The organism is Paucilactobacillus vaccinostercus DSM 20634, assembly GCF_001436295.1.
Lineage (GTDB): Bacteria > Bacillota > Bacilli > Lactobacillales > Lactobacillaceae > Paucilactobacillus > Paucilactobacillus vaccinostercus.
In genome coordinates this window covers 1-57671 of the sequence record NZ_AYYY01000001.1, presented here as the reverse complement: position 1 = coordinate 57671, position 57671 = coordinate 1, and the positions used below count along the sequence as shown (strand labels likewise).

The window sequence follows — 57671 nt, the reverse complement described above, 5'->3', positions numbered from 1 at the left end:
ATGAAAAGAAGAAGGGACGTGCCGCAATGGAAGCTGCTAAGAAAGAAGCACAAACTAAGGTTGAAGAAGCTACCGAAACAGACGGTAAAAAGCCCATTCGGATCGAAGCCTTTGATAAGGTTGAAATTAAAGTCGCGCAAATCAAGGCCGCCGACCATGTCGAAGGTGCGGACAAGCTTTTGAAGTTCCAACTAGACGATGGGACGGCTGAAGGTCGTCAGATTCTCTCTGGAATCGCTAAGTGGTATCCAGAACCAGAACAATTGGTTGGTAAAAAAGTATTGATCGTGGCGAACTTGAAGCCTCGTAAGATGCGTGGCGAACTGAGTCAGGGCATGTTGTTGTCTGCAGAACACGATGGCGAGGTAAAATTAGTTATTGTGCCAGATGAACTCGTGAACGGTTCAGGCGTCGAATAAGAATTAGAGTGACAGCAAATGCGAAGAATCGTGACCGAAAACAGTCGCTGATTCTTCGCATTTATTGCGAAAACAGATCTCATGAGCCAGCAAAGGAGAATCACCATGGCAATTTACACACATGACGAAAAACTAAATATTTATGATTCACATACGCATTTAAACGATGATACGTTTTACGATGAAGTTCCCGCCTATTTGGCCCGTGCTAAACATTTTGGGGTCAACCAGATGAACATTGTCGGCTCAGACGCTGTTTTAAACGAGCGCGCCCTGCAGTTGGCTCATGACTACGACCAACTGCACGCAATTGTCGGCTGGCACCCAGAAAACGCCAAAGACTATAATCAGACTGTTGAAAAGCAGCTCATCGAACAATTGGCCGATCCGGCGGTAGTGGCGATGGGGGAAATGGGTCTCGATTATCATTGGGATACCTCACCACAAGATGTTCAGCGCGACGTTTTTGCGCGTCAAGTCCAGATTGCGAAAGATCTTCACCTCCCAATTTCAGTTCACGATCGTGATGCGTTTGAAGATACGTACAAGATTTTGAAGGCGGCAGACGTCCGTGACATTGGGGGAGTCATGCACAGCTTCAACGGTGATCCGGAGTGGCTTAAGAAGTTTTTGGATTTGGGGATGCATATTTCTTATAGTGGCGTGGCCAGCTTCAAAAACGCCAAAGAGGTTCACGAATCTGTCAAACAAACACCATTAGAAATGTTACTGGTGGAAACTGACGCCCCATATTTAACACCAACCCCATATCGTGGTAAGCAAAATGAACCGGGCTTCACTAAGTTTGTGGTGGATGCCATCGCGCAGTTACGTGAAATGAGTGCCAAAGAGGTTGCTGACGCGACGTTTGCTAATACGGTCCAACTATTTGGGAGTCACCATGCAAAAGATTAAGGAAGTCATCGTGGTCGAGGGTAAGGATGATACGAAGCGGCTCGCACAGGCTGTGAACGCGGATACTTTTGAGACCAATGGCTCAGCACTCTCAGCCGCCAATATTGAACAGCTCAAGCAGTTGCAGCAGACGCGTGGACTCATTGTCTTTACCGATCCTGACTTTAATGGCGAGCGACTCCGAAAGATGATTTCACAGGCAATCCCTGGGGTTAAGCACGCTTTTATCAAGCGGAGCCAAGGTATTCCAGAGGTGAGCGGTGGGAGTCTCGGGGTGGAGCATGCCACCCCTGAGGTAATTCAGCAGGCACTTGCGCATCTCTATACTCAGGAGACGGAGCCACACGCCGCAACCATTACTGCCAGTGACATCCGGGCGGCTGGGCTGGCAAATGGGGCGCAGGCGAAACAACGGCGGCAACGATTGGGTGAGTTATTGGGAATCGGGTACGGGAACGGTAAACAATTACTCAAGCGATTGAATTTATTTCGGATTTCCAAGGCCCGTTTCGATGAGGCGGTCGCCCAGTTATTAACGGAGGAACAACATGAATCAGAAACCAGAAATCGGTAATCCGATTAGAACAAAAGCGATCCTTGAACGTTACGGATTACGTGCTAAAAAGAGTTTGGGGCAAAACTTTCTGACTGATACGAATGTTTTGAATAACATCGTGAGTGCCGCTGAAATCACAAAAGCGGATAACGTCATTGAAATCGGCCCTGGGATTGGGGCATTGACCGAAAAATTGGCGCAAGCAGCCGGTGAAGTGGTTGCCCTTGAAATTGATGAAGACCTACTAGATGTTTTATACGAGGTCCTATTTGACTACGATAACGTCAAGGTGATCAACAAAGACGTTCTCAAAACTGATGTTAAGACCCTGATCAACGAGGAATTTAGCGATCCGAGTCGTCCGATCAAGGTTGTGGCCAACTTGCCTTACTACATTACGACGCCAATTTTGATGCAGCTACTGAGCGTTGACGTGAAGTGGGCAAGCATTGTGGTGATGATGCAAAAGGAAGTCGCCCAGCGTTTGGCGGCGGAACCAGGAACCAAGGCGTACGGGACACTATCGCTTGCAATTCAGTATAAGATGGACGTCCGCTTGGCGTTTGAAGTGCCACGGACCGTGTTTGTGCCCGCACCAAATGTGGATTCGGCGATTGTCGAGTTAACGCCCCGCCATGAGGCACTAGCCGTGTTACCCGATGATGAAAAAGGCTTGTTCCGGCTCATTAAGGGGTGCTTCAGCCATCGCCGTAAGACGCTGGCTAATAATCTGCAGGGTGTGGTTGGCAAGGGGGCTGATAAGAAGGCTCAAACGCAAACCATCCTAACGGAGCTATCGATTGCACCCTCGGTTCGACCCGAAAGGTTATCGCTCGACCAGTTTATTTTGCTCGCAAATCGGTTACGGGACGCGGAACTAATCTAATTCAGGTCTTGCCAATTAGGGACAAGTGTGGTAAAATTTGCTATTTTTGTGAAACAGGCGTATAATAGTTTCACAGTGAGGTGAATTAGATGCCAATAACAATTCAGAGCATCAAGGCTAAGCTTGACGCCCGTGTGGGTGAAAAGTTGTTAGTTGTTGCGCAGGCAGGACGCAAAAAAGTCACTAAACGTCATGGCGTTTTGAGTGAAACCTACCCAGCAGTCTTCGTTGTCGATTTGAATCAGGATGAAAATTCGTTTGAACGGGTATCGTACAGTTACACGGATGTGCTGACCAAGAATATCGAGATTGATTTTGAGGACGATTCATTAATTTAACTAAAAACGCCAATGGCTTAAGTCATTGGTTTTTTTAGTGGCATGAAAAAAAGAGAGTAATGAACAAAAAAATATATTTGTTTGTTAATTAATATTAAATAGGCAAAACAAACGAATTAACGATGGAAGTCATTTATCGTTCGACCCATCGTTATACGTCAGGGCAATCATCGGTTACTGATGATTGCTTTTTTACTGGAATCGGTTTCAATTGCATTAGTGATGAATTATAGTAGTAAGGGAGATTGAATCGAAGGATTCGATTATTCAATTATTAAGCGAGGAGTTTAATTATGGGGAAAATTAGGCAAATCAAAATTGGGATGATTATTACTGCAAGCGTTGTGCTGATTGCTATTTTAGTGGGATATCATGGGCAAAATACGGTTGCCAAGAAGGGGGCGGCAACCACTCAGACAGCGACTAAAACAACGAAAACCGTTCACTTATCATTCATGGGAGACGACACTTTAGGAACAGATCCTCAGCTTAAAGCAGCCACGAATTTACCAACGGTGTGGGCTCAACATGGTAATGATCCACACTATTTTTTCAAGAATGTGAGTCAGTATTTTAAACATGATGATCTAACGGTCGCCAATTTGGAAACGACATTTGCATCTGACAGTCGACAAGAGGCCGCCAAGCCTGGTAACATTGTCTTTCATTTCAAGGGTAATCCGAAATTAGTCGCGGCCCTCAAAGTGGGCGGGATTGATACCGTTACAGTTAGCAATAATCATATTTTTGATTATGGTAAGGGCGGTTTTCAAGACACGATTGAGATTTTAAAAAAAGCCCAGTTGGGTTACTTTGGTGAAGGTTATCGGTACGTGAAGACGGTCAAGGGCGTCAAGCTGGGCTTTTTAGGATACCAAGGATGGGCGGCCACAAGGGCTGATAAGCAAAAAATTACCAAGGACATTCGTTCACTTCGCAAGCAGGGATGTGCGGTTGTGATACCATACTTCCATTGGGGAATTGAGCGCAATGCCTATCCGAATGACACGCAAAAGACGTTAGCCCATTACGCAATTAACCACGGGGCTGACATGGTGATCGGTTCACATCCACACGTGATTGAGTCGATGGAATCGTACAAGGGTAAGCTGATTGCCTACTCGATGAGCAACTTTGCCTTTGGGGGGAATCCCAATCCTGCCGATAAGCGCTCGTTTATTTTACAGACCAATATGATGGTGAAGGGCAAAAAGATGAGTGCCATGAAGTTCCGTGTGATTCCAACCCGGATTTCGACCACCGATAGTCACAATGACTATGTGCCAACACCGTATACAGGAAGCCAGAAAGTGGCAGTTCTTCAGTACATGAATCAGTTATCCCCAACGTTAGATAATCGCATTAGTGCGCATTTTACTACATTGCCGAAGTGAACGGACCGACGAACATGACGATTAGCTGTGGTCATGGGGTTTCGTGAGGGGACTTCTCACAAGTCCCGCCTTCTTTTATTGCCCCGTCTCCTAAAAATTAGTATAATTGGCATATCTATAACTAACGAAAAAGGAGGCGTATCTGGTGAATGTGATTGAGAAAGCACCGGCGAAGATTAACCTGGGACTAGATACGCCAATGAGATATCCAGATGGCTCGCCGCAGTGGAACATGATCATGACCTCCATTGACTTAGCGGACTATGTGAGCGTGGAGGTGTTTCAAAAACATCACCAGATTAAGGTTTACACCGATAGCGGCTTTTTGCCGAACGACCAACGTAATTTGGCCTATCAGGCGGTCCATATATTGCGCAATCGATTCCACCAAAAAGATGGTGTGACGGTTCGCATCAAGAAAAACATTCCGGTGGCGGCCGGTCTAGGAGGCGGATCGGCAGATGCAGCGGCAGTATTGCGGGCATTGAACCGAATCTGGCACTTGGGACTCAGTCTGGAAGAGCTTGCCAAAATCTCATTGACGATCGATTCTGACGTACCATATTGCGTGTATAATCAAACGGCACACGTCACGGGGCATGGGGAAAAGGTCAATCTGTTAGCTCCGTTTCCGCATTACTCGATTGTGCTAGCTAAGCCAAAGGTGAGTGTCTCAACGCCGACCATCTTGAAACGAATTGATTATCAACGGTTAAATCATAATGTGAATATTGAACAGATCATTCAGGGCTTGGAACAAGTTGACGAAGAAATGATGTTTGATGCGATGGGAAATGTTTTGGAACCATTGACCAATCAAATGTATCCAGAAATTATGAAGTTGAAACAAAAAATGTTGGATCACGGCGCATCGGTGGCGCAAATGAGTGGGACGGGGCCGACCGTATTCGGGGTCTGCAAAAAATTATCACAAGCCAAACGGCTCCAAAATAGTCTCCGGGGCTTTTGCCATGAGGTTTATCTCGTCCGAGCATTGTAACAATCACTGAAGAGAAGGGACTGCATACCGAGTTGCAGTCCCTCGTTTGTGACCAAAGGAGAATGTCAGGTGCTTAAACATGAATTAGTTTTTCAATCACAAATTGCGAAAAATAAACCAGAAACTATTCGTCATCCGCACAATGCTTGCCCGTTTTGCGATACCGAGGCACTGACCGATATCATTGAGCAGCGTGGGGATATGATTTGGCTGATGAACAAGTTTCCGACACTCGCGAAGACGACGCAAACAGTGTTGATTGAATCACACCGTCATGATGGTGATTTTAGTAACTATTCCGCAACTGAAAGTCGCGATATTATTCGTTTTGCACTAGCGGCTTGGCAACAGTTATTATCCGACCCACGTTATCAAAGTGTACTGATGTACAAAAATTTTGGGCCATTATCGGGCGGTAGTCTTACCCATCCCCATCTTCAGATTGTTGGATTGGAGGAGGTAGACGGTTATGAAAATATCGGTCCCGAGAACTTTACGGGGCCGACAGTCATTGCGTCTGATCACTGTTGTGTGACACTTTCGGACCAGCCGGTGTTAGGATTTGTCGAAGCCAACATTTTGATTGATTCGGTAGCGTCCAGTGATAAAATGGCGGATGCCATTCGGGTGTTGACCCACTATTTTTTGACCGATTATAATCGGGGCCGGTGTCACTCATATAACCTCTTTTTTTACCGGCAAAAAGCCCACCTGATTTGTAAGGTGGTCCCCCGGTATCCCACGTCGCCGTACGCGATTGGGTATAAGTTGGTGCAGGTGAATAACGACGCACGAGTGGCCGAAATTAGTGCTCAGATGCGGGCTCAATTTGAGGCATTCGCGTATTAAAAATAAAAATTTAGTTTGACAGGTGAAAAAATCTAGGGTATTCTAATTGCAATTAAACGGAGGTAGTTCAAATGACACAAGCGTACAATATTAATTTTGCAAATGTATGTTGCTGTGGATCGCGTCTTATGCGACCCACTAGTTGGTGTGCCTAAAATTTGAACTCGCACTTCAATTACATCGGGATAAATCGTATGGGACGTAAATTCAATTTTGAATTTACGCCCTTTTTTTATCCTCAAATTCGAAAGGAAGTTATCACAATGTTGGTCAATAATATTTACGAATTAATCGGACACACCCCCTTAATGAAATTGGCGGTGCCGACACCTAATGACAGTCAAATTTACGCTAAGTTAGAATCGTTTAACCCCGGTGGCAGCATCAAGGATCGGTTGGGGATGGCCCTGATCGAACACGGCATAGAAATTGGCGCAATTACGGCAGGCACCACGATCATTGAACCAACGGCAGGTAACACAGGAATTGGGGTGGCCTTAGCCGCGCAAAAGTATCGTTTACCAGTCAAACTAGTGGTACCGGCTAAGTTCAGTTTCGAAAAGCAAACCTTGATGCGCGCTCTGGGGGCCGAAATTATTAACACACCCTCCGAAGAGGGGATCAAGGGGGCTATGAAGAAGGCCGAAGCCCTAGCTGATGAGATCGATAATTCATACGTTCCAATGCAATTTGAAAATGTTGCCAACCCGCGAATTTACCAAACAACATTGGGTCCTGAAATTTTAGCCGACCTAGCCGGACAACGGATTGATGCTTTCGTCGCTGGTGCCGGTAGTGGGGGAACGTTCGCTGGCACTGCCAAAGCCCTGCACGATGTTTATCCCACGATGAAGACGGTGGTTGTTGAACCGGAGGGCTCGATTTTGAATGGTGGTCCCTCACACAGTCATCGGACCGAAGGCATTGGGGTGGAATTTATTCCTCCGTTTTTCGATGATGTTCAAATTGACGTCACGAAAACAATTAGTGATCAGGCGGCATTTGACCACGTGCACCAATTGGCAGCTAAATTTGGGCTATTTGTGGGGAGCTCGAGTGGTTCAGCATTAGCAGCGAGCTTAGAAATGGCCAAAGAACTGCCAGCAAATTCAACGATTGTAACGATCTTTCCAGATTCAAGCGAGCGTTATTTGAGCGAAAATATTTACGACTAAAAAAATGGAGGAATTTAATAATGAAATTTGATACGAAGTTAATTCATGGCGGTATGAGTGAGGATCCAACGACTGGGGCAGTTTCGATGCCGATTTATCGGGCTTCAACGTTCCACCAAAAAGTGCTGGGTGGGCAACCCGACTGGGAGTATTCGCGAACTGGCAATCCCACACGAGCCGCAGTAGAACAGCTGATTGCGGATATCGAACAGGGAACGGCCGGGTTTGCGTTTGCATCTGGGTCGGCCGCGATTCACACCGTTTTCTCTCTTTTTAAGGCCGGCGATCATTTTGTCGTTGGAAATGATGTTTACGGTGGAACGTTCCGGCTCATTAACAAGGTGCTCAAGAAGTTTGGCCTCACGTTTACAACGGTTGATATGACAGACTTAAAACAGGTTGAAGCAGCCATTCAAGACGATACGGTGGCCATTTACTTTGAAACACCCACTAACCCATTACTGAAGATTTCAGATATTGCGGCTGTCAGCGCAATTGCCAAACAACACGGATTGAAGACCATTGTGGATAATACGTTTGCGACACCATATAACCAAAATCCACTGGCATTAGGTGCAGATATTGTGGTTCATTCGGCCACGAAGTATCTCGGCGGTCACAGCGATTTGGTGGCTGGCTTTGCGGTTACCAATGACGATCAACTTGCCGAAGAAATCGCCTTTTTACAGAACTCAATTGGTGCGGTTCTTGGACCAGACGATAGCTGGTTGTTACAACGGGGGATGAAAACGTTGGGGGCACGGATGCGCGTGCACCACGAAAATGCGGCTGCGATTGTGAATTTATTGAAACACGATGATCGGGTGGCTAAGGTTTATTACCCGGGAGATCCGGACTTTGACGGTTATGAGATTGCAAAGAAACAAATGACCCACTTCGGTGCCATGATCTCATTTGAGCTCCGTGACGGACTAGATCCGAAGAAGTTTGTCGAGGGCCTTAAAATTGTGTCACTAGCTGAAAGTCTGGGTGGCGTGGAAAGTTTGATTGAAATTCCATCAGTAATGACTCACGGTTCAATTCCGCGGGAAATTCGATTGGCGAGCGGAATTAAAGATGAACTCATTCGTTTATCAGTGGGCCTCGAAGATGAAACTGATCTAATTGAAGATGTTCAACAAGGACTCAACCAACTTTAAGTTGACATCAAAAGACGGAAAGGAGGGGACGCGATGTTAGCTGCAGCGAAGTACATCGTAAACCAGGACCCGGCAGCTAAAGGGGTCTGGGAGGTGCTTTTAACCTATTCTGGATTCCATGCGTTGGGCTTTTATCGGGTTGCACACTGGCTTTACCAGCATCATCGGTATCTCCTCGCCGCAATGATTGCACATTTCGGGAAGCGTGTGACGGATGTTGAAATTCATCCGGGCGCCCAGATTGGACACCATGTATTTATCGACCACGGGCACGGGGTTGTGATTGGTGAAACGGCAATTGTGGGGGACTATGTGACTATTTTGCATGGCGTCACACTTGGATCACGGCACAACGAAACTGGCCGTCGTCATCCCTATGTCGCTAATCATGTGTTCATTGGCGCCAATGCTTTGTTGCTGGGACGAATTAATGTGGGGGCCCGTGCCAAAGTTGGTGCGGGAACGGTGGTTCTGGCCGATATTCCGGCAGATGCAACGGTTGTCGGTAATCCGGGCCGAATTGTGCACCAAGAATCACACACGGTGATACGAAATTATTCGAATTCAGTGGCAAGCGGTGTATAATAAGCCTTTGAATACGTGAGAAGGTGAATTTGTGAATACAAAAACGAAACAATTTAAGCTCGTTCAACATACGACGGCGGCGTTGGGCGCGGGATTAATCGTCGGCTCAGCACTAGTGTACCGGTTTGCGACTGGATTTTCAGATAAGCAAAAAAAGCAGGGACAGGACAAATCGATCAGCCAAAATAATCCGGTGGACAATGATTGGTTTGATCACCTGAATGCTGAAGAGTGGCAGATTACGACCGAGGATGGGCTCAAACTGGCGGCCAGTTTTGTACAGAATCCGGCTCCGACTGGTAAAGTGGTTATCTTGGCCCATGGCCTACATCATTCACGTCAGCAGGTGGGGGTATACGCCCGTGTATTTTACGAGCAGGGGTACAGTCTTTTAATGCCCGATGCTCGCGCGCATGGTAAGAGTGAGGGCAATGTAATTGGTCTTGGCTGGCTTGACCGGCAGGACTATCTGCAGTGGATTCATGAAGTTCTGAAACGGCAAAACGAGAATGCTCAAATTTTACTCTTTGGAATCAGCATGGGCGCGACAACGGTCCTGGCTGTGAGCGGTGAGGACCTCCCGAAAAACGTTGTCGGCATTATCGCCGATAGTGGGTATAGCAACGTTTTTGCGGAAGGTAAATATCGTCTTCGTCACAAATACCATTTTCCAGCGGTCCCATTTGTGGCGATTGCTAGTACGATTTCGAAGGTTCGTGATGGCTACGCATTCCAAGATGGTGATATTTTACAACAGGTACAGCGCAATCAATTGCCATTGCTGTTGATTCATGGTGGGCGAGATCAAACGGTTCCGGTGAAGAATGTGTTTGAACTGTATCACGCCGCTAACCAACCGAAAAAACTATACGTTGAACCAACGGCGGATCATATTGAATCAATTTATGTGAACCCGGCCAAGTATCGGCGAGTGGTGGAGAAATTTCTCAATTTGGTTGATCGTGTCCAAGAGAGCCATCCCACAGCTTAAGATTTAGTTATCAACCTTAAAATTCGTTCATCATTGACGGTGGACGAATTTTTTCTGTTGCCAAAGTAAAGTGACTTTAGTAAACTACTAAATAGTAATTATTACAATTTAGTTAGTAGGAGATGTAAATATTAGTGATGTATTGAACGTTCAACGACTAGCTTTATCCTATGGGGATGAAGATGTCATTGATGATTTAAACTTTCACCTGCAAGCAGGACATTTTCTGGCCGTAATTGGTGAAAATGGCGTGGGAAAAACGACCCTCGTTCGAGCGCTTTTGGGACAGTTGAAACCTAAGGCCGGTGTGATTGAATTTAGTGAACCTAAAAAGAAAATGAAAATTGGTTATGTGCCCCAATTTAGAAACCTAGACGAAGAGTATCCACTTTCGGTGCGCGATTTTGTGGCACTGAGCTTGATTAATCGTCGACTACCATGGCTGAATAAAGCGGAAGTGCAGCGATTAGATGAAGTGATGCAACAAACCAACCTATTAAAGATTGCCAATCGGCCCGTGGGATTAGCTTCCGGGGGCGAAAAGCAGCGGGCGTACCTTGCTCAGGCGTTGATTAATCGGCCAGAACTTTTGATTTTGGATGAATCAACGGCGAGTTTGGACAACGAAATGAAATATGAATTGTTGGATCTCGTCGCAAAATTTCAGCATGGTCAGGACTTAAGTGTGATTTTTATTACTCATGATCTGCCACTTGCACAGCGGTACGCCGATCATTTCCTCATGATGGAACACTTTAAATACACGACAGGTAAGATTGCTGATTTACCGGTCGAACAAGTGGAGGAACAGTAATGCTAAGTTATGATTTTATGCGTCATGCATTTGTGGCGGGGACCTTTATTGCTATTATTTGTGGCACAATGGGCGTCTTTGTGATTGCCCGTAACATGTCCTTTTTAACCCACACATTGGCAGAGATTGGGTTTGCGGGTGCCGCGTTTGGAGTGTTTGTCGGGTGGCCAGCCCTTAATGGCATGCTTCTTTTTACGGTGTTGAGTTCCGCGATGGTCGGGCAAATGAGCGTGAAGTCGGCCCGTCGGGAATCCGTGATTAGTGCGGTATCGGCGTTGTTTTTAGGCCTCGGGATTTTATTTCTCGCGATTTCTGATCAAACGTCTAGTTCTGCCACGAGCATTTTGTTTGGGAGCGTTATCGGCATTAGTAGCGCTGAAGTGTGGCAGATTGCGGGACTATCACTGGTCATTATCGTGGTCATCTTGCTCATGTACCGATCACTGAAGTTTGAATCGTTTGATGCGGTCGGTGCGCGCGTGAACGGGATTAACGGAACCTTGATTTCCATTGTTTTCTTAGTGCTATTAGCACTGAGCGTCAGTGTCGCAGCACAAATCGTGGGGTCACTTCTGATTTTTATCCTGCTAACATTGCCGGCAGCGAGTGCCAAATATTTTGTTCATGGTGTCTTTAAGATGATTGTTCTCGCGATTATTTTTGCACTGGTGGGAACCTGGCTCGGTCTGTATCTGGGATACCTGACTAATTGGCCGGTGAGCTTCTTTATCGCAACAATCGAAGTGCTGATTTTTGTGGCGGCCCTCTGGCATGCCCGTCGCGCTTAGATGTTTACCAGAAATTAAAAGTCATGTTTGGTCGGCAACTCCCCCAATCATGACTTTTTCTACGGGTCAAATGAAAGCGCATTAGGCACGCTATTATATAGTAGAATTAATTTTTTTGGCGTTAGAAATTATGAGAAACGGATAAAAGACTGCTGAACGGATAGCAGGGTTGCTTGAGTAAATTGGCATAACATTTAGTAAGTTAAATATTTTTTATCATTATTTAAGTAAAACACGAACAATTATGGTATTATTCATAAGGATAACATTCAAAATGCTAACACTAGATGTAAAGGGGTAACGGCGATGAAAACCAGACGAAGCGATCGCTTGGTCGATATGACACGATATTTACTGGAACATCCTCGGACGTTGGTTTCCCTCAAGTTTTTCGGTGAGCGGTACGAATCTGCCAAATCATCGATTAGTGAAGATTTGGGGATTTTAAAACGGACATTCCAGGAGCGGGGAACAGGAATTCTAGAAACATTACCGGGAGCAACCGGTGGTGCACGCTTCATTCCGTATATTTTGAGAGAAGATGCCGAGAACTTCATTGCCCAAATTATTGGTGAAGTCAACGATGAGAGCCGATTACTCCCAGGGGGCTACGTCTATTTATCCGACTTATTAAGTCGGCCAGATATTTTACGCCAGGTTGGGCGCTTAATTGCGACCCAGTATCTGAATCAAGATGTGGATGCCGTGATGACGGTAGCTACTAAGGGAATTCCGATTGCGCAAAGTGTCGCAACCTATCTGAACGTCCCATTTGTCATTGTTAGAAATGACTCGCATATCACCGAAGGATCAACGGTGAGTGTCAACTATGTTTCAGGATCATCCAAACGAATTGAGAAAATGGAACTATCGCGACGGAGCCTGCAAGAAGGGGCTAATGTGTTGGTCGTTGATGATTTCATGAAGGGCGGCGGAACCCTAAATGGGATGCGCTCTTTAATTAATGAGTTTGACGCACACCTTGTTGGTATGACGGTGTTTGCAGAAGGTGAATTTACGGGTCATCGGTTGGTAGACAACTACACGTCACTGGTGAAGGTCAACGCGGTTGATGTGAATAATCAAACGATTGCTGCACAACCTGGTAATTACTTGAGCACGGTATTTGGAACAGAAATGGGGAACAAGTAAAGATGGCAACAAGAAACGCAATTATTTTAGCAGCTGGTAAGGGAACACGGATGAAGTCGAAACTTTATAAAGTGCTTCATCAGGTTTGTGGTAAAACGATGGTCGACCACGTGTTGACACAAATCGAGCAAAACAAGATGGATAACGTGGTTACCATTGTTGGTTTTGGTGCTCAGGATGTCGAAAACGAACTCGGCGAACGGACCCGGTACGTCCTACAAAAGAAACAACTTGGAACCGGCCATGCGGTTCTTCAAGCTGAAGATATTTTGGGAAACTTGGATGGAGAAACCATTGTTGTCAGTGGAGATACACCTTTATTCACAGCCGAAACTTTTGCACATTTGTTCGAATACCACGAAGCTAAAAAGGCGGCGGCGACAGTTTTAACGTCCGTTGCACCAGATCCTACCGGATATGGTCGAATTGTTCGGAATAATATTGGGATTGTGGAAAAAATTGTGGAGCAAAAGGATGCCACTCGTGATGAACAAGATATTCATGAAATCAATACGGGTGTGTACTGCTTTGACAACCAAAAATTGTTTGCTGCATTACACTTACTCACAAACGATAATGCACAGGGCGAATACTATCTCACCGATGTGATCAGTATTTTGAAGCAGCGCGGCGATATCGTGGGGGCCTACAAGATGGCAGATTTCGATGAATCAATGGGTGTTAATGATCGGGTTGCTTTGGCACGGGCCAATAAGGTGATGCGTGAGCGAATTAACACAAGATTGATGAAAAATGGGGTCACGCTATTGGATCCCGAAAGTACCTATATTGATGCCGATGTTAAAATTGGCTCGGATACGGTCATTGAAGGCGGGGTTCTTCTTAAAGGTAAGACCGTCATTGGTTCGGACTGCTTCATTGGTGCCCATTCGGAAATTATTGATTCAACCATCCATGATGAAGTAAAGGTCACCTCATCAACAATTGAAGATTCTGAAATGCACACGGGCAGCGATATTGGGCCTAACAGTCACTTGCGACCAGCTTCTGAAATTGGTGAAGGGGCCCATATTGGGAACTTTGTGGAAGTGAAGAAGGCTTATATTGGTAAGGGCACCAAGGTCGGCCACTTGACGTACATTGGTGACGCGACGTTGGGAGATAACATTAACATTGGTTGTGGTGTTGTTTTTGTTAACTACGATGGAACTTCAAAGCACCATACGAACGTCGGCGACCATGCCTTTATCGGTAGCAATAGTAACTTAATTGCGCCGGTTGATATTGCTGCAGATTCATTTGTGGCAGCTGGATCAACGATTACTGATAGTACGGAACAATTTGATATGGCAATTGCCCGTGCTCGTCAGACCAATAAGCCAGGATATGCGAAAAAATTACCCTGGTAAAACTTGCAATTTAAATCACAAGTCTATATGATAGTTGAGACAATTAATTAAATCGGAGGACCTAATGGAACAACAATATTTTGATCCCAAACTTAAGATCTTCGCTCTAAATTCAAACAAGCCATTGGCCGAGAAGATCGCCCAAACAGTGGGAGTCGAACTAGGAAAATTATCCGTGGACCGTTTTAGTGACGGTGAAATTCGGATTAATATTGAAGAAAGCATTCGTGGCGATAATGTTTACGTGATTCAGTCAACATCTGCCCCAGTTAACGACAATTTGATGGAATTGTTAATTATGATTGATGCCCTCAGGCGGGCGAGTGCTGCCACAATTAATGTTGTTATTCCATACTATGGCTATGCACGACAGGACCGGAAGGCACGGTCTCGCGAACCAATTACAGCGAAATTAGTCGCTAATATGCTCCAAGAAGCGGGTGCCTCACGGATCGTGGCGTTAGATTTACATGCGGCACAAATTCAGGGTTTCTTTGATATTCCACTTGATCATATGATGGGGGCACCATTGTTGGCCGATTACTTCATTAACGAAGGAATTGCCGAAAATGCAGTGGTTGTTTCACCCGATCATGGTGGTGTAACCCGGGCCCGGGCGTTGGCCGAGTTCTTACATGCGCCGATTGCGATCATTGATAAGCGGCGGCCACGAGCCAACGTGGCCGAGATTATGAACATTATCGGTGATATCAAGGGGAAGAAATGTATCATGATTGATGACATGATTGATACAGCTGGGACGATTTCACTTGGCTCACAGGCATTGATGGATGCTGGGGCAGAAGAGGTCTATGCGTCATGTACTCATCCAGTCTTGTCAGGTCCCGCCATTGAACGACTTCAAAACGCGCCTATCAAGAAGTTAATTGTGACCGATACGATCAACTTACCTGCTGAAAAGCGGATTGATAAGTTGGTACAGGTCTCTGTGGGACCATTACTGGGTGCTGCTATCAAGCGAATTAACGAAAACAAACCCGTGAGCCCATTGTTTAACAACCGGTTCCACGCGGAAGATTCAGAAGACTAAATTAATAATGAGTTTGTTTTGCTACTAGTGGTGAAACAAGCGGAATCCCTATCAAATGCGATTGTCATTTGATAGGGATTTTTTTGTTGCAAGTTAACTAATTGAGGGAGTATGAAATACCGAACAATAATTAGGCAAATTAAGAAATTATGACCTTTTGTGACAATTAAGTGACTAAAAGGGGCTTATGTTACAAAATTACGACATAAATATTATCTTAAAATGACAAAAATATTACGCAAATGTTACAAAAATTAAAAAAGCATGTTATAATAGTACTTGTAAAGCAAGGAGGGGTTCATGATGAAACTGTTTACTAATTATAAAAAAATTACCTTAGAAGCTGCTACGGTTCTGGCAGTATTAGCACTTGGTGGTTGCGCAAGTAGTAGTGTTGAAAACAATAATAGCTCATCGCATGCGGCCACAAGTTCCAAGAGTGTCACCGTCAAGAAGAGTGCCAAACATGAAAGTGCCAAGAAGGATAGTCAACAATCAACCGAATCCCAAGCTGCAACGAGTTCGGTTAGCCAAGCAACGGTTGCAACAAGCACATCTAAGACCAGTCAAAGTGCAGTTACAGCAACATCAACTCATTCGTCATCCAGTACAGCAGCCACGGTTGCAAGTACAACGACACCGAAGCAGGCAACTCGGAATAGTGTTCAAACGAGTCAGTCCAGCGTGAAGACGGCTACGACGACTGCTAAGAGTAGCAGTCAAGCACCAGTTGCTAAGGAAAGTAGCTCGTCAAGCACGACACAGACGACCAATGAAGATAGCAATACCGTGATTAGCCAATTTGCTAGTGCTGCTAAGTTGTACGGGCAGTCAGATTTGAGCTTCATGATTACTGCCCAAAGTGGTTCGGATTATACAATTGAAGTTCGTCAAAATAATGCCGCCAGCGACAGTGCGAACTTAGTTGGTATTTACCAGTACAATGCCACAAGTGGCGCGGTTTCCAAAACATTTTAGATCAGTAATTAAAGTATGCCAGTTGTCCCATTTTATCGGACGACTGGCATATTGTTTTGGAATAGGTTAAAATCTTAGCGAAGGGGTGATATTAGTGACCAAATTAATTCAAGGCCGCGCCAAATGGTTGGGCATGTTGATGGTGGCCGCCTTGCTGGTGTTAGGTGGTTGTGGGAATAGCCAAAGTAGTAGTGATGAAAGTAGCAGTTCTAGTTCAGCAACTAGTCAGTCATCGCAGACGAACGCATCAACACAGGCCGTTCAAAAAGCCAAGAAGTTGATTGCCAGTGGTGAATATGAACAGGCATTGACGACTTTGCAAGACGTAAGTGCACCATCGACCAAGGTCAAGAGTTTGATTTCAGAAGTTAAACAACTGATTCAAGCAGAATCTGACTATAAGAACGGTAATTACAATAGTGCAACAGACAGTACAACAACGTTACAAAAATCAGATACAAACGAAGTTCAACAAGCAGCTGCAGGCTTAGCGGATAAGATTACCAGTGCTAAGAACAGTGATTCATCAAGTACTAGTTCTGTTACGTCGTCTGAATCGACGTCTAGCAGCAGTAATAGCAGTAGTTCAGCAACAACTGATGAAAATAGCATCATCAGTAAGTTTGCGTCAGCAGTTGGGTACTATGGCAAATCTGGCTACTCATTTACAATTGATGGTCAAAGTGGGCAAACGTACACGATTGAAGTTCGCAAGGACAACCAAGACGGTAGTGTTGCCAACTTAGTTGGTATCTATCAGTATAATGCCTCAACGGGTGCCGTCACGAAAACTAACTAAAAACTAAATGGCTATTAAAAAAGAGTTATGTGAATGATGATCACATAACTCTTTTTACGTCTTTAATTAAGCACCCATTTTTTGATGGCCGCCGCGACACCGTCTTGGCTGTTAGGCAGGGTAATTTCGTTGGCGTGTTGTTTGACTTCATCAATGGCATTTCCCATCGCCACACCGGTACCGGCGAAGTCGATCATGGTGAGATCGTTGCCCTGGTCCCCAATAGCCATGACTTCACTTCGTTCGAGCCCCAGTTCTTGGCATAGTTCGGCCAAGGCGTTGCCCTTGCTGGCACTTTTATTCATAATTTCGAGGAAGAAGGGTTCACTTTGCACAATATAGAAACGATCGTAGAAGTCGTCTGGTACAAGGTGTTTTTCTTGAATTTGGGTGATGAGACGGGGGTCATCAATGATCATCCCCTTAGAAATGGAGAGATCACTGGTCATTTCACTAACCTCACGATACCGAATTGGCATCCGAACTAGATAAGCCTCCCCAATGGTATAGGGACTGAGATCCTTATTCGCCGTATAAATATATTGATCCGTTTCACAATGGAAATGAACGCCAATTTTCCGTGTTAAGGCTTCGATGTCAACATAGTCGGCGAAGGTTAAGGTGTGTCGCACCATGATGTCACCGTTAGTTGATTGGACGAGTGATCCGTTGAATGTAATCACGTGGTTATCCGTGCTATTATCTAAGCCGAGTTTTTGAAGGTAGGGTTTGGCTCCCGTTAAGGGCCGTCCAGTACATAGTACGATTTCAACGCCTTGCTTGTGGGCTTTTTGGATGGCGTCAATCGTGCCCTCAGTGAGATGGTTGTTTTCGTTCAGTAGAGTGCCATCAATATCAATGGCGACTAGTTTGATACTCATTAAATTACTCCTTTGATGGATTGATAATTTCGTTATTGTGAATATGTTGCTGGAATTCTTCGTAAATGGGATCGAAGATTTCAATGTTTTGGTGCTTTTCGAGCATTTCCTTCGGGAAAAAGAAGCGTTGATCACCCGATACTTTGCCGGCAATGGCCGCCACCAACGTACTGATTTGAGAGAGCTCGACCAGTTCACCGTTCGGTTGGATAAGCTCAATTTGAGTTTGCGGTTTGGCGACCTGCGGGTTATACGTATCGTAAGTTAAATTATAGCTATCGTTAACGGCCGTGTAGTAGTCGCTGTTAAATCCTGCGGTTTGAATCAAATCACGCAACTTAGGCAGTAGGGCTTCCGTTTGAGCCGTGTAAAGAACCGATTTAAGCGGTTTGCGATCGAGAAAGCGACCAGCGAGGTCTGATAAGATGTCATCGGGAAAAGTCCGCCAGTGCGCAAAATAGGTGGTTAAAACGCCATCGTCTAAGGCCAGGTAGTCTTGAAGCGTAAAATGACCGTTAAAAAACGGCATGAGCATGTGGGGCGTGAATTTTACTTCGCTAATTTGCCCTTGGTATAGTTTATTGGCCCGGGCCAATAAGTGTTCCAAAATGGCTTCCATGGCTCGAGAAACTGGATGAAAGTAAATCTGCATGTACATTTGAAAGCGACTTAAAATATAATCTTCCACGGCGTGCATGCCACTGATCTCAAAGGTGATACCGTCATGGTATGGTCGCATTACCCGCAAGATCCGTTCTAAATCGAATTTACCATAGTTGGTACCGGTATAGTAGGCATCGCGTTGCAGGTAGTCCATCCGGTCGGCATCAATTTGGCTGGAAATCATTTGGACGACTTGGGGATTTGGATAGGTATGGGTGATGACACTGGCCACCTGTTTGGGAAAATCAGGAGAAACACGACGCAAAATTTTATTAACATTGGTTTCTGGAGAAGTGATAATCTGGGTTGTGATTTGTTCATGATCGGTGTGGAAAATGTGCTCAAACGTGTGTGAGAACGGTCCGTGGCCGATGTCATGAAGGAGCGCCGCACAAAGCGCGACGAGGCGTTCATGATCGTCCCACAGACCGTCACCGGGAGTTTGAGTCGGGTAGTTGCGTTGAAATAGGTTACAGATACGGCGCGTGATTTCATAAACCCCAAGGCAGTGCCCGAAACGACTGTGTTCCGCACCATGGAAAATAAGAGAAGTGGTCCCGAGCTGTTTAATCCGCCGAAGACGCTGAAATTCGGGGGTGTCGATTAAATCAAGAATGATCTTATTTTCGACGTAAATATAGTTGTATATCGGGTCACGAAGGACCTTTTCTTTTGGTAGTTGTTCGTCGTTAATTTCGGACATTAATTAACCTCCGTAGTGGGTAGTTTCGTTTGGCGCTTTTGCATCCCAGCTAATTCATGTTGGAGTCGATCATGAAAGGCGGGCGCGTGTAGGTTCGGCACCTGGGCCGTGGCATTTAGCATTAAACTGAGTGTTCGTACAATCATTTGTTTAACGGTGGCAAGTGTCATCGGGGTCCCGAGACAGTCTGCTAGGGTGGTCATGGCAGCGGCCTCAACGTCGGGGAAGTGCCATTGGTTAGGTTCGCCTGCTAAACCGTAGTCGTAAAACTGATGCACCAGTTTGGCTCGGGCAGCTTGGTCACCATTAACGCTGAGATAGAGCATGACGACGATTCCGTTAGGATTCCGTCTCTGGGACATCCCTCCAATTTTAACACCGTCAACGGCAAGGTCAAACTTTCCGGGACAGTAGGAATGGGGGACTTCTTCAGCAACGATTGCCAGGTTCGGAAAGGTCTGTTGAACGAGGGTGGTCATTTGCTGGTAGGCGGCGTCCACACTTAAAGGAGTCGCTGCCGGAACGAAGAGTGACAGATTAAGGACACCGGCATCACTAATGACGGCCAGTCCACCCGAATTACGAACAAAGTAGTGGTAGTGCTGCTCGTTTAAAAAGACGAGGTCATGATCGAGATGGGGCAAGCGAACATCTTTCATACCGAGGATCAAGGTATCCTCAAGCGTCCAGAAATGGAGCATGGGGGTGTTGATGGCCGGCAGCTCGTTGAGGAGTGCGTTAGTGTAGGCAAAGGCGCTGAGGTTTTCTGCCGGGGCAAAGTGTTGGTCAATCAGTTCAAAATGGGAGCTAGTCATTTTATCATCGCTTCTTTGATTAGTTTAGCCCCATTATACATGAACAAAGATCGCGGTTAAAGCGTGTGACTGGTGGTGTTTTAGGGTATAATATGAACGATAATGTGAAGAGGGTGAACGTCATTCAAACAGGGGTACCAGTTCGGGTCAATTTAGTGACCACGATCGAACAAGATGGACAGCAACAACAATTTAAATTTGATGAGCCGGGACAGTTAGTGTTGGTAAATGGACACTATTACTTGCGCTATCATGAAACGGATCAGCATACTAGTGTCCCCGTGACATTTCGGTTCGATGATGATCAAACTGTGATGCTTAGTCGGAGTAGTGAGAATCGGTTGCGGATCATGTTTAATGCAAAGCAAGATTATGAGACCCATTATAAGACGGCGTATGGTATGATGAAGTTGATTGTAAAAACGCAGCGACTTCTAACCGATTTGGATTTAATGAATGCTTATGGGAAACTGGCAATTGATTACGAGTTACACGCGCAAGGACAATTGATTGGAAAGTACCAAATTAGATTGCAATTTAACGCATAGTATTGTATTATCTAGTTTAGACTTTTTGAAGGGATGTGCACCAATTTGGATTTAAAAGTTTTTGACGGCCAAGACAAATCAGAACTTTCGATGATCGAAGTTGCACACGCTATCCTGTCCCAACATGGTGAGACAATGGCGTTTGTAGACCTCGCGAACGAGGTTCAGCAATATTTGGGTAAAAGTGACGAGGAAATCCGAGAACGTTTGTCCCAATTCTACACAGATTTAAATGTCGATGGCAGCTTTATTTCCCTTGGTGACAATACATGGGGCCTGCGTGCATGGTATCCATTTGAATCAATTGATGAAGCAACTGTCCATGAAGAAGATGAAGACCAACCTAAGCGTAAAAAGCGCAAGAAGGTTAACGCCTTCCTTGTTGACGCCGGTGATGACGACGATGTGATCGATTACGATGATGACGATCCAGAAGACGAAGATTTGAATGCCGACGACGATGATGATAATTTCGAAGACGCCAAAGATGATGACGATTTTGACACTGAAAACGTCGATGAAGACGAAGATGTGCCCGATGACGGTATTGAAGGTCAACTTGCTGAACTCGACGATGATGAAGACTTCGGTGATGATGACGACGAGGATGAAGAGGATGATAACGAAGAGAATTAATTTTAATTCTTGACGAAAGACTGATTGCCTTGTATTATCTTATATGGGCTCCCAATTATGAATTGGGAATAGTTCGTTGAATATTCAAGCTCCCTATTACACACTAATAGGGAGCTTTCTTTTTTTGTGTTAACGACAGGCTGCCTCAAAATTTTCCCAAAGGAGTTTCAAAATGACAAAGTATATTTTTGTTACTGGTGGAGTTGTTTCATCACTTGGCAAAGGAATCGTGGCCGCATCACTCGGTCGCTTGCTTAAGAATCGGGGATTAAAGATCACGATTCAAAAATTTGATCCATATATTAACGTGGATCCAGGAACAATGAGTCCCTACCAACATGGTGAAGTGTTTGTAACTGATGACGGGACTGAGACCGATCTTGATCTTGGTCACTACGAACGGTTTATTGATATTAATTTGAATCAATACTCAAATGTAACGACTGGGAAAATTTATTCGGAAGTGTTGCGTAAAGAACGCCACGGAGATTATTTGGGAGCCACAGTTCAGGTTATTCCACACATTACTAACATGATTAAGGAAAAGATCTTACGTGCTGGAACCAGTACGGATGCTGACATCGTCATTACCGAAATTGGTGGGACGGTCGGGGATATTGAATCCTTGCCATTCATGGAAGCACTTCGTCAAATGAAGGGGGATGTCGGGGCAGAAAATGTGTTGTACATCCATACAACCCTGATCCCAATTTTGCATGCAGCCGGCGAAATGAAGACGAAGCCTACCCAACACAGTGTGAAGGAATTACGAGGATTAGGAATTCAACCTAATATCCTTGTGGTTCGGACAGAACGTGCGATCACAGATGATATGCGTGAAAAGATTGCCTTATTCTGTGATGTGAAACCGGAAGCTGTGATCGAATCTCGCGATGTTGATATGTTGTATCAAATTCCATTGAACTTACAGGCCCAAAACATGGACCAAATTGTTTGCGATCACTTAGGAATTCAAGCACCTCAGGCTGATATGAATGACTGGAGTGACATGGTGGATCACGTACGTAACCTTGAAAAGACGATTAAAATTTCAATGGTTGGTAAGTATAGTGACTTACAAGATGCCTACATCTCAGTGAACGAAGCACTGCGTCATGCCGGCTACCCGGTCAATGCGAAAGTTGAAATCAAACACTTTAATTCCGAAAACGTGACTGAAGAAAACGTGGCCGAATTATTGGGTGATGCTGACGGAATCTTGGTTCCTGGTGGCTTTGGGACTCGTGGAATTGAAGGTAAGATTGCCGCAATTCGTTATGCTCGTGAAAATAATGTCCCATATCTGGGAATTTGCCTCGGTATGCAAATGGCGTGTGTTGAATTTGCACGCCACGTTGTGGGGTACGAGGATGCTAACTCCGCTGAAATTGATCCAAAGACGCCGCATAATATCATTGACTTGATGTCAGATCAAGAAGATGTGACTAATATGGGAGGCACGCAACGATTAGGGGCCTATCCATGCAAGCTGAAGCCTGGAACCATTGCGGCAGCGGCTTATGATAACCAGGATTTGATCCACGAACGTCATCGTCACCGTTATGAATTTAACAACGATTATCGTGACGTCTTCGAAAAACATGGCATGGTCTTCTCAGGAACATCACCTGACAACCGCCTAGTTGAAGTGGTTGAAATTCCAGAACATAAATTCTTTGTGGCAGCACAATACCACCCAGAATTCTTGTCACGGCCGAACCGTCCTGAAGGCTTATTCAAAGCATTCGTTAAAGCAGCTAGTGAAAAATAATTAAACAAAATTGCCAGTTAGTTGATTGTTGATCGACACTGGCTTTTTTTGTCGCTAGAATGGGCATATTGGTTAATTATTAACCTGGTAAACAAAACAAATTAAAGTTGAGATTTAACTGATATGCTAGTTTTGATAACTAGTAAAAATTAGAGGTATCTCATAAAACTGGAAGAAATTTAAGCTACGATTTCGTAATCGTTAAAAATTTTGGTAATATTGATATGGAATCCATATAAACGGTTGTAATTTGTTGAGGGTTTCTATATTATTACAGTTGATTGTTTTTAAACAATGCAATAGTTTTTTTAACAGTGAGGAATTTAAAAAATGAAAAACATGATCATTCAAGGAGGAAACCGGCTGTCTGGTGAAATTACGATTGGCGGTGCCAAAAACAGTACAGTTGCACTTATTCCTGCCGCTATCTTAGCCGATACCCCTGTTCAGTTCGATACAGTGCCGGATATTTTGGATGTTCATAACCTGATGATCATTTTGGAGTCGATGAATGTCAGCTCGAACTTCAAACATGGTGTCTTAAACATTGATCCGACACAAATCGTTGAAAGCGAATTACCAAGTAAAGCAATTAAAAGTCTACGGGCCTCATATTATTTTATGGGCTCTTTATTAGGACGGTTTCACCGGGCAACATTAACGTTTCCCGGGGGTGACAACATTGGACCACGGCCCATTGATCAGCATATCAAGGCCTTTAAGGCTCTCGGCGCACAAGTAGACGAGGACCACGGTACCATTCATATTGAAGCACCCAACGGTTTGCACGGTGCCCGGATATTTTTAGACATGGTCTCGGTTGGAGCAACCATAAACAGCATTTTAGCTGCCGTTAAGGCAAAGGGAACCACAGTTATTGAGAACGCGGCCAAAGAGCCGGAGATTATTGATTTAGCAACATTTTTGAACAACATGGGGGCCAAGATTCGTGGCGTTGGGACGGACGTGATTCGGATCGAAGGTGTTGATACATTGCGGTCAACAAACACCCATACCATTATTCCCGATCGGATTGAAGCGGGGACTTATTTGTCATTGGCTGCTGCCATCGGTGATGGTGTGACGCTACACAATATTATCCCAGAACATTTGGAATCATTTACGAGTAAAATGATCGAAATGGGAGTTGAACTGCAAATCGGTGAGGACAGTATTTTTGTACCTCATAGTACCGAATTACAGGCCATTAATATTAAAACCTTACCATTTCCAGGGTTTGCGACTGATCTGCAACAACCGATCACGCCGCTCCTTTCGCGAGCCAGCGGGGTGAGTGTTATCGTTGATACCATTTACCCGCAGCGTACGAAACACGTCAAAGAACTGCAAAATATGGGGATGAATATCTCTGCTGAAGGCGGTCTAATCATGGTCGAACGGACCCGTGAAATGCACGGAGCTCGGGTTTCGGCCGGTGAAATTCGTGCCGGCGCATCATTGATGATTGCGGGCTTGATGGCACAGGGAGAAACTGTGATTACAAAGGCTGACAATATTTTACGGGGCTATGACCGAATTGTGTGGAAACTCAATCGACTAAACGCCAACGTCCGGATTGAGGATGAATCTGGTGTTGAAGTCATTGAATAACCTTGCAGTCTAAAAAAAAATATGTTAGTCTGTTAGAGTTAATGATAAATAACTATGTCTCAGCAAATGACTCATGGCAAAGGAGCGTATAAACTATGAAACAAGGAATCCATCCAGATTACCACACAGTGATTTTTGAAGATTCATCAACGGGCTTTAAGTTCATCTCTGGCTCAACTGCAACTTCAAAAGAAACTGCAAAGTGGGAAGACGGCAACGAATACCCATTGATCCGGGTCGAAGTTACTTCAGATTCACACCCATTCTACACTGGTAAGCAAAAGTTTACTCAGGCCGATGGTGCTGTCGATCGTTTCAACAAGAAGTATGGCTTAAAATAAGCGATCAACTTAAAAATCCTGACACAGTTATGTGTCAGGATTTTTTTATTTAACCGAAGTTTGTTCAAGTGCACGATGATAGCGAAGAAAGACGATCGCGGCCAGCGGTAGCGTGATCATTAGAACGGGGTAAAACCAACTGTAAGGGACAAAATCAAATAAGATTCCCCCAATCAGCGGGCCTAAGACCATTCCAGAATCCATCCCGATGTAAAACGTTGAGTTTGCCAGTCCTTGTTCACTTATGGGGGCAACTAGGAGTGCCGTGGCCTGGCAGACTGAATACATAACGCCGTAACCACCAGCCAGACCGAAAGCGGCGACGAGCATCATCCAATTATTAACTAAATATGTAAGACCGATCATGCCGACTAAGTTGCAGATGATACCGGCGAGTAAGAAATATCGAAAGGGTAACCGATCAAAATAGTCTTTGAGGCTCAAGCGCATGGCGAGAAGAATGATCGCATAGATAATAAAGAAACTACCAACAAGGACGTGCAAGTGCCGTGCGGCGACATATTCCACAATGTAGGACTGGGTCGCAAAGTAGGGAATTGAGAGCAGCATGATAATAAACGCCACTGGGACGACTTGATGTTGAACAATTTGAAGATGGTGAGTGGCATGTGCCGGCTGACTGGGGGGTGTGATGACGCGTGGTTGACCGTGGTTGGCGATAAACTGAATTAAAATAATCAAGGTCAGACTGAAAAGCGCGGCGCACATGAAGGCCCACCGGTACCCAACCGTATGGTACATGAAAATCCCTAGAGCGGGAGCAATTGCCATCCCCAGTGCGTTCATCATGCCGTAGTAGCCCATCCCCGTCCCAATTCGATTGCGCGGGAGCAGGCTAGCTAACCAAGTCGCCATGCAGACGGAACAGAGTGCGAAACCCAGGCCGTTAATGACCCGAAAGACCGCGACTAGCCAAACAGCGTGAGCAATGGCATAGCCAATACTATCGAGTAGGAGCAAAACGCCACCAAAAAGGGCGATTTTAAATTTGGACAGTCGGTCGGTTAGTTGGCCCGCGAAAGGCCGAAATAGGAGTGAAGTCAGGTTCATAATGGCAGTTATTGCCCCGGCAATAATTGCGCTTGCACCTATACTATGGGTAAAACCAACGATAAGTGGGTTAATTAACATGGAACTTGACATGTAACAAAAACTGCCAAGCAAGATTAAAGTGGTGTCTTTAGTAAATAATTTTTGTGATGTGCTCATCCATCAATCCTCTTTCTGAAAACGAATTGAACTTACTATAGCATAATTATTGGTTAGCTTTACCTAATTTTGGAATGATTGCGGTTACATAAATTGAATAAAAAAATCACCATTCGAATCATGGTGATTAGTGGCGTTTGTTGGCCACGTTAATGCGAAATAAGCTGAGGTTAAGAAGGACTAGTAGCGCGGTTGCGATGAAGACACCACTGTAATCAAAGAAGCCGGATACGACTGCTCCTAGCAATGGACCAACGACGTTCCCGAGATTCTGGAAGCTTTGGTTCCAACTGAAGATACGACCGGTAACTTCGATGGGCGTATTTTTAGCCAGCAGGGTTTGAACCTGAGGGATCATCGCCGCGTCGGAGATTCCAATCAGGAATCGTAAAATACCAAGTTCCCAGACGTTAGTGATAAACGCAGTCGGGATAAAGAAGCAGATTGCTAAAATAAAACCAATCGTTAAAATTCGTTCTGTACCAATTCGATCTCCAAGTTGGCCTAGTTTAGGGGCGGCCAGCATAGTGGCGATGCCGGGAACCGCGGCGACAATGCCACTGACGAGAGTGACGTCGCCACTATGGTGCATTAATTCACGGACGTACAGGGAAATGATCGGGGTGATGGAATTATTGGTTGCTTGAATGATCAGTGTGGTGAGAAGCATACCAAAAATCATTTGCGGATCTTTGAGCACCTTGATTACGCCTTTAGCACTGGCCAGCTTTTTCTTGGCAACCGGCTTAAAGTCACGTTCGTGAACGAAAAGAAGGCTAAAAATGAAGACCAGTAACAATAGGATGCCGGTAATAATAAACGTGATCCGATAACTAAAGGTCGAGGCAAGAAAGCCACCTAGGAGTGGCCCCAGGAGATTACCACCGGTGAGCCCCGCCATCAGGGTACCGAGTGCCATCCCACTTTTTTCTTTGGGCGTTTCAGTAGCGATCAGTGCGTTGGCGTTGCTGACGTAGCCGGAAAAAACACCTTGAATAAAACGAAGAATAAAAAGTTCCCAGATATTAGTGACTAGCCCCATTGCACCAATGATCAGGGCCATTCCAAGTGAGGCGCGAAGGATCATCGGTTTTCGACCATATCGATCGGCCATCTTGCCCCAAATTGGTGAGACGATGGCTGAGACGAGGTAGGTAACTGAAAAAATTAGTCCCGCATACAAATTAAGCTGACCCTTGGTAAACTGGCCTAAAGTGTCGACGTAAAGGGACATGAATGGCATGATTTCTGAGAAGGCCATGCCGGTAACAAACACGCTAAACCAGAGAACAAATAAATTTTTCTCCCATGTTTCGCGCGGCCGAAAGAGGCGGTGTTTAATCCAATTCAAATGAGACGAACTCCTTTCATTTCTCTATTTTTTGGGTATACTTATGTTGAATTAAATCGGCGAGTGCAAAGGAACCCGTCGCGAGAAACTGATAACTCACAAATATTACACCAATTTAAGAAGTGAGACCAGCTTCACAGCATATGAGGAGGAAAGCCAATGAACGAAAAAAAGCCTTCACGGGTAAAAGCGTGGTTATTACGGCTGTTTTTCATTGTCGTGATTGTGATTTCACTGGGCTTGATTTTTAACCAACAGGTCAAGGATTTTCTGGTAGATCACTATCAACCAGCAGTAAGCCGAAAAACTATTCAGCAAAACAAGCAAAAGAAGGGCGATTACGACTTTAGTAACGTCAAGTCACTAGATTTGAAGACGGTCGCCCAGGCCCGGTTAAACAAGCAGAAAATTAACGTGATTGGAGAAATTTCAATTCCAGCAATTAAAATGAACTTACCGATTGCTAAGGGGGTTACGAACCTCACGTTGGCATTAGCAGCCGGGACCATGCGTGATGATATGGTGATGGGGAAGGGTAATTATGCGCTTGCTGGTCATAACATGCACACCAAAAATATTTTATTTACGCCACTGTACCGTAAAAGTAAAGTCGGTCAAAAAATTTATTTGACCGACCTCAAGCATGTGTACCAATATAAAATTTATAAGCGCACCTTCATCGCGGCGACGCGGGTGGACGTCGTGAACGATACACCAAACCGCAACATTATTACGTTGATAACGTGTGATGCTCATGGGAAAAATCGGTTATTAGTGCGTGGCAAACTACAAAAAACCATGAAATTTAATGATGCTCCTAAGACGGTTCAAAAGCAGCTAAGTGCTAAATTCACGAACACGCTTAATTAAGCTGTTGTTCAAAGAATGCTAACCATGACGGTAAGGCCAGTGCCAGACTATCATAAGTATCTTGGAACCGATGGGTGTACCAAGGGTCAGGAATTTCCTGGCCTTTTTTGTTTGGTATCAAGTCAAAGATGGCGTATAGGGCTGCGTGGGAGTCTGCCGGAGCCATCTGCTGGACATGAGCGAGGTTCATGTCGTCCATGCAAATGAGATAGTCGGCCGTGGCGAAGTCTGTTGTGGTTAATGGCCGCGAAATCAACCCATCTGCAGACAAATGATACTTGGTGAGAATTTTGCGGGTGCCAGGATGGACGGGGTTGCCTTCCTCTTCATTACTGGTACCAGCAGAATCGACGATGATTTGATCGGTCAGGTGGTGATCAGCCACCATCTGTCGAAACATGGCTTCGGCCATCGGTGACCGACAAATATTACCAAGACAAACAAATAAAACTTTAATCATAACTAACATCCTTTCTAAATGTTTAGTTTTTCTAAATGTCCAACGTTGTGCTTTCCACCCTGGCACTTATTCGGTAAGATAGGGGTAGAAGCGAAGAAATGGGGGAATAGAGTTATGTTAACAACAATTATTGTCATTGTCGTGATTGTGCTTATCATTGCGATTTATGCCGGAATCTACAACGGCTTGGTGACGGCACGGACACATACCCAAGAGTCGTGGAGTCAGATTGATGTCCAACTGAAGCGACGCAACGATTTGATTCCAAATTTGGTCTCAACGGTGAAGGGGTACACGAAGTATGAGGCCGGAACACTGGAGAAGGTGGTTGCGCTGCGCAATCAAATGACCCAGATTCCAGCTGGTGATCATCAACAAATGATGGAAGTTTCTGATCAGCTGACCAGCTCGCTAAAGAGTATTTTTGCGCTATCAGAAAACTATCCAGATTTAAAGGCCAGTCAAGAATATACCAAGTTGATGGAAGAACTGACCAATACAGAAAATAAAATTGCTTATTCACGGCAATTATTTAACTCAACGGCTGCTAACTTAAATATTAAGATCCAATCATTTCCAAGCAACATTGTAGCGAAAGTACACCACTTTGTTCAAGTTGATTACCTGGAAGTTCCAGAAACAGAAAAAGCAGCACCAAAAGTTTCATTTGATGACTAGCGGGGTGTTGTAAATGTTGTACCAGCAAATTGCACAAAATAAACGGCGAACGATCTATGTAATGGTGGGATTTGTGCTTCTCGTGATGGTGATCGGCATGGCGATTGGGTATGTGTTCTTTAACAGTGCCATCATGGGGGTAGTCATGGCAATCATCATTGGTGGAATTTACATGGTGATGATGATCAGTCAATCGACCTCGGTTGTGATGAGTATGAACCACGCCCAAGAAATTACCGATGAAAGTCAGGCGCCGGAGCTATGGCATATTGTGGAAGATATGGCGTTAGTCGCTCAAGTCCCGATGCCGCGGGTGTTCATCATTCGCGATCCCAGTCCCAACGCATTTGCGACGGGAAATGATCCTGAACACGCGGCGGTTGCTGCAACGACGGGAATTCTGGAACGATTGAATCGTGAAGAGTTAGAGGGCGTGATGGGCCATGAAATGACCCACGTCAGAAACTATGATATTCGCCTGCAGACGATTTCGTTAGCGCTGGCAGCGGCAATCTCGGTGCTTGTGAACATTGGCATGCATTCGTTTTGGTGGGGCGGTGGCCGGCGTGATCGTGACAACGAAGGTGGTGGATACCTCCAGATCATCATGATGATCTTGTCAGTCTTAGTCATTATCCTAGGGCCCGTTGCGGCGACGATTGCGCAGATGGCCCTTTCGCGAAACCGGGAGTATTTGGCCGATGCTGGGAGCGTGGAACTGACGCGTAATCCGCAAGGAATGATTTCAGCACTGCAAAAAATTTCGACGGCCCAACCCATGAAAGCTGCCGATGCAAGTAGCGCGGCACTGTACATTAGTGATCCCTTAAAAAATAAACATTCTTTCTCACACTTGTTCGATACTCATCCACCGATGGAAAAGAGAATTGAACGGTTAGAACAGATGTAAACTAGATTTAATGAAAAGGTCTCATCGTGATTGCAACGCAATCTATGGTGGGGCCTTTTTGCTGACCGTCTAATTTTTTTCTATGATGTTTAGGATTCATGCTATAATAACGGAGTTGTTAAGCAGATCTGATAAAGATCTTGAAAAAAGAGGAGTCTGCAATTTATGAAAATGAAACTCGCAGAGATCGCCAAGGCGATTGCTGTAAAAAATGACATCACCAAATGGCAAGACGTTGAAATTACCAGTGTTGCATTCGATAGCCGAAATCTCGCTGCCGGGGCTCTATTTATCCCACTGATGGGGCAAAGTGATGGGCACCGGTTTGCCAATGCAGCATTTGAAAATGGGGCTGCTGCGACACTTTGGGCCACTGACCACGAGGTGACGACGACCACTGATCAACCCGTTTTGATTGTTGATGACCCACTGCAATCACTACAAGAACTAGGAAAATATTATTTGCATAAAATCAATCCAATGGTCGTGGCTGTTACGGGCAGCAATGGTAAAACCACCACTAAGGACATGATTGCGTCAATTCTTAGTACCCAGATGAACGTCACAAAAACCTATGCTAACTTTAATAATCAAATTGGGGTACCCATGACGTTATTAAGTATGGAACCAAATACTGAAGCAGTGGTTGTGGAAATGGGAATGGATCACTTTGGTGAACTTGATTTCTTAAGCCGAATGGTGAATCCAGATGTGGCTGTGATTACGATGATTGGTGAAGCACACATCGAATTCTTCGGCACACGCGATAAGATTGCGGATGCCAAAATGGAGATTACCCATGGGCTGAAAGAAGATGGAACACTGGTCTTTAATGGCGACGAACCATTACTGATTGAGCGGACCGCGTCCCTAGCTCAGCAGCAACTTAAATTTGGACGGCAATTGGAAAATGATTTATACGCGACGAGTGTTAATGCGGCGACACATGAAATTACCTTTACGGTGAACCAATGGCCGGAAGAAGACTTTACGATCCCCATGATGGGAGAATATAACGTCAATAACGCACTGGCCGCATTGACCGTGGGCCAGTTGTTGCACGTTTCGGTTGGCAATATGCGCCAAGCGCTGGCCAATGTTGAATTAACGGAAAACCGGGCGCAATGGATTCAAGGTACAGCTGGTGAACAAATTTTAAGTGATGTGTATAACTCTAATCCGACTGCTGCAAAGCAGGTGCTCCATGCCTTTGCACAAACCCCAACCACCGGTCATCGAATCGTTGTGCTCGGGGACATGTTGGAACTTGGAGACGCCTCACCACGACTTCATGCGTCACTGGCGGACGAATTTGACGCCGCAGCGATTAGTGATGTTTACCTCATTGGTCCTCAAATGAAAGTTTTGTACGAGCGATTAATTGAAGCATACGGCACAGAACATTTGCACCACTACGATGTGGAAAACAAGCAACAACTGATGAATGACCTAGAAAAACAGATTCAACCAACGGATGTTGTCATGTTAAAGGCAAGCCACGGGATCCATTTGGAAACGGTTTTGCAAAATTTGGCTGATTAAATCAGGCCATTTTAGTTGCGCTTTGCCTGTTTACCTTGTATACTAGCAAGGTTGTATATTTTGAACAGTTAAGTTATTACCTGTTGAAGCAACGGATTTTGTGAGGGTAATAATGGTAATTACAGGAGGAAGCAATTTTTGAAGTTTAGTGAACTAGGTTTATCAGAAAGCCTACTGAAAGCAATTAAGCGTAGCGGTTATGAAGAAGCAACGCCAATCCAAGAACAAACCATTCCAATGGTGTTAGACAATCAAGATGTGATCGGTCAAGCACAAACAGGGACCGGGAAGACGGCCGCTTTTGGTTTGCCAATTATTGAACATGTGGATACCAACAGCGCCGATATTCAGGCATTGATTATCTCACCAACTCGTGAGTTGGCCATTCAAACCCAAGAAGAACTTTATCGTTTAGGTAAAGACAAGCACGCGAAGGTCCAAGTTGTGTATGGTGGGGCGGACATTCGTCGTCAAATCAACAACTTAAAGAACCATCCCCAAATTCTCGTTGGGACACCCGGACGGTTATTAGATCATATTAATCGTCGGACGGTGAAACTCGAAAACTTGAAGACATTGGTGTTAGATGAAGCCGATGAAATGTTAAACATGGGATTCCTTGAAGATATTGAATCAATTATCAAGAAGACCCCCGCAACACGGCAAACGTTGCTCTTCTCAGCAACTATGCCACCAGAAATCAAAAAAATTGGTGTTCAATTCATGACTGATCCTAAGCAAGTTAAGATCAAGGCTAAGGAATTGACGACTGAATTGATTGATCAATACTACGTTCGTTCTCGTGATTTTGAGAAGTTCGATACGATGACTCGTTTGATCGACGTCCAGGATCCAGATTTGACGATTGTCTTTGGTCGGACTAAGCGTCGTGTTGACGAATTATCTAAGGGATTAATTGCCCGTGGTTATAACGCTGCCGGCATCCATGGTGATTTAACACAGCAACGGCGGAGCCAGATCATGAACCGCTTTAAGGCGGGGAAGATTGATATTTTGGTTGCGACTGATGTTGCCGCTCGTGGATTGGATATTTCGGGTGTTACGCATGTTTACAACTACGATATTCCCCAAGATCCAGATAGCTACGTTCATCGGATTGGCCGTACTGGCCGTGCCGGACACCATGGTGTGTCATTAACGTTTGTAACACCAAACGAAATGGACTACCTACGTGAAATTGAAAAGCTTACCAAGGTGCGTATGTTACCATTGAAGCCACCTTCGGAAGAAGAAGCATTCAAGGGTCAAGTTGCCAGTGCTTTGAATCAAATTGAAGACCTGATCAACCGGACAGATAACGATAAGTATATTGATGAAGCTAACGAGTTATTGGCAAAGCATGATGCAGTTGATTTGGTTGCTGCATTGTTGAACGATGTTACTCGTGATGATGCACATTCAGTACCCGTTAAGATTACGCCAGAACGGCCATTACCACGTCGTAAGCATGGTAACGGTGGTGGCGGTGATCACCGTCGTCGTTATAGCCGTAATGGTGGTGGCCATGGTGGCTATCGTGGTGGCAACCGCAGTGGTGGATCAAACCAACACCGGAGTCATCGTCCAGCTTCAGAAGGTAACCGTCGGAATGATGGTCACGGTAACGGTCATTCAAGCCGTCACTCATACAACATTCATAAAAGATAATTAATTGGTTGGTGAATGCTCATCAACTCTAGTTAAAAAATCCCTCATTAGTCAAGTTGACTAGTGAGGGATTTTTTGACGTTCATTTTTAAATGAGATGGTAGTGGCGCAGCCCACATTCAATTCCATGATCCATATTACTACGGGTCACAAATTCAGCCTTCTGCTTGGCTAGCGAATGACCATTGGCCATTACTACTGGGTGATCAACTAGTTCAAGCATTTCAAGATCATTCAGTTGGTCACCGAAGCCATAGGTTGGCAGATGATCGAGGTGTGCAGATTGAAGTAACTGGATGATTCCCGTTTTTTTAGAAACGCCGGCAAGCATCGTATCCAGTCCTCGTGGATTGTTACGAACAAAGGAAAGTTCGTGTGCAAAGTGTTGCTGATATTGAACGTCGCGGTTTCGATTAAAAACAAACAGAAAGTTAACTGGATGGTTTTGGTACCATTCGGGATCCACATGGGGATGAAGGTGGAGCAAGTTAAAGTTTTTAATGGTCGCGGTAGTGCGACGGCTTAGTCCAAATGATTGATTGTTAAACCAAGCGACGGGGTCACCAAAGTGTGTTGCAAAATGGTTAACGCGGGCGATAAGCTCGGGAGAAATCTGTTCGGCATGCAATAAGTGACCGTTTAATTGAACGTAACTCCCATTGGCACTGACGGCAGAGTCAATACCGGTTTGCTGTAATACGTATTGAATTTCAAAGAGATTACGGCCGGTTGCAATAACGGGCAGTACGTGATTTTGACGCAACTGAGTGATCGCTTGGATGACGGTTGAAGACAACGTTTTGTCGTCTTGTAGGAGGGTCCCATCAAGATCGAAGAAAACAACAGCTTGATACATGGCGGTCCCTCCTAGTGTGTAGTAGTAGTCATAGTCATCCGGTGCTGAATGTTAGCTAACGTAATGTCCGCGGTATTGCTGAAAACCATATCGGCAGCCGATAAAACGTTGGGATCTCCGACACCGAGTGAGGTTTCGCCCGCAGCGTTGATTCCGGCAATACCGGCGGTTGCGTCTTCCAGCACCAGACATTGATCTGGTTGAAGATTAATAATTTCCGCCGCTCGTAAGAAAATTTCGGGATCCGGCTTACCATGGGTAAGGGTTGCTGGGTCAACGATTTTTTCGAAGTAGTCGGTTAATTGGAGGTGCCGTAGAATGGTGGGGGCGTTTTTAGAAGCTGACGCCAAGGAGATTTTGTAGCCATTAGTTTTTAACTCATCTAGAAACGCACGGATACCAGGAAAGATATCGTCCGGAGTGAGTTGCTGAATGAGCGAAAGATAATGGGTGTTCTTTTCGGCGGCTAATTGCTTTTTTTCAGCCAATGAATAGTGATCGGTCAATTGACCGTGCTGTAAAATCAGTGCCAGCGAATCCATTCTGGAAAGCCCCTTCAGCCCGTTTTGAAGACTGACATCCCATGCGACACCCAGCTTGGCCGCGAGTGCTTGCCATGCTTGAGTATGGAACTGGGCCGTGTCTGTGATGACACCATCTAGATCGAAAATAACGCCAGCAATATGATTAAATTGAGTCATAACATCGTCTCCTTTTTATATTAGTAGTTAATCTGTAATGGTTGGTGAGCATGAATTTGGGTCGGATGATCCAACACCGTCATGGTGAGATCATGATCCGCATCGATAATAAGTTGGTGGTGGGTAATCTCGAAGTGAATGGCGGTGCCACGAAAGAGTTGGGTAAACGTGAGTTGCTGCCATTGTTTCGGTAAGTGAGGGGTGACGGTAATTTGGTCACCCAAGAAGCTAACTCCACCGTAAAAACGAGTTTCAATCTCTAGTGTGGCGCCCATTACACCCAGATGAATTCCTTCGGCGGTGGTACCACCCTGAATATCATAGTAATCAGAGAAGAGGGCCTGACGAAAGAGCTTCCAAGATTGATCCATATTTCCTTCCATTTTGGTCAGCGCGGCGTATACCACTCGGGATAAAGTGGATCCGTGGGTGGTACGTGCGAGATAAAATTCTAGGTTATGGGTCAGAGCTTGATCAGGTAAGGGATAGCCCATCTGATTAAGCAGTGTCGTGACGGTCGTCGGATTAAAATTGTAGTAAATCATGAGTGCATCGGCTTGCTTAGCGACTTGGTAGGCGTCCGGGGTTTTTCCTTCGGATTTTAAAATGCGATCCAAGCGCGAAATGTCGCCATACTTTTTTCGGTAGGCGTCAAAATCGAGGGTTGGTAAATTGAAGTAACCCTCAAACTGACCGATAATACCATTTTCATTAATGTCGAGTTTCAATTGTTGCGCAATCTTGGTCATTGTCTGGTAGTCTTGCTGCCCAAAGTGAATTTTTTGGCTGACCGTTTTGAGGATGGTTGCATCCGTGTGATCACTCAGCTGCTGGATTGTGGTAAACAGCCAAGCCACCATCAAGTTTGTGTAGGCGTTATTAGTAAGTCCGGGGTGGTCGCTATTTGGATATTCTTCATGAAATTCGTCTGGGCCCATGACGCCCGAGATGGTATAGTGCTGACCGTCTGCGGTAGGTTGGGCAATACTGAGCCAAAATTGAGCGATTGATAGCAGCATTTCAAGCCCGTAGTGAGTCATGAAGTCGCGATCCCCTGTTTGGTGGAAGTACAACCAGACGTTGTAAGCTACGGCCAATGAGACGTGGCGCTGACGGCGACTATTATCTGGTTCGAATTTTTGAGTTAACGGATTGAGATGAACAAACTGAGATTGTTCATCTCCTTTGGAAGCAGACTGCCATGGAAACATGGCGCCCTGATAACCTTCGCTGGCTGCATATTGCCGGGCGGCTGGGAGTCGTTTGTACCGGTAAAGGAGCAGCTGTCGTGCTAGCTCGGGGTAGTGGGAGACGTAAAAAGGCATCACAAACATTTCATCCCAAAAAACATGTCCCCGATACGCTTCACCGTGCAGGCCCCGAGCCCCGACCGAGGCATCGAGTTGGCCGCTTTGCAGCGCATGGGCGGCAACGAAGAGGTGAAAAATATTGACGCGGGTTAACTTTTGACTGGTTAAATCACCGTCGATGATAATATCACTTTGCTGCCAAGCACGAGCGAAGAAACGTTGATTATCCGTTAGAATTTGGTCAAATGTGGTTTCTTGAAGCTCATCGAGGGCCAACTGTTCAAGCTGGGCAGCCTGACTCTCACGACTTGTAAATAGGGCGACCACCTTATCGAACGTGTACGTGTGTTGTGGGACGACGTCGATATTTAGGGTTTGTCGAATGGCCGCAGTCGAATTACTGGCAACGGTGTTTTTGATCGTATCAGTGTCGTCTGAAAGAAGGCGATCAGCAATCGCAAATTGGATGTTGGAGTTTTTGGTTTGGCCGCTTAATTCGGCATGGTCGGTGGCGGCACTTAAGCTAGTAACGGTTGTGTGGCGCTGATCGAATTCGGCGTAGCGTTCAACGTTTTGGTTCATAACACGGCCGTCAATTTCGGCGTAAATTTGCATGTTAGCCGCAAAGTTAAGTGGTGTGACTTCATAACGCACCACGAACCGGTGCCAGTGCTGCATATCAGCGACTTTGGTGGCCTTAACCATCAATTGGTGACCGGTGGCGAGGTTGATCATCATGGTTGTGGTGAGTGCCCCTGTTTTGAGGTTTAAGCTCCGGTAACTATCGCGAATATCCGAACGGCGAATTTTAAAGGGGTTTGAATTATCAATTCCAAAACTCATATACTGAGCGTTGGGTAAATTAACAAGATCCTCGTTTGTGACATCGCGGCCGTTGATGTTCGTGGTATTTTGGTTGTAGAGACCAGCTACGTACATCCCCGGGTAGTTATTTTGGTCGGCACGGGCCTCAACGTAGGCGCCACGCAAGCCAAAAAAGCCATTACCGATTGTCAGCATGGCTTCTTGCCCGTAGTTTCGTTTATCTTTGTACTGGCCGTAGTAGTCCAAATGCCAGCTTAGATAATCTTTCTTATGGTTGATTGCGGCGGCCAGTCCATCGCGATCGACGGTGGTTCGGGCGACTACCGGCACATTAAACATGTTGGTGAGTGCGAGGCCAATATCGATACGCTGATGAGCGATACCTACAATCGTGTCGGAAAAAGGATACGTGAGAGGGTTCTCGATAATAATGGCATCAAATGAGGTGCCGGCTAACTTAACTTTGATCGTTTCTAAATTTTCACCAATTGTCTGATCTTCATCATATGTAATCACAGCCTTGCGAGGTTGAGCGTGGTGATGACTGGGTTGGTAGCATATCTCGATTGCCTCATCTGTGACTTTTAGTGAAATAGTTTTCGTTTTAAAGACTCCTTTCAACAAAGTGGTTCAACAGTCTCACCATAATATCATTACAAAAATATTTCAAATGATACGCTATATTGAAATGGTCAGATTGGCTTGAATTGTTGTTGGATTCTTTTTTTGGTATAATGAGGGTTCAATAAATTATCGAGTAGAAGGTATGATCAATGATTATTGGAACCGGAATTGATCTCACGGAAATTGAACGAATTAAGCAGATGCATGTCGAGCATCCCCATATGTTCGATAAAATTTTGACGCCCAACGAACGGGCTCAGTACGAAAAGCGACAGGGCCAAGCACAGGCAGAGTACTTGGCGGGACGCTTTTCACTGAAAGAGTCGTTTTCCAAAGCCCTTGGCACGGGGATTGGGCGGCATTTTTCATTTCAAGATGCGGAATTTTTGGATGATGAACTTGGCAAGCCACACGCAGTTCAGTCAGTTTTCGATGGCGTCGTTCATGTTTCGGTGTCTCATACCGCACAGTTAGTGATGACGCAAGTAATACTAGAAGGGAAGCCTGAATAATGGTAGTTGGTACCCATCGTGCCACAAAATTATTGATCGACCGACAAGCAATTCGACACAACATCAAACAGCAACAAAAAAAGTTAACCCCTGATACCGCGCTATTTGCGGTGGTTAAAGCAAATGCATACGGGCATGGTCTGGTCGCTGTTGCCCAGACAGCGCTAGAGGCTGGCGCGAAGGGGTTTTGTGTGGCGATTTTAGATGAGGGGTTGGCGCTGCGACAAGCGGGGCTGACTCAACCAATTTTGGTACTGGGAATTACTGATCCTGAGCAGGCGCACGTTGCTGCTGAAAATGATATTTCATTAACGGTTGGCTCGCTGGAATGGTTTACGGCCTATCAGAAGTTGCCACAGTCTAAACAGCCATTAAAAGTTCACTTAGCACTTGATACCGGAATGGGACGCATTGGATTTCGTGAGACGCCTGAATTAAAGCAGGCGTTAGCAGTTGTCCGGACTGCAGCATTTGACTTTGAGGGCGTCTTTACCCATTTTGCGACGGCCGATGAACAAGATGATCACTATTTTATGCAACAATTTCACAAGTGGGAAATGCTCACCAAAATTATTGACCCCTTACCACGATACGTCCACGTTTCAAATTCAGCGACCGGCATGTGGCATACCAATATCGCGGGTAACATGGTGCGAATGGGCATTTCATTGTATGGTCAAAACCCCTCCGGTGACGTGCTCCAACCTAGCTTGGCCCTCCAGCCAGCGATTAGCTTGGTCAGTAAAATTGACTTTGTTAAACCGTTGCACGCTGGTGAGTGTGTCAGCTATGGGGCCACTTACCGGGCCGAACAAGATGAATGGATTGGAACGATTCCACTGGGCTATGCCGACGGATATCCACGTGCTATGCAGGGCTTTCATGTGCTAGTTAACGGGCAGTTTTGTGAGGTGGTTGGTCGGGTTTGTATGGACCAAATGATGATTCGCTTACCACATGAATTACCAATCGGAACAGATGTGACGATTTTTGGTCGGCAAGGCGATCAGCAAATTACGGTGACGCAGATTGCGGACTATGTAGGGACCATCAATTATGAAATCTTGACTGGTTTGGCCCCCCGACTAGACCGCCAGTATTTAAATTAAAAAGTATTACTAATATGAGGGTAACGTATGTTATAATTGACGGGATATTTTAATCTTTAGCATGCAACATTGGGAGGTGGTGGAATGGCAAAGGTTGAAATTAAGCGTGGTGACATTTTTTACGCTGATCTGTCCCCTGTAATCGGTTCTGAGCAAGGGGGGATGCGGCCGGTTGTGATCGTGCAAAATGATATCGGCAATCACTACAGTCCGACAGTGATTGTAGCGGCCATTACCGCACGGATTCAAAAACCCAAGATGCCTACCCACGTCGGCATTAATTCAGAATATGTCGGCATTGAAAAAGATTCAGTGATCTTGTTAGAGCAAGTTCGAACAATTGATAAGCAACGCTTACGTGACAAAGTGACACATTTAGACGATGAGACGATGAGACGTGTTGATCATGCCTTACAGGTCAGTGTCGGATTACTTAGTCAAACGAACAAACATAACAATGGTGACCGTCGAACAGTACATACGAAATCCTCAAACCAATCTAAAAAAGTTGATAAGTCAGCTAAAAAGTAGATAACAAAAAGCTCGTCAGATGATTGATCTGACGGGCTTTTTTACACAGCTATTAGCCATGAAGATTTTCGATTTCCGGGACATCGAAGCTTTTACGTTTCAAGGCATGAACGATTTTGTCTAGCTTTTTTTGGTCGACGCCAGCTGGAAGCGTAAATAAGATCCGGCGGAGGCCAGTTGATCCCTGCAAATCAAGTGAAATGCAGTTCGCAATTTGACAATATTTGGTAATCACTTTAGACATGGTGGCTAAGGAACCACGCTCGTCGGGGGTTGTAACGGTGATGACGTAGCTTCCGGTATGAATATTCCACCCCTCAGCAAGCATCCCTAATAATTTGGTGTGGGTGAGAATACCATAAAACTGGTTATTTTCATCTAACACCGCAATGTAAGGTAAGTCTTTAATAGAAAAGAAAATATTGAAAAAAGCCGCATCGACTGAAATAAATTTAGTGGAATTTTTGAGCAATGATGTCACGGGGAGTTGCATATCACCACCGCGTGATTTGTGACGGTAGATATGCATCTTGTAAATATTACCACGAAAGATTTTGTTCGTTTTATCAAGAATGGGAACGCAACGGAAATCGGACTCTTCCAAAACGTTTAAGGCTTCTTCGAGCGTTGTATCTTCGGGTAAGGTGGTCAACTGTTCCTTGGTCTTGACCAATGATTTAATTAGCATAGTTAAAAACTCCAATTTTTGATATGTGAAAAACACCTAGTACATCATAGCATAAATTCATACAAATAATGAGAATAATATTAGAAATGTTAATGATAATTTAACCAGTGATAGATGTTAAGGCATAGCTATCCAGTTAAACTAGTGTTTTGATCACAAAAAAATAGTGTCATCATTATGAGAATGGTGACACTACTTTTTAAGAACTGAGGACTACTTGTTAAGGTTAGCTAATCCATCAGCAGTGATTTGACGAAGTGTTTCGGCAGACTTAGCCATCAAATCTTTTTCACGATCATCAAGAGGAACTTCAATTACCTGAGCAAGGCCTTGGCCGTTGATAACGGCTGGTGTTCCGATAAAGATATCGTTCAAGCCATATTCGCCTTCAAGTGAAGCACCGATTGGCAATACGGCATTTTCATCACGCAAGATAGCTTTTGAAATCCGCATCAAAGCAGTGGCAACACCATAGAAAGTGGCCCCCTTCAAGTTGATGATATCGTAAGCCTTATTCCGTGTCTTGTCTTCGATTTCAAGTAAATCGTCGAATGAAACGCCAGCTTCTTTAGCCATGTCAACGACTGGCTTGCCACCAACAGTAGCTGTTGAGTAAGCGGCGAATTCTGAATCACCATGTTCACCCATGATAAAGGCACTCACGTCGCGAGGATCTACGTCTAGCTTTTTAGCCAATGCCACACGAAGGCGGGCAGTATCTAGAGAAGTTCCTGAACCGATAACCTTGTTCTTTGGGAAACCTGAGAATTTCCAAGTTGCGTAAGTCAAGATATCAACTGGGTTAGCAGCAACTAAGAAGATGCCATCGAAGCCTGAGTCAACGACTGGCTTAACGATTGTTGAAAGAATCTTCAAGTTCTTGTTAACTAAGTCAAGACGTGACTCGCCTGGCTTTTGTGGGGCACCAGCAGTGATGACAACAAGGTCAGCATCTGCACAGTCTGAGTATTCGCCAGAGTAGATGTTCTTTGGAGCAGTAAATGCTTGGGCATCCTCTAGGTCTAATGCATCACCTTTTGTACGATCTTTAATGACGTCAACGATCACAAATTCTTCTGCGATTCCTTGTTGAGCCATGGCAAATGCGTAACTTGAGCCAACGGCACCGTCGCCGACCAGAACGACTTTTTGGTGATTTTGCTTTTTGGTCAATTCAATCCATCCTTTCGAAAATACAATAATACAAAAATTAACACTGCATATTATAGCATGATGATCTAGGAACTAAATAGTAAGTTTGTGAAAAACATTAAAAATTTTGAAAATTATCAGGAAAATTTAATCTTTTGAGGCCACAACAATTGTGAAGAGGCGCTGTTCTAGTTTATAATGGCCGAAGTATGAGCTGGACGAGTGAATTCGTTCAGCCTTTTCGTATTTTGTTAAGGGAGAAGTAAAAACATGAAGATAATCGTCGGACTTGGTAACATCGGACTACAATATGATGGCACACGGCACAACACTGGATTTATGGTGGTTGATCAATTGGCAGCAGATCATCAACTGGCATTTAAGCAGGTCAGTAAAATGGAAGCAATGATTGCGACTGGTCAAATTAATGGTCATAAAGTGTTACTCGTCAAACCGACTACGTTTATGAACGAATCCGGTCGCGCGGTGCGCCCCATTATGGATTATTACGATGTTGAGATTGAAGATTTGGTCATCATCCACGATGATATGGATTTGCCGGTTGGTAAAATTCGGTTGAAAAAGAAGGGCTCCGCTGGCGGCCATAATGGACTAAAAAGTTTGATCAGCCATCTGGGAACACAGCACTTCAACCGGGTTAAGGTGGGAATTGAACACCCGAATAAACAAAGCGTGGTGAACTACGTACTGGGCAAATTTAAGCCAGAACAACAGGCGCCGTTTAGCGACAGCAAAATTGAAGCGGAACGGGCAATTGAAGAGTGGTTAGATGGCAAGACCTTTGACCAATTAATGAACGAATATAATTAATTAAGGAGTGCAATTGTGGAATTAGAGACGCTACTGGAACAAATGCCAGCCTTTAAGCAAATAACTGAAAAACTTGTTGCCCGGCGGCAACTGATCACCGGGGTTGCTGGCTCAGCACGGACATTACTGGTCAGTGCGCTCTATCAGCAACAGCAGCACGCCCAGATTGTGATCACGGATAATAATTATCACATGGAACAACTCGCTGAGGATCTTATGAATCGCCTCCCCGCGGAATCGGTGTACCAATTTCCAGCAGAAGAAATGCTGGCAGCCGAAGTTGCGACTAGTTCACCTGATTTTCGGCTCCGGCGGGTGCAAGCGTTACACGCACTGCTAAACGATGAACACTGTATTGTCGTGACGTCAGCCTCCGGATTGCGACGCTTTTTACCCGCGCCAGCCGTCTTTCAACAAGCGGTCGTTACCTTAAAGGTGGGCGACGACATTGATTTAGAACAGTTTCGGCTGTGGCTGGGATCGATGGGTTACCAACTGGGTAAAATGGTGGAACGGCCCGGTGATTTTGCTATTCGGGGTTCGATCATTGATGTGTACCCCCTCAATACGGATAATCCGGTCAGAATTGATCTGTTTGATACTGAGATTGATTCACTGCGCTTTTTTGATGCCGATAGTCAACGGAGCATTGAAAATGCTGAAACGGTGACGATTTTGCCGGCAACGGACTTTATTATTGCGCCCGCGATGTTTGAAACTGCGGCCCAAAAATTGGAGCAGCAGTTACAGTCAGAACTCAAAGCGCTCAAAGATGACCATGATAAACAGCATCTAGAGCAGACGGTGTTACCGCTGGTGAAGGCACTACAACATCATCAATTGATGCCCGAAATGGTTGAATTTATTGATTTCGTGTATCCAGATAAGGCGTCGCTACTGGATTATTTGGCACCGGATGCGACGATTTACTTTGATGATTACACTCGAATTGTGGAAGCTGAAAAGCAATTACAGGCCGACGAAGCAGATTGGATCACGGATAAGCGTGAGCAGCATCAACTATTTGAGACGCAAACGTACGGGTTCCAAGTTGAAGATCTGGTCCATCATGATCAGCATGGTCAGGTCGTTTTTGCGCTGTTTAAAAAGGGAATGGGCCAACTTCGATTTAGCCAAATCGTGGACATGGCAACCCGCAATATGCAGCAATTTTTCGGTCAGATGCCCATTTTAAAGGCGGAAATGCAACGGTGGGAAAAACAAGGACAAACGGTCGTTTTAATGGCTAATAGTCAGGAACGAACGGATAAAGTGACCGATACACTGGCCGATTTTGGTATGGATGTGGTTCAAACCCAACCGGATGCAATTCGACAAGGTGTCGTTCAAATTGTTTCTGGTGGATTGCAAAATGGCTTTGAATGGCCCGAGGCCAACCTTGTTGTTGTGACTGAAGGCGAGATGTTCAAACAGGTTAAAAAGAAACACGTTGTTCGACAAAGCTTAGCTAATGCCGAACGAATTAAAAACTATACGGATCTTAAACCCGGTGATTTTGTGGTGCATGTTAATCATGGAATTGGGGTTTTTCAAGGTATTCAGACAATGGAAGTTGGTGGCGTTCATCAAGATTATATTGTCATTAATTACCGGGATAATGCCCAGATTTTTGTACCGGTTAACCAACTTAATCTGGTCCAAAAATACGTTTCATCTGAGTCTAAAACACCTCGAATTAACAAACTTGGCGGCGCTGAATGGGCGAAAACCAAGCGGAAGGTCGCAGCTAAGATTGAAGATATTGCGGATGACCTGGTGGAACTGTATGCGCAACGAGAAGCAGAAAAGGGGTATGCATATCCCCAAGATGATGGGTATCAGCAACAATTTGAGGATGACTTTCCGTACTCAGAAACGCGTGATCAGCTCCGAAGTACCGAAGAAATCAAAAAGGATATGGAACGGGACAAGCCCATGGATCGGCTACTGGTCGGGGATGTCGGTTTTGGTAAAACCGAAGTCGCACTCCGAGCAGCTTTTAAAGCGGTTGAGGCCGGTAAGCAGGTTGCCTTTTTAGTACCGACAACGATCTTGGCACAGCAACATTTTGATACCATCGAAACGCGATTTGAAGGTTACCCGGTCACGGTGGGGTTAATGTCGCGGTTTAAAACTACTAAGGAACTACACCAAACGGAAGATGAGTTGAAAACTGGCCAGTGTGACATCGTGGTCGGCACGCACCGACTGTTATCAAAAGATGTCCATTTCAAGGATCTCGGTTTACTGATTATTGACGAGGAACAACGGTTTGGGGTGCAGCATAAAGAGCGTCTCAAACAGATGAAGCAAAGTGTCGATGTTTTGACGCTGACGGCGACTCCAATTCCGCGAACCTTGAACATGTCGATGCTGGGGGTCCGGGATCTCTCCGTGATTGAGACACCACCGGCCGGACGCTTTCCGATTCAAACCTACGTGATGGAGCAAAATGCAGGCGCCCTGCGCGATGGTATCATGCGTGAAATGCAGCGGGGTGGGCAGGTATATTACTTGCATAATCGGGTGATGGATATTGAAAAAACGGTTGCCCAAATTCAGATGTTGGTCCCAGAAGCACGGGTGGGCTTTATTCACGGCCGAATGACAGAAGCACAACTGGAAGGCGTGCTCTACGATTTTATCCGCGGTGAGTACGATGTGCTTGTGACGACGTCGATCATTGAAACCGGGGTCGATATTCCCAACGTTAACACGCTATTTGTTGAGAATGCTGATCATATGGGGCTCTCACAGCTGTACCAAATTCGGGGACGCATTGGCCGGAGCAATCGGGTTGCGTACGCGTACTTTATGTATCAACAAAATAAGGTGCTCAACGAAGTTAGTGAAAAACGACTCGCCGCAATTCGGGATTTTACCGAACTAGGGTCCGGCTTTAAGATTGCGATGCGAGATTTATCAATTCGGGGCGCCGGTAATTTATTAGGAAAGCAACAGCATGGGTTTATTGATTCCGTTGGGTATGATTTGTACTCACAAATGCTGGCCGAAGCGGTTGCCAAGAAACAGGGTAAGAAGGTAACGGCGAAGTCAGATGCTGAAGTCGAGTTGGGATTAGAGGCCTATTTGCCAGACGATTATATTGATGATCAGCGGCAAAAAATTGAGCTTTATAAGAGTATTCGACAGGTCGAGGATGAAACGCAATTGATGGACCTGGAAAGTGATTTGATTGATCGCTTTGGGGACTATGGGGTACAGGTTGAAAACCTACTCGCAATTGCAAAATTGAAATTGTATGCAGACTTGAGCCTGATTGAAAAGATTCGCCGGCAACAGGGATACTTGTTTGTGACTTTCAGTAAACTAGGCAGTCAGAAATTAAAGCCGCAACAAATTCTCAAAAATTTGGCATTGACGAAGTTCAAGGCTACGATTAGTGAGGATGAAGGTAAGTTAACCCTGCGACTGGTTATTCAGCCGAAAATGACGGAACCCATCTGGCTCGAGCAGTTGACCACGTTGGTAGCTGCCTGTGCCGATGAATTAAGTGAGGATCGCGATCATGCAGCACAAACAGCTGAGTAGAGTTTTTCAAGGGACGATGATTCTGGCGATTTCTTCACTAGTCGCTAAGATTCTGAGCGCCGTTTATCGGATTCCGTTTCAAAACTTAGTGGGAAATGATGGCTTTTACGTCTATCAACAGGTTTATCCGCTATATGGTCTGGGGATTGTGCTGGCCTTGTCGGGACTCCCCGTGTTTATTTCAAAGGTGATTGCGGAACAGGAAACAAAACAGCAGCAGTTAGCCGTTGCACAGCAATTGTTTAGCCTGCTATTGGTCGCCGCATTGATAGTGACGGGCATCCTTTGGTGGCTAGCATTTCCAATTGCACGTTTGATGGGGGATGGCAACCTAGCACCGGTAATTCGGAGTGTTTCACTCATGTTTTTGGGGATGCCATTTCTGGCTGTTGGTCGGGGCTATCATCAGGGTCAATACGTGACGTGGCCCACTTCAGTCACCCAACTTGTAGAGCAAGTCGTGCGTGTGTCAATCGTTGTGTGTGTCGCCGTTCTTGCCTCCCAGCACCACTGGCAAATCTATCGGACGGGAACCCTTGCAATGGCTAGTGCGCCGGTTGCCGCACTGTGTTCTTCGCTCATTATTATGATGACGAGTCGCCAACTATTTAGACGGCCAACGGTGAAGATGGCTTTTGATGGGCGGTTAGTGAAGCGGTTAGTCGTTGAAGGCGGGGCCATTAGTCTGTTTGCTGCGATGATGATCTTATTGCAGCTTGTGGATTCTTTTACCGTCAAAAGTGCATTAGTTAGCGCTGGTGTGCCAAATGGATTGGCGATGAGCCTTAAAGGGGTTTTTGACCGTGGGCAACCGCTGATTCAACTCGGATTAGTCGTCGCGACATCGGTCTCGGCATTATTGGTACCGAGCCTCACGGAAAGCTATCAGAAGATGAAGATGGTTGAATTTCGTCGTCAATTCCAAGTCTTGTCACATGTGTGTATTGCGGTATCCGCCCTATGTACGACGGGACTCATTGCAATTATGCCGTCAATCAATGAACTGTTATTTGCGAGCCGCTTGGGCAGCTTTGCCTTAGCGGTGAATATGCTGAGTATTATTTTAGCGGCGGTGATTACGATGTATAGTAGTGTGATGCAAAGCTTGAACCGCTTCTCACAAATCGTTACGGGATTATTGATCGGCTTAGGGGTTAAGGTGCTGACAAATTACTGGTTAGTCATGCATTTTAAGATTGTCGGGGCGAGTCTCGGGACGGTATTGGCACTGCTGGCAACGCTATTAGTGGTGTGGCAGGGACTGCCTGATTTACTTCACTGGCATACAAAACATTGGTTTGCCGTGAAATTAACAGCAATTTGTGTCATGATGGGAGTTATAGCCGGTGGCACCGCGCAACTGGTTTCGTGGTTGATACCGATGAGTCGCCTAGGCGCACTGTTGGCGGTTATGGTTGCGGTGATTGTGGGTGTCGTGATTGCTGGGGGCCTCAGCGTTTGGTGGCACCTTTTGAGTGTCAAAGAACTTTTGCTACTCCCACATGGCAAACAATTTTTAATAAAATTAAACGATAGGATGAAATCAAATGAGACTAGATAAATTTTTAAAAGTATCCAGAATTATCAAACGGCGATCAGTTGCAAAAGAAATTGCCGATCAAGGTCGGATTACCGTGAACGGTCGGGCTGCAAAGTCATCAAGTAATGTTGCACTGGGCGATCAATTGATAATTAAATTCGGTAATAAGACTGAGACAATCAAGATCAATAAGATCATCGAAACGACAAAAAAAGATGAAGCTGAACAGATGTATGAGATTCTGGACGAAAGCTATAAAGAGGACTTTCGTAAGGGAGTTAACTAAATTTAACAAACATGTTACAAACCCTTTCAAGCAATATTGAACGATTGATAATTATGCTATACTCGAGCTAGAAAACTTGAGGAGGATTCGTAGATATGGCTGGCAATAATCGAAATAATATTTCCCAACTGCGTACCCCGTATTCTCAACAACTTGCGGATAACGATGCTAAACGACAACGCCTACTGAAAGTTCGCAAGAAACGGTTTTATATGATCGTTTCGGTGTTTGCCGTTTTGACAATATTTTTTGGTGTCCAAATTTTCCAGGCGCACCATAACCTGCAAAATATTCAGGCTCAGACGGTCCAAAAGCAAACTAAACTCAAGCATGTAAAGGCTAAAAATAAACAGTTGAATCAACAGGTCAAATTACTAAACGATGATACATACCTGGAGAAAATTATTCGACAAAAGTATTTTTATGCTAAATCTGGTGAGACGGTCTATAATTTCACCAATCAATCTCAAGATAAATAAGTGATATGTGGGTTGTGAAATTTGATGTTTCGGCATCATTTCGCAACCCTTTTCATTTCCAAAAACGAAATCTCTTTTTCTTAGCTATGTAATTCTGATCTATGATATACTTTACATTAGAATATACAAGGAGGATTTGCTTGTTCATGGCAATTGAAGTAGGAGCGAAGGTTTCAGGTAAGGTTTCAGGAATCACCAATTTTGGTGCGTTTGTCGATTTAGAGGATCACAAGACTGGGTTAGTCCACATTAGTCAAGTATCAAATAAATTCGTCAAGGATATCCACGATGTGTTGACGGTCGGTGATACGGTTACGGTGAAGGTGATGTCAATTGGGGATGACGGTAAAATTGCGTTATCCATCAAGGCAGCCAGTGACGAGCCACAGCAACAACATCAGGGACACCGGGGGCATTCTGATCGGTCATTCCATAATGGCAACAATGGTGGGAACCATCATGACGGTGGTCATCACGATAGTAACAATAATAATCATCATCAATCATCATCGAGACGTCCTGCTGATAATTACCGCGATCGTAACAATAGCAATGATCATAAAAAGGGCGGTCATGAAGATTTTGATGACTTACTGTCTGGCTTTCTGAAGGAAAGTGAATCACGGTTGTCCACGTTACGTCGTAATACCGAGGGGAAGCGCGGTGGCCGTGGTGGCCGTCGGAGCTAATCAACAAAATAAAAATTGATGAATGCAACTACAGTTGAAAATCAATTTAGGCGGAACTTATCACAGGACCGCCTTTTTATTGACCCATCAGTTAGAGTAGTGGTCGCGGTCTCGACCGGGGTCGATTCAATGGTGTTGCTCCACCTGCTGGAAAAGTCATTGGGACATGAACGGGTGATTGTCGCTCACGTCAATCATGAGTTACGAAAACAAAGTGCTCAAGAAGAAATGTATTTGCAAAATTACTGTCAACAGCATGCCCTACAACTAGTTGTGACGCATTGGCCGCAAGCCGACCATCCTCAAACGGGGATTGAGGCAGCGGCGCGTCAATTCCGGTACGCTTTTTTTGCACAAGTGATGGCCGATAATCATGTTCAAACACTGGTCACGGCACATCACCAAAACGATCAGGCAGAAACCATGCTGATGAAACTGGTCCGCGGGGGGCAATTGAACCAATTACTAGGGATTGCTTGGCAGCGTCCGTTTGCAACAGGGCGTCTATTGCGGCCATTACTCAACCTTAGTAAGGCGACACTGGTGCAGTATGCGACCGCGCAACACCTGACTTGGTTTGAAGATGCCACCAATCGTGATTTGTCGATTGTCCGTAACCAGTTCCGCCATCAGATTATTCCCGCGATGCAGCACGTCAATCATCAGCTACTTGATCATCTGAGCGACTATCGGGATCAGCTAGAGGATACATTAATGCTCGCCGATGAGGTTATCGATCAGTTGGTTATGCAAAACTGTGACGTGCAAGGACGGTTAAGCATTGCTCATATAGCCGCTTTACCCGCATTTAAGCGCCGCATGGTGTTACAACGGTGGCTTGAAAAGCGCTGGGGCGTTACCAGTGTCCATCGGGACCAACTTGATCAGCTTGACACGATGGCACGCAATCCGGCTAAACCGCAAACAAGTTATGACCTGAGTCAAGGCGGCCACGTCGTGAAGCGGTATCAACAGCTGATATTTGAGGATCATCAGGTTTCTGATCAACCGAATGATAATGTTCATAAATCGGGGTCTGTGCTAGAATTAAACCAGTGGTATACAGGTGCCGCACGGCAATTAATTGGCGTGTTTGATCAAGCACCAGAGGCGGATCAGCAAGTTGAGTTGTGGCTAGCACCGGAACAGTGGCCGTTATCAGTTCGGCATTGGCACTCACAAGACCGCATCCGGTTGAAAAGTGGTCACCATCAGACGGTTCGACGGATTATGATTGATCAAAAGGTGGACCAAGAAGCACGGGCACAGCAAGTGGTCGTCGTTGACCGGAATGATCAGGTAATTTGGGTGCCGGGAAGAAAGGTCGCATGGTTATCGCGGCCGGATAATTATGTCAGTTACTGGAAGCATGTCGTTTTGGCAAAAAAAGATACTGAGGTAAGAGGAGAAATTCGATGAATAACGATATTGAGCGCGTCTTATATAGCGAAGAAGATATTCGATCGGCAGTGAGTCGACTCGGCGAACGGTTAACGAAAGATTACCAGGGAAAACGACCTATTATTATTTCGGTGCTTAAGGGCGCTAGCTTATTCACAGTGGATGTGATCCGCAAAATGGATGTTTATCTTGATTTGGATTTTATCAATATTTCTAGTTATCACGGTGGCACCCAGTCAAGTGGCAAGATCGATTTACTCAACGATCTGAAAGAAGATGTCAGCGGTCGTGACGTATTAATTGTGGAAGATATTATTGATACCGGTCGCTCACTAAAGTACCTCAAGGAACTTTTGGCGAGTCGCAATGCCCGCGATGTTCGGGTATGCAGTCTATTGGACAAACCGGAAGGTCGACTAGTAGACGTAGATGTCGATTACGTCGGGTTTAATGTTCCCAATGAGTTTGTTGTCGGGTATGGTCTGGATTACGATGAAACGTATCGAAACTTACCATACGTCGGGGTATTAAAACCGGAGATTTACCAAAATTAAAAAAGTGCTTCCAATCACGTATTAATCGCAACTGATTGTCGATAAATTAATGGTGAATGGTTGTTAACTATGCTATGATAATTTTCATCAACGATAATCGACTAAAATCGTTAGTTAGGAGGTAGTTATGAACAACAATAATAACAACAATAACAAGAAAAATGGCTTTTCAAGAAACGTCTTGTTCTACGCTGTGATCTTCCTATGTATTATGGGCATTGCTTATTTCTTCTTTGGTGGCAATAATTCATCATCACAGACCAAGACGGTGCAACAAAGCCAGTTCGTTTCTCAATTGAAAAACGACAAAGTCAAGAGCTTCCAAGTACAACCGAGTGGCGGCGTTTATAAGATTACCGGTCAGTATCGGAAAGCGCAGTCTACTAGCAAGAGTAGCAACTCAGGCTTCTCGTTTAATGGGAACTCAAGTAAGACTAAGAGCTTCCAGACTAACGTTTTGCAAAACGATGTAACTATCTCGCAATTGCAAAAGTATGCCCAAGCCAATGATGTCAAGATGGGCACCAAGGCAGAGGAGTCGAGTGGCTTCTGGGTTAACATGTTGGTCTATGTTTTGCCAATCGTCATTATGATTTTCTTCTTCTATATGATGATGGGTCAAGCTGGCCAAGGTGGCGGCGGTGGCCGTGGTGTAATGAACTTTGGTAAGTCCAAAGCAAAACCTTCCGATTCTAAGCAAAACAAAATTCGTTTTTCGGATGTTGCTGGTGAAGAAGAAGAAAAGCAAGAATTGGTCGAAGTGGTCGAATTCTTGAAAGATCCAAAGAAATTCCTATCATTGGGTGCTCGGATTCCATCCGGGGTGCTTCTCGAGGGACCTCCTGGTACTGGTAAAACATTGCTAGCCAAGGCCGTTGCTGGTGAAGCTGGCGTTCCATTCTACTCCATTTCAGGTTCTGACTTCGTGGAAATGTTCGTCGGGGTCGGTGCTAGTCGTGTCCGGGACTTATTTGAAAACGCGAAGAAGACCGCACCATCAATTATTTTCATTGATGAAATTGATGCTGTTGGTCGGCAACGTGGAAACGGCATGGGGGGCGGTCACGATGAACGTGAACAAACCTTGAACCAGTTGCTGGTTGAAATGGATGGGTTCAATGGTGATGAAGGGGTCATTGTGATGGCCGCTACGAACCGTTCGGATGTATTGGATCCGGCGCTGCTTCGTCCAGGTCGTTTTGACCGGAAGATTCTTGTGGGTCGGCCAGACGTCAAGGGACGTGAAGCGATCTTGAAGGTTCACGCCAAGAACAAGCCATTGGGTAATGACGTTGATTTGAAAGAAATTGCCAAGCAGACACCTGGATTTGTGGGGGCCGACTTGGAAAACTTGCTGAACGAAGCGGCATTGCTAGCTGCCCGGCGGAATAAGAAACGCATTGGTGCTGGTGAAGTTGACGAAGCTGAAGATCGTGTGATTGCTGGGCCTGCAAAACGAGATCGTGTAATTTCCAAGAAAGAACGCGATACGGTGGCTTATCACGAAGCTGGTCATACCATCGTTGGATTGGTCTTAAACGATGCGCGAGTTGTTCACAAGGTTACAATTGTGCCACGTGGTCGCGCCGGTGGATATGCAATTATGCTTCCAAAGGAAGATCAGATGTTGATGTCCAAAAAGGATGCCATGGAACAAATTGCTGGTTTGATGGGTGGTCGTGCTGCGGAAGAAATTGTGTTTAATTCACAGTCTTCTGGTGCATCGAATGACTTTGAACAAGCCACGCAAATTGCACGGGCAATGGTGACTCAATATGGGATGAGCGATAAGTTGGGCATGGTTCAACTTGAAAGCCCACAACAGTCGCCATACGGACCACAGTATTCACAAGAAACCGCAGCATTGGTTGATGAAGAGGTTCGTCGTTTGACAACCAAGGGTCATGAACAGGCTGGGGAAATTATTCGGACCCATCGTGAACAACACAGAATTATTGCGGAAGCACTGCTCAAGTACGAAACACTTGATGAAAAGCAGATTTTGAGTTTGTTCAAGACTGGTAAAATGCCGGATGATGATTCAACTGAAATCCGTGAAGATCATGCAACGACGTTTGAAGAATCTAAGCGTGAACTTGAGCGCAAGGAAGCACAACGCCAGAGCGATCTTCAAGCTAAGGATGACACTCAGGATGATGATTCAAATTCAAAAGATGAATAAAAAGTAACATTAGGGTAGAATAGTCCTGATGTCCGATTAAAGGATTGATGCAAATTTTGTGTCAATCCTTTATTATTGGTGAATAAAGAACCGCATGGCGACTGCAAAAATCGCTAAGGACGGAATTAAGAGGAGAAAAATATGTCACAAAAAGATTATTTAGTGAAAAGTGTTGCGGTGGAAGGAATGTTTCGGGCCTACGTGGTCAATGCAACCGGAATTGTTGCGGAAGCACAAAAGCGACACGATACATGGAGCGCGGCTTCTGCAGCCCTTGGTCGGAGTTTAGTGGGCACTTTGTTATTATCGTCAGCAACGCTTAAGGGTGATGAAAAAATGACGGTCAAGGTCCAAGGAAATGGTCCGGTAGGGGCCATTGTTGTAGATGGGAATGCTAACGGTACCGTGAAAGGCTACTTACAACATCCACATATTCACTTGCCATTAAATGAAAAACACAAAATTGATGTTGCCGGGGCCGTGGGCCATCAAGGGACTTTGTCAGTTACCAAAGATATGGAAATGGGCGATCCCTACACCGGTCAGGTGGGACTGGTCTCCGGTGAACTGGGTGAAGACTTTACGTATTACTTAGCGCAATCCGAACAGATTCCATCCGCAGTTGGGCTATCTGTTTTTGTGAACGATGACAATAGTATTGAAGTGGCGGGAGGCTTTTTGGTGCAGGTCATGCCAGGCGCCAGCGATGAAAAAATTAGTGAACTCGAAGCACGATTAGGCAAAATGCCACTGGTCTCTGAACTCCTGCGTGACGGAAAGACCCCAGAAGAAATTTTACAGTTATTATTTGAAGGCGAAGACGTTAAAATTCTTGATACCATGCCGGTGGCATTTAAGTGTGACTGTTCCAAAGAACGGTTTGCGAAGGCGTTGGCTAGTATCGATCGCCATGAAATGGAACAATTGATTAACGAAGATCATCATGCACAAACGGTTTGTCATTTCTGCGGTAATAAGTATGAATTTAGCGAAACCGACTTAAAGAAAATTTTATTGCAGATGAAGGCGGACTAATTTGTTATCATATAAGTGAATGTGCTATGATAGTCATCGCGTATGAAGTGAGAACGAAAGAAAAAATGAGGTGAAAAAATGGAGTGGAAGATCGGTGACATTACGATTCCAAACCAAGTGGTCGTTGCCCCAATGGCTGGTGTCACAAATTCTGCATTTCGGGTGATTTGTAAGAAATTTGGTGCCGGATACGTTGTCTGTGAAATGATTTCTGATCGCGGTATTATGTACCATAATCAGAAAACCCTGTCGATGATGAAGGTCGAAGAAGTCGAACATCCAATGGGGATTCAGATCTTTGGCGGGACCAAAGAAACATTGGTGCAGGCGGCAAAATTTGTGGATGAACATACCGAAGCAGATGTGATTGACATCAACATGGGATGCCCTGTTAATAAAGTCGTCAAGACGGATGCCGGGGCAAAATGGTTGTTGGATCCTAAAAAGGTCTATGAGATGGTATCGTATGTGACGGACGCGGTGAAAAAGCCGGTCACTGTTAAGATGCGCATCGGCTGGGACTTGGATCACGTGTATGCCGTTGAAAATGCTTTGGCAGCGGAAAAAGCTGGTGCTAGCGCATTAGCAATGCACGGCCGAACACGGAAACAAATGTACACGGGACATGCTGATTGGAATGTTTTGAAGCAGGTTGCGGATCAATTAACCATTCCATTTATGGCCAATGGCGATGTTAGATCTGCAGAGGATGCCAAGGCCATGCTTGAGACCACCGGTGCAGACGCCGTGATGATTGGGCGTGCAGCGATGGGAAACCCTTGGATGCTTAAGCAGACAGCCCATTATCTAGAAACCGGTGAGCTAATTCCAGAGGCAACGCCAGCACAAAAGGTGGCAATTGCGAAGGAACACTTACACCGATTGATTGATTTAAAGGGTGAAGGATTGGCAGTTCGCGAATTTAGAGGCCAGTCAACCTTTTATTTAAAGGGTACTTCGCATTCTGCCAAAACCAAGGCTGCGTTAGTTGAAGCAACGACAGAAGCCCAAGTTGATGATATTTTTGATCAATTTATTGAAAAAACACAAGAACGTCAGCTTAGAAAAGCACAGTAATTGGAGGAAAGATTGTGGCAAAAGGACAAGAAATGAATGATCAGTTACGCGTTCGTCGTGAAAAGATGGATGAACTCCGTGATAATGGAATTGATCCGTTTGGACACCGTTTCGAACGGGATTATTTAGCACAGGAATTACATGATGAATTTGATGGGGTCGATAAAGAAGAACTCAATGAGATGCATAAGACGGCAACCATTGCCGGTCGAATTGTTTCGAAGCGGGGAAAGGGGAAGGTTGGCTTTGCCGATCTTCTCGATCGTAGTGGTCGGATTCAGTTGTATGTTCGTAAAGATATCTTAGGCGAAGATGTTTATCATGTCTTTAAGCGTGCTGATATTGGAGATTTTCTCGGTTTCACTGGGGATGTTATTAAGACAGATACAGGTGAATTGACAATCCGACCAACAAGTCTGACGTTTTTATCAAAGGCGCTTCGGCCATTGCCAGATAAATACCATGGTCTTCGGGACCAAGAACAGATCTATCGTCAACGTTACCTGGATTTAATTTCTAATCAGGATAGTTTCAACCGGTTTAAGCTCCGGAGCAAGATTATAACCGCAATTAGAAGTTACCTAGATGGTAATGACTTTTTGGAAGTCGAAACGCCGGTATTACACAATCAAGCCGGGGGTGCCAGTGCACGGCCATTTATTACGCATCATAATGCATTGGATATCAACCTTTATTTGCGTATCGCGCTTGAATTGCACCTTAAGAGATTAATCGTGGGTGGCTTTGAACGAGTTTACGAAATTGGACGAGTGTTCCGGAATGAGGGGATGGATACTAAACATAACCCCGAGTTTACGATGCTCGAAACCTATGTTGCTTACTTCGATTTCCATGATGTAATGGATGAAACTGAAGGTATTTTTAAGGCTGCTGCAGGTGCCGTATCTGAAGATGGTAAGATTAACTATCAGGGGACAGAACTCGATCTTCATAAGCCGTTTGAGCGAATTCACATGGTGGATGCAATCAAGCAGTACACAGGAGTTGATTTCTGGCCTGAAATGACACTTGAAGAAGCACGGAAGCTTGCGGATGAACACCATGTTAAGTATGAAGAATACTGGCAGGTGGGTCATATTATTAATGAATTTTTCGAACAGTTTGTGCAAGATAAGCTTGAACAACCAACGTTTGTATACGGACATCCGGTTGAAATTTCACCATTGGCAAAGAAAAATGCTGATGATCCCCGGTTCACTGACCGGTTTGAGTTATATATCATTGGTAATGAATTTGCCAATGCCTTTACTGAATTGAACGATCCAATTGATCAACGGGCTCGTTTTGAAGCTCAGGTCAAAGAACGTGAAGCCGGTAATGATGAAGCTGAAGGAATTGATGAAGACTTTATCGAGGCTTTGGAATATGGTATGCCGCCAACGGGTGGTTTGGGAATTGGAATTGATCGGTTGACGATGCTGTTAACCGATAGTCCATCGATCCGTGATGTGATTTTATTTCCAACAATGCGGCCAGAAGATTAAAAAATGAGACATATTTAACGGCTTTTTGCCGTAAAATATGTCTTTTTGTTTGGTATAAATTAAAAATATCACATTTTTAAATTTAATGTTGACGGATTAAAGATAGCAGCGTATAGTTTATATCTGTTGTCACGACGTAACGTTTTGTTTCATGATTCGTTACTACTAGACACATCATGGGTTTTTGAACTAATTCAGTTGTTTTTCATAAGAAAAAGGGCTTGCATGATTCATTAATTCATGGTAACATCTTATGTGTGTTCTGAGTGATTCAGATCACATGGTAGACCTTTGAAAACTGAACAAAGTTTCGACAAATCAAATGTGTAGGGTC

At 45.0% G+C, this 57671-nt stretch carries 55 protein-coding genes (1 of these 55 running past the window's edge); 44 read left to right on the top strand and 11 right to left on the bottom strand.

The window, feature by feature from the left end:
* The 19 genes from metG to FC26_RS00185 form a co-directional block, all read left to right on the top strand.
* Positions 1-419 carry the 3' portion of a methionine--tRNA ligase gene (gene metG, locus FC26_RS00275; RefSeq protein WP_057777054.1) on the top strand. 1612 nt of this gene lie to the left of the window's left edge, so only the last 419 of its 2031 coding nucleotides appear in the window; the start codon falls outside the window, past its left edge; it ends in the stop codon at positions 417-419.
* A gap of 105 nt (positions 420-524) precedes the next feature.
* Positions 525-1334, top strand: a complete 810-nt coding sequence (locus FC26_RS00270; protein WP_057777053.1) for a TatD family hydrolase — start codon at positions 525-527, stop codon at positions 1332-1334.
* On the top strand, positions 1321-1908 hold the full coding sequence (gene rnmV / locus FC26_RS00265; RefSeq protein WP_057777052.1) for a ribonuclease M5: 588 nt from the start codon (positions 1321-1323) through the stop codon (positions 1906-1908). Before FC26_RS00270 ends, rnmV begins: the two co-directional genes overlap by 14 nt.
* A complete protein-coding gene (gene rsmA / locus FC26_RS00260; RefSeq protein WP_057777051.1) occupies positions 1883-2776 on the top strand; it encodes a 16S rRNA (adenine(1518)-N(6)/adenine(1519)-N(6))-dimethyltransferase RsmA in 894 nt (297 codons plus the stop codon). The genes rnmV and rsmA overlap by 26 nt, the downstream gene beginning before the upstream one ends.
* An 89-nt stretch (positions 2777-2865) precedes the next feature.
* Positions 2866-3114, top strand: coding sequence for a Veg family protein (locus FC26_RS00255; protein ID WP_057777050.1), 249 nt, complete (start codon positions 2866-2868; stop codon positions 3112-3114).
* Positions 3115-3407: 293 nt separating this feature from the next.
* The gene (locus FC26_RS00250) at positions 3408-4508 is read left to right on the top strand and encodes a CapA family protein (protein ID WP_083483696.1); all 1101 of its coding nucleotides are present in this window, start codon (positions 3408-3410) and stop codon (positions 4506-4508) included.
* Between the two features lie 145 nt (positions 4509-4653).
* The gene (gene ispE, locus FC26_RS00245) at positions 4654-5508 is read left to right on the top strand and encodes a 4-(cytidine 5'-diphospho)-2-C-methyl-D-erythritol kinase (protein WP_057777049.1); all 855 of its coding nucleotides are present in this window, start codon (positions 4654-4656) and stop codon (positions 5506-5508) included.
* Between the two features lie 69 nt (positions 5509-5577).
* Positions 5578-6357, top strand: a complete 780-nt coding sequence (locus FC26_RS00240) for a DUF4931 domain-containing protein (RefSeq protein WP_057777048.1) — start codon at positions 5578-5580, stop codon at positions 6355-6357.
* 263 nt (positions 6358-6620) lie between these two features.
* The gene (locus tag FC26_RS00235) at positions 6621-7532 is read left to right on the top strand and encodes a PLP-dependent cysteine synthase family protein (protein WP_057777047.1); all 912 of its coding nucleotides are present in this window, start codon (positions 6621-6623) and stop codon (positions 7530-7532) included.
* 20 nt (positions 7533-7552) lie between these two features.
* A complete protein-coding gene (locus FC26_RS00230) occupies positions 7553-8692 on the top strand; it encodes a trans-sulfuration enzyme family protein (protein WP_057777046.1) in 1140 nt (379 codons plus the stop codon).
* Positions 8693-8725: 33 nt separating this feature from the next.
* Positions 8726-9277 carry a serine O-acetyltransferase EpsC gene (epsC, locus tag FC26_RS00225; RefSeq protein WP_057777045.1) on the top strand — a complete coding sequence of 184 codons (552 nt, stop codon included), beginning with the start codon at positions 8726-8728 and terminating at the stop codon, positions 9275-9277.
* A 31-nt stretch (positions 9278-9308) separates the two neighbouring features.
* On the top strand, positions 9309-10268 hold the full coding sequence (locus FC26_RS00220; protein WP_057777044.1) for an alpha/beta hydrolase: 960 nt from the start codon (positions 9309-9311) through the stop codon (positions 10266-10268).
* 142 nt (positions 10269-10410) lie between these two features.
* A complete protein-coding gene (locus FC26_RS00215) occupies positions 10411-11082 on the top strand; it encodes a metal ABC transporter ATP-binding protein (protein WP_235809446.1) in 672 nt (223 codons plus the stop codon).
* On the top strand, positions 11082-11870 hold the full coding sequence (locus FC26_RS00210; protein WP_057777042.1) for a metal ABC transporter permease: 789 nt from the start codon (positions 11082-11084) through the stop codon (positions 11868-11870). Before FC26_RS00215 ends, FC26_RS00210 begins: the two co-directional genes overlap by 1 nt.
* 306 nt (positions 11871-12176) lie before the next feature.
* A complete protein-coding gene (gene purR, locus FC26_RS00205) occupies positions 12177-13022 on the top strand; it encodes a pur operon repressor (protein ID WP_057777041.1) in 846 nt (281 codons plus the stop codon).
* Positions 13023-13024: 2 nt separating this feature from the next.
* Positions 13025-14392 (top strand): bifunctional UDP-N-acetylglucosamine diphosphorylase/glucosamine-1-phosphate N-acetyltransferase GlmU, encoded by a 1368-nt coding sequence (glmU, locus tag FC26_RS00200; protein ID WP_057777040.1) that lies wholly within the window; start codon positions 13025-13027, stop codon positions 14390-14392.
* Between the two features lie 64 nt (positions 14393-14456).
* The gene (locus FC26_RS00195; RefSeq protein ID WP_057777039.1) at positions 14457-15443 is read left to right on the top strand and encodes a ribose-phosphate diphosphokinase; all 987 of its coding nucleotides are present in this window, start codon (positions 14457-14459) and stop codon (positions 15441-15443) included.
* Positions 15444-15743: 300 nt separating this feature from the next.
* A complete protein-coding gene (locus FC26_RS00190; protein WP_157060987.1) occupies positions 15744-16421 on the top strand; it encodes a hypothetical protein in 678 nt (225 codons plus the stop codon).
* A gap of 94 nt (positions 16422-16515) precedes the next feature.
* Positions 16516-17220 carry a hypothetical protein gene (locus tag FC26_RS00185; RefSeq protein ID WP_057777037.1) on the top strand — a complete coding sequence of 235 codons (705 nt, stop codon included), beginning with the start codon at positions 16516-16518 and terminating at the stop codon, positions 17218-17220.
* A 62-nt stretch (positions 17221-17282) separates the two neighbouring features.
* Here FC26_RS00185 and yidA read toward each other — a convergent pair whose 3' ends face one another.
* Genes yidA through FC26_RS00170 form a run of 3 tightly spaced genes read right to left on the bottom strand, consistent with a single transcriptional unit; the run spans position 17283 to position 20282 of the window.
* Positions 17283-18101 (bottom strand): sugar-phosphatase, encoded by an 819-nt coding sequence (gene yidA, locus FC26_RS00180; protein ID WP_057777036.1) that lies wholly within the window; start codon positions 18099-18101, stop codon positions 17283-17285.
* A 4-nt stretch (positions 18102-18105) separates the two neighbouring features.
* Positions 18106-19467, bottom strand: coding sequence for an HD domain-containing protein (locus FC26_RS00175; RefSeq protein ID WP_057777035.1), 1362 nt, complete (start codon positions 19465-19467; stop codon positions 18106-18108).
* On the bottom strand, positions 19467-20282 hold the full coding sequence (locus FC26_RS00170) for a lipoate--protein ligase family protein (RefSeq protein ID WP_057777034.1): 816 nt from the start codon (positions 20280-20282) through the stop codon (positions 19467-19469). The genes FC26_RS00175 and FC26_RS00170 overlap by 1 nt, the downstream gene beginning before the upstream one ends.
* Before the next feature lie 113 nt (positions 20283-20395).
* On the opposite strand from FC26_RS00170, the gene FC26_RS00165 reads away from it, so the two are divergent.
* The 5 genes from FC26_RS00165 (at position 20396) to FC26_RS00145 (ending at position 25189) form a co-directional block, all read left to right on the top strand.
* Positions 20396-20830, top strand: coding sequence for a YwiB family protein (locus FC26_RS00165; RefSeq protein ID WP_162259960.1), 435 nt, complete (start codon positions 20396-20398; stop codon positions 20828-20830).
* Between the two features lie 45 nt (positions 20831-20875).
* Positions 20876-21466, top strand: a complete 591-nt coding sequence (gene rpoE, locus FC26_RS00160; RefSeq protein ID WP_191978865.1) for a DNA-directed RNA polymerase subunit delta — start codon at positions 20876-20878, stop codon at positions 21464-21466.
* A gap of 172 nt (positions 21467-21638) precedes the next feature.
* The gene (locus FC26_RS00155; RefSeq protein WP_057777031.1) at positions 21639-23237 is read left to right on the top strand and encodes a CTP synthase; all 1599 of its coding nucleotides are present in this window, start codon (positions 21639-21641) and stop codon (positions 23235-23237) included.
* 330 nt (positions 23238-23567) lie between these two features.
* Positions 23568-24848, top strand: coding sequence for a UDP-N-acetylglucosamine 1-carboxyvinyltransferase (locus tag FC26_RS00150; protein WP_057777030.1), 1281 nt, complete (start codon positions 23568-23570; stop codon positions 24846-24848).
* 95 nt (positions 24849-24943) lie between these two features.
* Positions 24944-25189, top strand: coding sequence for a type B 50S ribosomal protein L31 (locus FC26_RS00145; RefSeq protein WP_057777029.1), 246 nt, complete (start codon positions 24944-24946; stop codon positions 25187-25189).
* Positions 25190-25234: 45 nt separating this feature from the next.
* Here FC26_RS00145 and FC26_RS00140 read toward each other — a convergent pair whose 3' ends face one another.
* Together FC26_RS00140 and FC26_RS00135 are read right to left on the bottom strand one after the other, a co-directional pair.
* The gene (locus FC26_RS00140; protein WP_057777028.1) at positions 25235-26419 is read right to left on the bottom strand and encodes an MFS transporter; all 1185 of its coding nucleotides are present in this window, start codon (positions 26417-26419) and stop codon (positions 25235-25237) included.
* Between the two features lie 127 nt (positions 26420-26546).
* Complete coding sequence (locus FC26_RS00135; RefSeq protein ID WP_157060985.1) at positions 26547-27770, bottom strand: multidrug efflux MFS transporter; 1224 nt, start codon at positions 27768-27770, stop codon at positions 26547-26549.
* Positions 27771-27929: 159 nt separating this feature from the next.
* On the opposite strand from FC26_RS00135, the gene FC26_RS00130 reads away from it, so the two are divergent.
* Complete coding sequence (locus tag FC26_RS00130) at positions 27930-28640, top strand: class A sortase (protein ID WP_057777027.1); 711 nt, start codon at positions 27930-27932, stop codon at positions 28638-28640.
* Here the strand turns inward: FC26_RS00130 and FC26_RS00125 are convergent.
* Positions 28633-29097: a low molecular weight protein-tyrosine-phosphatase gene (locus tag FC26_RS00125; RefSeq protein WP_057777071.1), complete on the bottom strand. Its 465-nt coding sequence runs from the start codon at positions 29095-29097 to the stop codon at positions 28633-28635. The genes FC26_RS00130 and FC26_RS00125 overlap by 8 nt on opposite strands.
* A 117-nt stretch (positions 29098-29214) precedes the next feature.
* On the opposite strand from FC26_RS00125, the gene FC26_RS00120 reads away from it, so the two are divergent.
* The 4 genes from FC26_RS00120 to cshA all read left to right on the top strand — a co-directional run bounded on the left by FC26_RS00120 (position 29215) and on the right by cshA (position 33898).
* A complete protein-coding gene (locus FC26_RS00120) occupies positions 29215-29778 on the top strand; it encodes a LemA family protein (protein WP_057777026.1) in 564 nt (187 codons plus the stop codon).
* A 13-nt stretch (positions 29779-29791) separates the two neighbouring features.
* A complete protein-coding gene (gene htpX / locus FC26_RS00115) occupies positions 29792-30688 on the top strand; it encodes a zinc metalloprotease HtpX (protein WP_057777025.1) in 897 nt (298 codons plus the stop codon).
* A 165-nt stretch (positions 30689-30853) separates the two neighbouring features.
* The gene (locus FC26_RS00110; RefSeq protein WP_057777024.1) at positions 30854-32230 is read left to right on the top strand and encodes a UDP-N-acetylmuramoyl-tripeptide--D-alanyl-D-alanine ligase; all 1377 of its coding nucleotides are present in this window, start codon (positions 30854-30856) and stop codon (positions 32228-32230) included.
* A gap of 138 nt (positions 32231-32368) precedes the next feature.
* Positions 32369-33898: a degradosome RNA helicase CshA gene (cshA, locus tag FC26_RS00105; protein ID WP_057777023.1), complete on the top strand. Its 1530-nt coding sequence runs from the start codon at positions 32369-32371 to the stop codon at positions 33896-33898.
* Positions 33899-33986: 88 nt separating this feature from the next.
* On the opposite strand, the gene FC26_RS00100 is transcribed toward cshA, so the two are convergent.
* Genes FC26_RS00100 through FC26_RS00090 form a run of 3 tightly spaced genes read right to left on the bottom strand, consistent with a single transcriptional unit; the run spans position 33987 to position 38211 of the window.
* Positions 33987-34754 carry a Cof-type HAD-IIB family hydrolase gene (locus tag FC26_RS00100; protein WP_057777022.1) on the bottom strand — a complete coding sequence of 256 codons (768 nt, stop codon included), beginning with the start codon at positions 34752-34754 and terminating at the stop codon, positions 33987-33989.
* 11 nt (positions 34755-34765) lie between these two features.
* The gene (pgmB, locus tag FC26_RS00095) at positions 34766-35455 is read right to left on the bottom strand and encodes a beta-phosphoglucomutase (RefSeq protein WP_057777021.1); all 690 of its coding nucleotides are present in this window, start codon (positions 35453-35455) and stop codon (positions 34766-34768) included.
* Between the two features lie 20 nt (positions 35456-35475).
* Positions 35476-38211, bottom strand: a complete 2736-nt coding sequence (locus tag FC26_RS00090; protein WP_057777070.1) for a glycoside hydrolase family 65 protein — start codon at positions 38209-38211, stop codon at positions 35476-35478.
* A gap of 152 nt (positions 38212-38363) precedes the next feature.
* On the opposite strand from FC26_RS00090, the gene acpS reads away from it, so the two are divergent.
* From acpS to FC26_RS00075, 3 genes are all read left to right on the top strand, one after another.
* Entirely contained in the window at positions 38364-38726 is a 363-nt protein-coding gene (acpS, locus tag FC26_RS00085; protein WP_057777020.1) for a holo-ACP synthase, read from the top strand.
* Positions 38726-39835, top strand: coding sequence for an alanine racemase (alr, locus tag FC26_RS00080; RefSeq protein WP_057777019.1), 1110 nt, complete (start codon positions 38726-38728; stop codon positions 39833-39835). Before acpS ends, alr begins: the two co-directional genes overlap by 1 nt.
* A gap of 84 nt (positions 39836-39919) precedes the next feature.
* Positions 39920-40366, top strand: coding sequence for a type II toxin-antitoxin system PemK/MazF family toxin (locus FC26_RS00075; protein ID WP_057777018.1), 447 nt, complete (start codon positions 39920-39922; stop codon positions 40364-40366).
* Between the two features lie 52 nt (positions 40367-40418).
* On the opposite strand, the gene cbpA is transcribed toward FC26_RS00075, so the two are convergent.
* Both cbpA and FC26_RS00065 read right to left on the bottom strand, forming a co-directional pair.
* Positions 40419-41054 carry a cyclic di-AMP binding protein CbpA gene (gene cbpA, locus FC26_RS00070; protein WP_057777017.1) on the bottom strand — a complete coding sequence of 212 codons (636 nt, stop codon included), beginning with the start codon at positions 41052-41054 and terminating at the stop codon, positions 40419-40421.
* A 213-nt stretch (positions 41055-41267) separates the two neighbouring features.
* Positions 41268-42227 (bottom strand): L-lactate dehydrogenase, encoded by a 960-nt coding sequence (locus tag FC26_RS00065; protein ID WP_057777016.1) that lies wholly within the window; start codon positions 42225-42227, stop codon positions 41268-41270.
* Between the two features lie 249 nt (positions 42228-42476).
* Between FC26_RS00065 and pth the strand changes: the two genes are divergently transcribed.
* The 12 genes from pth (at position 42477) to lysS (ending at position 57337) form a co-directional block, all read left to right on the top strand.
* A complete protein-coding gene (pth, locus tag FC26_RS00060; RefSeq protein ID WP_057777015.1) occupies positions 42477-43037 on the top strand; it encodes an aminoacyl-tRNA hydrolase in 561 nt (186 codons plus the stop codon).
* Between the two features lie 15 nt (positions 43038-43052).
* Positions 43053-46589 carry a transcription-repair coupling factor gene (mfd, locus tag FC26_RS00055; RefSeq protein ID WP_157060983.1) on the top strand — a complete coding sequence of 1179 codons (3537 nt, stop codon included), beginning with the start codon at positions 43053-43055 and terminating at the stop codon, positions 46587-46589.
* A complete protein-coding gene (locus FC26_RS00050; protein WP_057777014.1) occupies positions 46567-48150 on the top strand; it encodes a polysaccharide biosynthesis protein in 1584 nt (527 codons plus the stop codon). The genes mfd and FC26_RS00050 overlap by 23 nt, the downstream gene beginning before the upstream one ends.
* Positions 48137-48415 (top strand): RNA-binding S4 domain-containing protein, encoded by a 279-nt coding sequence (locus tag FC26_RS00045; RefSeq protein WP_057777013.1) that lies wholly within the window; start codon positions 48137-48139, stop codon positions 48413-48415. Before FC26_RS00050 ends, FC26_RS00045 begins: the two co-directional genes overlap by 14 nt.
* Before the next feature lie 95 nt (positions 48416-48510).
* Positions 48511-48894, top strand: coding sequence for an FtsB family cell division protein (locus FC26_RS00040; RefSeq protein WP_057777012.1), 384 nt, complete (start codon positions 48511-48513; stop codon positions 48892-48894).
* 146 nt (positions 48895-49040) lie between these two features.
* Positions 49041-49583, top strand: a complete 543-nt coding sequence (locus FC26_RS00035; RefSeq protein ID WP_057777011.1) for a S1 domain-containing RNA-binding protein — start codon at positions 49041-49043, stop codon at positions 49581-49583.
* 18 nt (positions 49584-49601) lie between these two features.
* The gene (gene tilS / locus FC26_RS00030) at positions 49602-51002 is read left to right on the top strand and encodes a tRNA lysidine(34) synthetase TilS (RefSeq protein ID WP_083483695.1); all 1401 of its coding nucleotides are present in this window, start codon (positions 49602-49604) and stop codon (positions 51000-51002) included.
* Entirely contained in the window at positions 50999-51538 is a 540-nt protein-coding gene (gene hpt / locus FC26_RS00025) for a hypoxanthine phosphoribosyltransferase (protein ID WP_057777009.1), read from the top strand. The genes tilS and hpt overlap by 4 nt, the downstream gene beginning before the upstream one ends.
* A 127-nt stretch (positions 51539-51665) precedes the next feature.
* Positions 51666-53720: an ATP-dependent zinc metalloprotease FtsH gene (gene ftsH / locus FC26_RS00020; protein ID WP_057777008.1), complete on the top strand. Its 2055-nt coding sequence runs from the start codon at positions 51666-51668 to the stop codon at positions 53718-53720.
* Positions 53721-53861: 141 nt separating this feature from the next.
* Entirely contained in the window at positions 53862-54755 is an 894-nt protein-coding gene (hslO, locus tag FC26_RS00015; RefSeq protein ID WP_057777007.1) for an Hsp33 family molecular chaperone HslO, read from the top strand.
* A gap of 78 nt (positions 54756-54833) precedes the next feature.
* Positions 54834-55832 carry a tRNA dihydrouridine synthase DusB gene (gene dusB / locus FC26_RS00010; protein ID WP_057777006.1) on the top strand — a complete coding sequence of 333 codons (999 nt, stop codon included), beginning with the start codon at positions 54834-54836 and terminating at the stop codon, positions 55830-55832.
* 32 nt (positions 55833-55864) lie between these two features.
* Positions 55865-57337: a lysine--tRNA ligase gene (gene lysS / locus FC26_RS00005; RefSeq protein WP_191978866.1), complete on the top strand. Its 1473-nt coding sequence runs from the start codon at positions 55865-55867 to the stop codon at positions 57335-57337.
* The last annotated feature ends 334 nt before the right edge of the window (positions 57338-57671 follow it).

Bases quoted from the DNA above. Each gene is read 5' to 3' on its own strand.
- FC26_RS00270 (WP_057777053.1), top strand. From the start codon at position 525: ATGGCAATTTACACACATGACGAAAAACTAAATATTTATGATTCACAT.
- rnmV (WP_057777052.1), top strand. From the start codon at position 1,321: ATGCAAAAGATTAAGGAAGTCATCGTGGTCGAGGGTAAGGATGATACG.
- rsmA (WP_057777051.1), top strand. From the start codon at position 1,883: ATGAATCAGAAACCAGAAATCGGTAATCCGATTAGAACAAAAGCGATC.
- FC26_RS00255 (WP_057777050.1), top strand. From the start codon at position 2,866: ATGCCAATAACAATTCAGAGCATCAAGGCTAAGCTTGACGCCCGTGTG.
- FC26_RS00250 (WP_083483696.1), top strand. From the start codon at position 3,408: ATGGGGAAAATTAGGCAAATCAAAATTGGGATGATTATTACTGCAAGC.
- FC26_RS00235 (WP_057777047.1), top strand. From the start codon at position 6,621: ATGTTGGTCAATAATATTTACGAATTAATCGGACACACCCCCTTAATG.
- FC26_RS00230 (WP_057777046.1), top strand. From the start codon at position 7,553: ATGAAATTTGATACGAAGTTAATTCATGGCGGTATGAGTGAGGATCCA.
- epsC (WP_057777045.1), top strand. From the start codon at position 8,726: ATGTTAGCTGCAGCGAAGTACATCGTAAACCAGGACCCGGCAGCTAAA.
- FC26_RS00210 (WP_057777042.1), top strand. From the start codon at position 11,082: ATGCTAAGTTATGATTTTATGCGTCATGCATTTGTGGCGGGGACCTTT.
- purR (WP_057777041.1), top strand. From the start codon at position 12,177: ATGAAAACCAGACGAAGCGATCGCTTGGTCGATATGACACGATATTTA.
- glmU (WP_057777040.1), top strand. From the start codon at position 13,025: ATGGCAACAAGAAACGCAATTATTTTAGCAGCTGGTAAGGGAACACGG.
- FC26_RS00195 (WP_057777039.1), top strand. From the start codon at position 14,457: ATGGAACAACAATATTTTGATCCCAAACTTAAGATCTTCGCTCTAAAT.
- FC26_RS00190 (WP_157060987.1), top strand. From the start codon at position 15,744: ATGATGAAACTGTTTACTAATTATAAAAAAATTACCTTAGAAGCTGCT.
- yidA (WP_057777036.1), bottom strand. From the start codon at position 18,101: ATGAGTATCAAACTAGTCGCCATTGATATTGATGGCACTCTACTGAAC.
- FC26_RS00175 (WP_057777035.1), bottom strand. From the start codon at position 19,467: ATGTCCGAAATTAACGACGAACAACTACCAAAAGAAAAGGTCCTTCGT.
- FC26_RS00170 (WP_057777034.1), bottom strand. From the start codon at position 20,282: ATGACTAGCTCCCATTTTGAACTGATTGACCAACACTTTGCCCCGGCA.
- FC26_RS00155 (WP_057777031.1), top strand. From the start codon at position 21,639: ATGACAAAGTATATTTTTGTTACTGGTGGAGTTGTTTCATCACTTGGC.
- FC26_RS00150 (WP_057777030.1), top strand. From the start codon at position 23,568: ATGAAAAACATGATCATTCAAGGAGGAAACCGGCTGTCTGGTGAAATT.
- FC26_RS00145 (WP_057777029.1), top strand. From the start codon at position 24,944: ATGAAACAAGGAATCCATCCAGATTACCACACAGTGATTTTTGAAGAT.
- FC26_RS00140 (WP_057777028.1), bottom strand. From the start codon at position 26,419: ATGAGCACATCACAAAAATTATTTACTAAAGACACCACTTTAATCTTG.
- FC26_RS00130 (WP_057777027.1), top strand. From the start codon at position 27,930: ATGAACGAAAAAAAGCCTTCACGGGTAAAAGCGTGGTTATTACGGCTG.
- FC26_RS00120 (WP_057777026.1), top strand. From the start codon at position 29,215: ATGTTAACAACAATTATTGTCATTGTCGTGATTGTGCTTATCATTGCG.
- htpX (WP_057777025.1), top strand. From the start codon at position 29,792: ATGTTGTACCAGCAAATTGCACAAAATAAACGGCGAACGATCTATGTA.
- FC26_RS00110 (WP_057777024.1), top strand. From the start codon at position 30,854: ATGAAAATGAAACTCGCAGAGATCGCCAAGGCGATTGCTGTAAAAAAT.
- FC26_RS00100 (WP_057777022.1), bottom strand. From the start codon at position 34,754: ATGTATCAAGCTGTTGTTTTCTTCGATCTTGATGGGACCCTCCTACAA.
- pgmB (WP_057777021.1), bottom strand. From the start codon at position 35,455: ATGACTCAATTTAATCATATTGCTGGCGTTATTTTCGATCTAGATGGT.
- acpS (WP_057777020.1), top strand. From the start codon at position 38,364: ATGATTATTGGAACCGGAATTGATCTCACGGAAATTGAACGAATTAAG.
- alr (WP_057777019.1), top strand. From the start codon at position 38,726: ATGGTAGTTGGTACCCATCGTGCCACAAAATTATTGATCGACCGACAA.
- FC26_RS00075 (WP_057777018.1), top strand. From the start codon at position 39,920: ATGGCAAAGGTTGAAATTAAGCGTGGTGACATTTTTTACGCTGATCTG.
- cbpA (WP_057777017.1), bottom strand. From the start codon at position 41,054: ATGCTAATTAAATCATTGGTCAAGACCAAGGAACAGTTGACCACCTTA.
- pth (WP_057777015.1), top strand. From the start codon at position 42,477: ATGAAGATAATCGTCGGACTTGGTAACATCGGACTACAATATGATGGC.
- FC26_RS00050 (WP_057777014.1), top strand. From the start codon at position 46,567: ATGCAGCACAAACAGCTGAGTAGAGTTTTTCAAGGGACGATGATTCTG.
- FC26_RS00045 (WP_057777013.1), top strand. From the start codon at position 48,137: ATGAGACTAGATAAATTTTTAAAAGTATCCAGAATTATCAAACGGCGA.
- FC26_RS00040 (WP_057777012.1), top strand. From the start codon at position 48,511: ATGGCTGGCAATAATCGAAATAATATTTCCCAACTGCGTACCCCGTAT.
- FC26_RS00035 (WP_057777011.1), top strand. From the start codon at position 49,041: ATGGCAATTGAAGTAGGAGCGAAGGTTTCAGGTAAGGTTTCAGGAATC.
- tilS (WP_083483695.1), top strand. From the start codon at position 49,602: ATGAATGCAACTACAGTTGAAAATCAATTTAGGCGGAACTTATCACAG.
- hpt (WP_057777009.1), top strand. From the start codon at position 50,999: ATGAATAACGATATTGAGCGCGTCTTATATAGCGAAGAAGATATTCGA.
- ftsH (WP_057777008.1), top strand. From the start codon at position 51,666: ATGAACAACAATAATAACAACAATAACAAGAAAAATGGCTTTTCAAGA.
- hslO (WP_057777007.1), top strand. From the start codon at position 53,862: ATGTCACAAAAAGATTATTTAGTGAAAAGTGTTGCGGTGGAAGGAATG.
- dusB (WP_057777006.1), top strand. From the start codon at position 54,834: ATGGAGTGGAAGATCGGTGACATTACGATTCCAAACCAAGTGGTCGTT.
- lysS (WP_191978866.1), top strand. From the start codon at position 55,865: ATGAATGATCAGTTACGCGTTCGTCGTGAAAAGATGGATGAACTCCGT.